Source organism: Vibrio sp. 1562 (assembly GCF_033340155.1).
Lineage (GTDB): Bacteria > Pseudomonadota > Gammaproteobacteria > Enterobacterales > Vibrionaceae > Vibrio > Vibrio alginolyticus.
Genome location: NZ_JAWOVY010000004.1, coordinates 230,538 through 288,208, shown reverse-complemented (window position 1 = coordinate 288,208; position 57,671 = coordinate 230,538). Strand labels below are relative to the sequence as shown.

58 protein-coding genes, 2 tRNA genes and 1 pseudogene (2 of these 61 cut by a window edge) are annotated in these 57,671 nt (G+C 44.5%); 34 read left to right on the top strand and 27 right to left on the bottom strand.

Annotation, left to right across the window (positions count from 1 at the left end; translation table 11 throughout):
• The 13 genes from R7Z49_RS06505 to R7Z49_RS06445 all read left to right on the top strand — a co-directional run.
• Nucleotides 1–591: the 3' portion of a DUF4336 domain-containing protein gene (locus R7Z49_RS06505; RefSeq protein ID WP_017820914.1), read on the top strand. It extends 93 nt beyond the left edge of the window; the window shows 591 of its 684 coding nt (coding positions 94–684); its start codon lies beyond the left edge, outside the window; its stop codon occupies nt 589–591.
• A 418-nt stretch (nt 592–1,009) separates the two neighbouring features.
• A complete protein-coding gene (locus R7Z49_RS06500) occupies nt 1,010–1,477 on the top strand; it encodes an Sbal_3080 family lipoprotein (protein WP_005385757.1) in 468 nt (155 codons plus the stop codon).
• A gap of 64 nt (nt 1,478–1,541) precedes the next feature.
• Complete coding sequence (locus tag R7Z49_RS06495) at nt 1,542–1,874, top strand: YnfA family protein (RefSeq protein ID WP_005377819.1); 333 nt, start codon at nt 1,542–1,544, stop codon at nt 1,872–1,874.
• Nucleotides 1,875–2,015: 141 nt separating this feature from the next.
• On the top strand, nt 2,016–2,420 hold the full coding sequence (locus tag R7Z49_RS06490) for a DUF1801 domain-containing protein (protein WP_017633973.1): 405 nt from the start codon (nt 2,016–2,018) through the stop codon (nt 2,418–2,420).
• Nucleotides 2,421–2,573: 153 nt separating this feature from the next.
• Entirely contained in the window at nt 2,574–2,954 is a 381-nt protein-coding gene (locus R7Z49_RS06485) for a hypothetical protein (RefSeq protein ID WP_017820913.1), read from the top strand.
• A 150-nt stretch (nt 2,955–3,104) separates the two neighbouring features.
• Entirely contained in the window at nt 3,105–3,605 is a 501-nt protein-coding gene (locus tag R7Z49_RS06480) for a GNAT family N-acetyltransferase (protein ID WP_017633971.1), read from the top strand.
• A 98-nt stretch (nt 3,606–3,703) separates the two neighbouring features.
• Complete coding sequence (locus R7Z49_RS06475; RefSeq protein WP_005377824.1) at nt 3,704–3,955, top strand: TIGR03643 family protein; 252 nt, start codon at nt 3,704–3,706, stop codon at nt 3,953–3,955.
• 405 nt (nt 3,956–4,360) lie between these two features.
• The gene (locus R7Z49_RS06470; RefSeq protein ID WP_017820912.1) at nt 4,361–4,750 is read left to right on the top strand and encodes a lysozyme inhibitor LprI family protein; all 390 of its coding nucleotides are present in this window, start codon (nt 4,361–4,363) and stop codon (nt 4,748–4,750) included.
• A 163-nt stretch (nt 4,751–4,913) separates the two neighbouring features.
• The gene (locus R7Z49_RS06465) at nt 4,914–5,363 is read left to right on the top strand and encodes a nuclear transport factor 2 family protein (RefSeq protein ID WP_017820911.1); all 450 of its coding nucleotides are present in this window, start codon (nt 4,914–4,916) and stop codon (nt 5,361–5,363) included.
• Between the two features lie 192 nt (nt 5,364–5,555).
• Nucleotides 5,556–6,128, top strand: a complete 573-nt coding sequence (locus tag R7Z49_RS06460) for a hypothetical protein (protein ID WP_021033853.1) — start codon at nt 5,556–5,558, stop codon at nt 6,126–6,128.
• 205 nt (nt 6,129–6,333) lie between these two features.
• Complete coding sequence (locus R7Z49_RS06455) at nt 6,334–6,732, top strand: VOC family protein (RefSeq protein WP_017820909.1); 399 nt, start codon at nt 6,334–6,336, stop codon at nt 6,730–6,732.
• Nucleotides 6,733–6,897: 165 nt separating this feature from the next.
• The gene (locus R7Z49_RS06450) at nt 6,898–7,536 is read left to right on the top strand and encodes a DJ-1/PfpI family protein (protein WP_017820908.1); all 639 of its coding nucleotides are present in this window, start codon (nt 6,898–6,900) and stop codon (nt 7,534–7,536) included.
• Between the two features lie 129 nt (nt 7,537–7,665).
• Complete coding sequence (locus R7Z49_RS06445) at nt 7,666–7,896, top strand: hypothetical protein (RefSeq protein WP_017820907.1); 231 nt, start codon at nt 7,666–7,668, stop codon at nt 7,894–7,896.
• Nucleotides 7,897–8,155: 259 nt separating this feature from the next.
• Here the strand turns inward: R7Z49_RS06445 and R7Z49_RS06440 are convergent.
• The 8 genes and pseudogenes from R7Z49_RS06440 to hppD form a co-directional block, all read right to left on the bottom strand.
• Nucleotides 8,156–8,232, bottom strand: a tRNA-Val gene (locus R7Z49_RS06440).
• Between the two features lie 33 nt (nt 8,233–8,265).
• A tRNA-Val gene (locus tag R7Z49_RS06435) sits at nt 8,266–8,342 on the bottom strand.
• 179 nt (nt 8,343–8,521) lie between these two features.
• Nucleotides 8,522–8,860 (bottom strand): annotated as a pseudogene (locus R7Z49_RS06430) (hypothetical protein).
• 119 nt (nt 8,861–8,979) lie between these two features.
• A complete protein-coding gene (locus R7Z49_RS06425) occupies nt 8,980–9,639 on the bottom strand; it encodes a DUF2726 domain-containing protein (RefSeq protein ID WP_005377831.1) in 660 nt (219 codons plus the stop codon).
• A 195-nt stretch (nt 9,640–9,834) separates the two neighbouring features.
• Nucleotides 9,835–10,503 carry a maleylacetoacetate isomerase gene (gene maiA, locus R7Z49_RS06420; RefSeq protein WP_005377832.1) on the bottom strand — a complete coding sequence of 223 codons (669 nt, stop codon included), beginning with the start codon at nt 10,501–10,503 and terminating at the stop codon, nt 9,835–9,837.
• Between the two features lie 21 nt (nt 10,504–10,524).
• The gene (locus R7Z49_RS06415) at nt 10,525–11,562 is read right to left on the bottom strand and encodes a fumarylacetoacetate hydrolase family protein (RefSeq protein WP_005388946.1); all 1,038 of its coding nucleotides are present in this window, start codon (nt 11,560–11,562) and stop codon (nt 10,525–10,527) included.
• A gap of 9 nt (nt 11,563–11,571) precedes the next feature.
• Nucleotides 11,572–12,702 carry a homogentisate 1,2-dioxygenase gene (locus tag R7Z49_RS06410; RefSeq protein WP_005388948.1) on the bottom strand — a complete coding sequence of 377 codons (1,131 nt, stop codon included), beginning with the start codon at nt 12,700–12,702 and terminating at the stop codon, nt 11,572–11,574.
• Nucleotides 12,695–13,768 carry a 4-hydroxyphenylpyruvate dioxygenase gene (hppD, locus tag R7Z49_RS06405; RefSeq protein ID WP_005377835.1) on the bottom strand — a complete coding sequence of 358 codons (1,074 nt, stop codon included), beginning with the start codon at nt 13,766–13,768 and terminating at the stop codon, nt 12,695–12,697. The genes R7Z49_RS06410 and hppD overlap by 8 nt, the downstream gene beginning before the upstream one ends.
• Before the next feature lie 538 nt (nt 13,769–14,306).
• Here hppD and R7Z49_RS06400 point away from each other — a divergent pair.
• The 7 genes from R7Z49_RS06400 to R7Z49_RS06370 all read left to right on the top strand — a co-directional run bounded on the left by R7Z49_RS06400 (nt 14,307) and on the right by R7Z49_RS06370 (nt 23,087).
• A complete protein-coding gene (locus R7Z49_RS06400; RefSeq protein ID WP_258669490.1) occupies nt 14,307–15,413 on the top strand; it encodes a M20/M25/M40 family metallo-hydrolase in 1,107 nt (368 codons plus the stop codon).
• A 264-nt stretch (nt 15,414–15,677) separates the two neighbouring features.
• A complete protein-coding gene (locus R7Z49_RS06395) occupies nt 15,678–17,288 on the top strand; it encodes a peptide ABC transporter substrate-binding protein (protein WP_318111466.1) in 1,611 nt (536 codons plus the stop codon).
• A 144-nt stretch (nt 17,289–17,432) separates the two neighbouring features.
• A complete protein-coding gene (gene oppB / locus R7Z49_RS06390) occupies nt 17,433–18,353 on the top strand; it encodes an oligopeptide ABC transporter permease OppB (RefSeq protein ID WP_005377838.1) in 921 nt (306 codons plus the stop codon).
• 9 nt (nt 18,354–18,362) lie between these two features.
• The gene (locus R7Z49_RS06385) at nt 18,363–19,295 is read left to right on the top strand and encodes an ABC transporter permease subunit (RefSeq protein WP_064376407.1); all 933 of its coding nucleotides are present in this window, start codon (nt 18,363–18,365) and stop codon (nt 19,293–19,295) included.
• A gap of 10 nt (nt 19,296–19,305) precedes the next feature.
• A complete protein-coding gene (locus R7Z49_RS06380) occupies nt 19,306–20,289 on the top strand; it encodes an ABC transporter ATP-binding protein (protein WP_258629260.1) in 984 nt (327 codons plus the stop codon).
• Between the two features lie 9 nt (nt 20,290–20,298).
• A complete protein-coding gene (locus R7Z49_RS06375; protein ID WP_258669497.1) occupies nt 20,299–21,291 on the top strand; it encodes an ABC transporter ATP-binding protein in 993 nt (330 codons plus the stop codon).
• On the top strand, nt 21,291–23,087 hold the full coding sequence (locus R7Z49_RS06370) for an aminopeptidase P family protein (RefSeq protein WP_258669501.1): 1,797 nt from the start codon (nt 21,291–21,293) through the stop codon (nt 23,085–23,087). Before R7Z49_RS06375 ends, R7Z49_RS06370 begins: the two co-directional genes overlap by 1 nt.
• 161 nt (nt 23,088–23,248) lie before the next feature.
• On the opposite strand, the gene R7Z49_RS06365 is transcribed toward R7Z49_RS06370, so the two are convergent.
• Complete coding sequence (locus R7Z49_RS06365) at nt 23,249–25,693, bottom strand: collagenase (protein ID WP_258669504.1); 2,445 nt, start codon at nt 25,691–25,693, stop codon at nt 23,249–23,251.
• Nucleotides 25,694–25,995: 302 nt separating this feature from the next.
• Here R7Z49_RS06365 and R7Z49_RS06360 point away from each other — a divergent pair, with 302 nt between their 5' ends.
• Nucleotides 25,996–26,430 carry a hypothetical protein gene (locus tag R7Z49_RS06360; protein ID WP_149191858.1) on the top strand — a complete coding sequence of 145 codons (435 nt, stop codon included), beginning with the start codon at nt 25,996–25,998 and terminating at the stop codon, nt 26,428–26,430.
• A gap of 120 nt (nt 26,431–26,550) precedes the next feature.
• Here the strand turns inward: R7Z49_RS06360 and R7Z49_RS06355 are convergent, their stop codons facing one another.
• The 7 genes from R7Z49_RS06355 to R7Z49_RS06325 form a co-directional block, all read right to left on the bottom strand.
• Nucleotides 26,551–27,399 (bottom strand): ABC transporter permease, encoded by an 849-nt coding sequence (locus R7Z49_RS06355; protein ID WP_006741629.1) that lies wholly within the window; start codon nt 27,397–27,399, stop codon nt 26,551–26,553.
• A 2-nt stretch (nt 27,400–27,401) separates the two neighbouring features.
• Complete coding sequence (locus tag R7Z49_RS06350; protein WP_258669505.1) at nt 27,402–28,682, bottom strand: ABC transporter permease; 1,281 nt, start codon at nt 28,680–28,682, stop codon at nt 27,402–27,404.
• A complete protein-coding gene (locus R7Z49_RS06345; protein WP_158173834.1) occupies nt 28,679–29,800 on the bottom strand; it encodes an ABC transporter ATP-binding protein in 1,122 nt (373 codons plus the stop codon). The genes R7Z49_RS06350 and R7Z49_RS06345 overlap by 4 nt, the downstream gene beginning before the upstream one ends.
• Nucleotides 29,801–29,873: 73 nt before the next feature.
• Nucleotides 29,874–30,788, bottom strand: coding sequence for a dihydrodipicolinate synthase family protein (locus R7Z49_RS06340; protein ID WP_005377851.1), 915 nt, complete (start codon nt 30,786–30,788; stop codon nt 29,874–29,876).
• Nucleotides 30,789–30,844: 56 nt separating this feature from the next.
• The gene (locus R7Z49_RS06335; protein ID WP_158174229.1) at nt 30,845–31,819 is read right to left on the bottom strand and encodes an ornithine cyclodeaminase family protein; all 975 of its coding nucleotides are present in this window, start codon (nt 31,817–31,819) and stop codon (nt 30,845–30,847) included.
• Nucleotides 31,820–31,906: 87 nt separating this feature from the next.
• Complete coding sequence (locus R7Z49_RS06330; protein WP_017820893.1) at nt 31,907–32,980, bottom strand: polyamine ABC transporter substrate-binding protein; 1,074 nt, start codon at nt 32,978–32,980, stop codon at nt 31,907–31,909.
• Between the two features lie 123 nt (nt 32,981–33,103).
• Nucleotides 33,104–34,360 carry an NAD(P)/FAD-dependent oxidoreductase gene (locus R7Z49_RS06325; RefSeq protein ID WP_033905157.1) on the bottom strand — a complete coding sequence of 419 codons (1,257 nt, stop codon included), beginning with the start codon at nt 34,358–34,360 and terminating at the stop codon, nt 33,104–33,106.
• A 109-nt stretch (nt 34,361–34,469) separates the two neighbouring features.
• On the opposite strand from R7Z49_RS06325, the gene R7Z49_RS06320 reads away from it, so the two are divergent.
• From R7Z49_RS06320 to R7Z49_RS06295, 6 genes are all read left to right on the top strand, one after another.
• The gene (locus tag R7Z49_RS06320; RefSeq protein WP_017820891.1) at nt 34,470–35,471 is read left to right on the top strand and encodes a 4-hydroxyproline epimerase; all 1,002 of its coding nucleotides are present in this window, start codon (nt 34,470–34,472) and stop codon (nt 35,469–35,471) included.
• 21 nt (nt 35,472–35,492) lie between these two features.
• Nucleotides 35,493–37,025, top strand: a complete 1,533-nt coding sequence (locus R7Z49_RS06315; protein WP_017820890.1) for an aldehyde dehydrogenase (NADP(+)) — start codon at nt 35,493–35,495, stop codon at nt 37,023–37,025.
• A gap of 152 nt (nt 37,026–37,177) precedes the next feature.
• Nucleotides 37,178–37,852, top strand: a complete 675-nt coding sequence (locus R7Z49_RS06310; RefSeq protein ID WP_005377862.1) for a GntR family transcriptional regulator — start codon at nt 37,178–37,180, stop codon at nt 37,850–37,852.
• A 30-nt stretch (nt 37,853–37,882) separates the two neighbouring features.
• Nucleotides 37,883–38,647 (top strand): hypothetical protein, encoded by a 765-nt coding sequence (locus R7Z49_RS06305; RefSeq protein WP_005377865.1) that lies wholly within the window; start codon nt 37,883–37,885, stop codon nt 38,645–38,647.
• Nucleotides 38,648–39,012: 365 nt separating this feature from the next.
• Entirely contained in the window at nt 39,013–40,608 is a 1,596-nt protein-coding gene (locus R7Z49_RS06300) for a S41 family peptidase (RefSeq protein WP_042521927.1), read from the top strand.
• Between the two features lie 70 nt (nt 40,609–40,678).
• Nucleotides 40,679–40,999, top strand: coding sequence for a hypothetical protein (locus R7Z49_RS06295; RefSeq protein WP_052484232.1), 321 nt, complete (start codon nt 40,679–40,681; stop codon nt 40,997–40,999).
• A gap of 71 nt (nt 41,000–41,070) precedes the next feature.
• Here the strand turns inward: R7Z49_RS06295 and rlmF are convergent, their stop codons facing one another.
• Both rlmF and R7Z49_RS06285 read right to left on the bottom strand, forming a co-directional pair.
• Nucleotides 41,071–42,198: a 23S rRNA (adenine(1618)-N(6))-methyltransferase RlmF gene (rlmF, locus tag R7Z49_RS06290; RefSeq protein WP_170893855.1), complete on the bottom strand. Its 1,128-nt coding sequence runs from the start codon at nt 42,196–42,198 to the stop codon at nt 41,071–41,073.
• The gene (locus R7Z49_RS06285) at nt 42,185–42,700 is read right to left on the bottom strand and encodes a M48 family metallopeptidase (protein ID WP_047100699.1); all 516 of its coding nucleotides are present in this window, start codon (nt 42,698–42,700) and stop codon (nt 42,185–42,187) included. The genes rlmF and R7Z49_RS06285 overlap by 14 nt, the downstream gene beginning before the upstream one ends.
• Before the next feature lie 138 nt (nt 42,701–42,838).
• Between R7Z49_RS06285 and R7Z49_RS06280 the strand changes: the two genes are divergently transcribed.
• The gene (locus R7Z49_RS06280) at nt 42,839–43,069 is read left to right on the top strand and encodes a glutaredoxin family protein (RefSeq protein WP_005377871.1); all 231 of its coding nucleotides are present in this window, start codon (nt 42,839–42,841) and stop codon (nt 43,067–43,069) included.
• A gap of 27 nt (nt 43,070–43,096) precedes the next feature.
• Here the strand turns inward: R7Z49_RS06280 and R7Z49_RS06275 are convergent, their stop codons facing one another.
• The gene (locus R7Z49_RS06275; RefSeq protein WP_005389786.1) at nt 43,097–43,966 is read right to left on the bottom strand and encodes a LysR family transcriptional regulator; all 870 of its coding nucleotides are present in this window, start codon (nt 43,964–43,966) and stop codon (nt 43,097–43,099) included.
• 106 nt (nt 43,967–44,072) lie between these two features.
• Between R7Z49_RS06275 and R7Z49_RS06270 the strand changes: the two genes are divergently transcribed.
• From R7Z49_RS06270 to R7Z49_RS06260, 3 genes are all read left to right on the top strand, one after another.
• Nucleotides 44,073–45,296: an MFS transporter gene (locus tag R7Z49_RS06270; RefSeq protein ID WP_005377873.1), complete on the top strand. Its 1,224-nt coding sequence runs from the start codon at nt 44,073–44,075 to the stop codon at nt 45,294–45,296.
• Between the two features lie 89 nt (nt 45,297–45,385).
• Entirely contained in the window at nt 45,386–45,958 is a 573-nt protein-coding gene (locus tag R7Z49_RS06265; RefSeq protein WP_042521931.1) for a DUF1415 domain-containing protein, read from the top strand.
• A 110-nt stretch (nt 45,959–46,068) separates the two neighbouring features.
• Nucleotides 46,069–46,644, top strand: coding sequence for a nucleoside triphosphate pyrophosphohydrolase family protein (locus R7Z49_RS06260; RefSeq protein ID WP_042521933.1), 576 nt, complete (start codon nt 46,069–46,071; stop codon nt 46,642–46,644).
• Nucleotides 46,645–46,714: 70 nt separating this feature from the next.
• On the opposite strand, the gene btuD is transcribed toward R7Z49_RS06260, so the two are convergent.
• The 8 genes from btuD to cobT all read right to left on the bottom strand — a co-directional run bounded on the left by btuD (nt 46,715) and on the right by cobT (nt 54,780).
• Nucleotides 46,715–47,482, bottom strand: coding sequence for a vitamin B12 ABC transporter ATP-binding protein BtuD (gene btuD, locus R7Z49_RS06255; protein WP_080773704.1), 768 nt, complete (start codon nt 47,480–47,482; stop codon nt 46,715–46,717).
• Nucleotides 47,469–48,464: a vitamin B12 ABC transporter permease BtuC gene (btuC, locus tag R7Z49_RS06250; protein WP_042521936.1), complete on the bottom strand. Its 996-nt coding sequence runs from the start codon at nt 48,462–48,464 to the stop codon at nt 47,469–47,471. The genes btuD and btuC overlap by 14 nt, the downstream gene beginning before the upstream one ends.
• Nucleotides 48,465–48,546: 82 nt before the next feature.
• On the bottom strand, nt 48,547–49,575 hold the full coding sequence (locus R7Z49_RS06245) for a succinylglutamate desuccinylase (RefSeq protein WP_005377878.1): 1,029 nt from the start codon (nt 49,573–49,575) through the stop codon (nt 48,547–48,549).
• Between the two features lie 274 nt (nt 49,576–49,849).
• Nucleotides 49,850–51,646 carry a M3 family oligoendopeptidase gene (locus R7Z49_RS06240; protein WP_130546029.1) on the bottom strand — a complete coding sequence of 599 codons (1,797 nt, stop codon included), beginning with the start codon at nt 51,644–51,646 and terminating at the stop codon, nt 49,850–49,852.
• A 128-nt stretch (nt 51,647–51,774) separates the two neighbouring features.
• Nucleotides 51,775–52,389, bottom strand: a complete 615-nt coding sequence (cobC, locus tag R7Z49_RS06235) for an alpha-ribazole phosphatase (RefSeq protein ID WP_005389801.1) — start codon at nt 52,387–52,389, stop codon at nt 51,775–51,777.
• A gap of 11 nt (nt 52,390–52,400) precedes the next feature.
• Entirely contained in the window at nt 52,401–52,934 is a 534-nt protein-coding gene (gene cobU, locus R7Z49_RS06230) for a bifunctional adenosylcobinamide kinase/adenosylcobinamide-phosphate guanylyltransferase (protein ID WP_065274411.1), read from the bottom strand.
• Nucleotides 52,931–53,737 (bottom strand): adenosylcobinamide-GDP ribazoletransferase, encoded by an 807-nt coding sequence (locus tag R7Z49_RS06225; RefSeq protein ID WP_054576446.1) that lies wholly within the window; start codon nt 53,735–53,737, stop codon nt 52,931–52,933. Before R7Z49_RS06225 ends, cobU begins: the two co-directional genes overlap by 4 nt.
• Nucleotides 53,737–54,780, bottom strand: coding sequence for a nicotinate-nucleotide--dimethylbenzimidazole phosphoribosyltransferase (gene cobT, locus R7Z49_RS06220; RefSeq protein WP_047100705.1), 1,044 nt, complete (start codon nt 54,778–54,780; stop codon nt 53,737–53,739). The genes R7Z49_RS06225 and cobT overlap by 1 nt, the downstream gene beginning before the upstream one ends.
• A gap of 248 nt (nt 54,781–55,028) precedes the next feature.
• Between cobT and R7Z49_RS06215 the strand changes: the two genes are divergently transcribed.
• The 3 genes from R7Z49_RS06215 to sbcB all read left to right on the top strand — a co-directional run.
• The gene (locus R7Z49_RS06215; RefSeq protein ID WP_047100706.1) at nt 55,029–55,718 is read left to right on the top strand and encodes an NAD(P)H-binding protein; all 690 of its coding nucleotides are present in this window, start codon (nt 55,029–55,031) and stop codon (nt 55,716–55,718) included.
• A 200-nt stretch (nt 55,719–55,918) separates the two neighbouring features.
• A complete protein-coding gene (locus R7Z49_RS06210; RefSeq protein WP_025766775.1) occupies nt 55,919–57,292 on the top strand; it encodes an L-cystine transporter in 1,374 nt (457 codons plus the stop codon).
• Nucleotides 57,293–57,450: 158 nt separating this feature from the next.
• Nucleotides 57,451–57,671 carry the 5' end (the start) of an exodeoxyribonuclease I gene (sbcB, locus tag R7Z49_RS06205; RefSeq protein WP_318111460.1) on the top strand. Its footprint extends 1,201 nt past the window's final position, so only the first 221 of its 1,422 coding nucleotides appear in the window; it begins with the start codon at nt 57,451–57,453; its stop codon lies off the right edge, out of view.

The following is a 57,671-nucleotide window of genomic DNA, read 5'->3' as shown; positions in this document are numbered from 1 at the left end:
CTTTCTGATGGTGGCCTTTGGGTTCATAGTCCAATTCAGTTATCAAATTCGATTAAAGAGCAAATCAACAATCTAGGCCAAGTGAAATACTTAATCGCTCCTAATCATTTACACCACTTGTTCTTATCTGAATGGGTATTTGCCTATCCTAGCGCAGAAATTTATGGCACAGATGAAGTCATTAAGAAGTGCCGTGATATACACTTTCACGCTTCACTTAACCAAGGCGGTAATGCTTGGAACTCTGAGATTGAACAAGAACTATTTTCTGGCTCTCCATTAATGGAAGAGTGTGTGTTTTATCATCGACTTTCAAAGACCTTAATTGTTACTGACCTCGTCGAGAATTTTTCTGGCCAGGACTTTAACTACTGGCAGCGGTTTGTGGCTAAAGGGGCCGGTATTCTTGCTCCGAATGGAAAAATGCCTTTGGATTGGCGCCTAAGTTTTATGTTTAGCAAACAAGAGGCTCGAAAACACTTAAGTAAATTGCTGTCTTGGAAACCTAATATATTGGTTATGGCTCACGGTGAAATCGTCCTTGATAATGCAGACGAGTTCTTACAGCGCTCTTTTAAGTGGCTAGTATGAGACAACATTGAAAACTCACACAACAGAATAGACAAGAAGCTATTTTAAAACATTAGGCCCTTTTAGCTTAGTCTTAGGGGGCAATTTACAGAACTACACGTTATGTTTAACGATAAGCTCCCCTATTCCTCTTAATTGAGCATTATGCAGCAATTTAAAATTCCGTTAGAATTGCACTTCAAAAACTTCAATGCGAAGAATTCTGAACATTGATACGGACATAAGTTCAAGAGTTAACATAACGCTATAGCAATCTCTTACTAATTATTTTGCTTCGAGACATTGGCATACTCCCGAAACAAACCCTTCGACTCTAAAGGTTTTGTTAATAACTGTTGCCATGCTTGTTAGTTATTCTCGTTGAACTCAGTATCTTGAAGTTGTTTGAATATATAAATTTAAAAAAAAGAGACATAAGATGCACAAAAAACTCATCATTCTAAGCTTGCCTATTCTATTAGCTGCATGTGCGGCACCAAAGTATACGGTAGAAACAATCTCGAAAGAAAATCAGAGCAAGGAAATCACCATCGTAAAAGACAACGCCACGCGAGATGTTTTCTTAGATTCGATGCAAGACTGGTGTTTGGATACCGCCCATAAATGCACAGTCGTAAGCGATGGCACGCCTCCTGTTAGCTCTGAGCTGACACTTACTTACGTATCACGCTGGAGCTGGGATTTTAGAACATTTATCGCTGATGCTCAGATCAAAGCCTACAAAAATAACGAAAAAGTAGGACAAGTTGAATTTAAAGCACCAAACAGCGCGAATCCAGATAAATGGGGTAAAGACAACAAACGAATCATTTCGATGATGGATTTGTTATTCGGTAAACAAACCGTGAGTGAGGCTCAATCCAAGATTAAGCTGGGCGAAATGTAATGAGCCGAGCAATTGCCCATTTAACCAGCCTCATATATTTGTAGAAAAAGATAGGAATGTTTAAGTGACTGAAGTCAAAACCATTGGGCTTTTCTTTATAACCGCCATTGCAGAAATATTAGGCTGCTACTTACCTTATCTCTGGTTAAAGGAAGATAAGTCAGTTTGGCTTTTGGTACCAGCAGCGCTATGCCTTGCTATGTTTGCTTGGCTTCTATCTTTACATCCTACCGCAACTGGCAGAGTTTATGCCGCTTACGGTGGTGTCTATATTTTTGTCGCAATTCTATGGTTGTGGTGTATCGACGGCGTTCGACCAACGCTCTGGGACATAGTGGGGGTTTCTGTCGCTATGCTTGGCATGTCAATCATCATGTTTTCACCCAGAGCATCCTAAACGTAACCGAGGGAAACCCTTACGCTTAGTATTTTGGCTATGTGCTAGATTTATTGATTAATAACATTATGACGTAATTGCTACATAGCCAAAGTATGCTTGGGCTTCACCCCAAAACAGCGCTATTTATAGGAGATACCAATGAACCATGCAGTGAAGGCAAGATTTGATGAGTATCCAAAACATGTGCGTATTCGGATAGAAGAGCTACGAAATATCGTCTTAACTATCGCTTCTGAATTAAAACTGGGGGAAGTTGAAGAATCTCTAAAATGGGGAGAGCCAAGCTACAGTGTGAAAACAGGTAGCCCGGTAAGGATGGATTGGAAACAGAAAACGCCTAGTCGTTATTATCTGTTCTTTAATTGCCAAACTAAGCTCGTCGACACATTCCGCGAACTGTATAGTGACTCACTTGAGTTTCAGGGTAATCGAGCAATAATTCTATCTTTATCCGCTCCTTTGCCAGAAGCTTCAATCAAGACCTGTTTAGAATTAGCATTAACCTATCAAAAGCGAAAGAACTTACCTCTTTTAGGTATGTAAGATCTCTTAATAAAACTATTTACGGCCGATTAACCATATTCAACTACTCTACCTTTGTATCCTTTTTAATGCTTACGCAGTAAAGTTTTAGATTAAGTGGTCACGTTAATAGCGCCGTAACCAAACTAGTAATATCGAAATAAAGAAGAGTTTATGAAATCAAAAATCTTGTTCTTACTTATGCTTGGAGCTCATTTCAATGCTTTTTCAGCGACGAACTATCAAGTCAATGTGGTAGTAACAGAGCCTCAATCAACATTCATTTTTCCGACTTTTGAAATATCCTCTAAAGGAAAAAGCAAAACCAGTTTTGTCGACGGCTGCACGTACTTAGGAACCCTTTCAGAACCGAGCAAAAATAGCATACAGCTTGAAGCTACCATGTCATGCAACCGAGATGACGCTACGTCAAGGATGGAAATGCCGGTATTTGTACTCAACTCCGAGGGTCAAAGCGCGAGTTATGATCTTGTAGAAAACGGGATCGTGGTGTGGAAATATTCTGTAGAAGTTAAGCCGTCACTTAAAAAGTGATATATCAGAAATACTAAAGTAACAATCAGCACTATTAACCGCCGTTTAAGTGTAATAGGTATATTCTTTACGACTTAATGACGTTACTTGTTGCCGCAAGTCTCCAACTCATGTACAAAACAGCCCTAATTTTAATAGGAGCTAAGTGGCATGAATTTAATTGTACGTCAGGTAACTTTAGGTGATGCTGAAGGCATTACAAACGTCCTCAATCCCATCATTATTGAAGGTTTATACACTGTATTAGATACGCCTTTCACACCTGAAGAAGAAAAAGAGTTCATTACTCATTTCCCAGAACGGGGCGTGTTTACAGTCGCTTTATCCGAAAATAGCTCACAAGTCATTGGTTTCCAAAATATCGAGCCCTTTGCACAATATACAAAAGCTTTTGACCATGTTGGCATAATTGGTACGTTTGTTAGTGACGGTGCTCGTGGCCAAGGTGTGTCTAAACAGCTTTTCAAATCGACATTCGAAGTAGCCAAACAAAAGGGTTACGAAAAACTATTTGCGTACGTTCGCAGCGATAATGAGCGAGCGTTATCAGCCTATCTCAAACAAGGCTTCGAAATCGTAGGGACCGCGAAGAAGCATGCAAAAGTTCGTGGGAAATACGTAGACGAAGTCCTCATTGAGAAGTTTTTGTAGGTGTTAAGTCGCTAAACACTAAGCACGCATATAAGAACATTTGAACCAAGACTCAATTTCCGTCGTAGAAATCTCTTTTCTAAAATAGGTTATTTGAAATGAAACTGACCTCGGAAACTGAGTCAAGAATAATAGAAATGGCATGGGAAGACCGCACCCCATTTGAGGCTATCGAATTCCAATTTGGTTTGAATGAATCCGACGTGATTCAGTTTATGCGTAGCCGGCTCAAATCAAGTAGCTTTAAATTGTGGCGTAAAAGGGTTTCGGGGCGCAATACAAAACACAACAAGCTACGAAACTCAGACATCATTAGAGGTTATTGCCCAACTCAATATAAGCCGCGATAGCGAACTGCACTTGGCATAAATTTTTATTACGAATCGCAACATTTATCGCCCTACCTTTGAATCAACTCCATGATTGGAGGGGAATAGTCACCACTTAATTCAACCTAGGTGTTTCAGGGCGATAATAAATTCAATGGGAGTCATCTTAACATCCTCAGACGCCATCAAACTAATGATTCCACAGAAAAAATTGATACAAAACGCCCACTAAAAATAACTCAGATTAAGGCGTCATTTAACCCGTGTATCAATCTTCTTTTACCTTCTGTTTAGGCACTAGAATCACTAACCTTCTATTTTATCTTTGAAGGCACAGGCAAAAAGCTGCATGATTAAAAAGGAAAAATAGCTGATAACGGTTTAACAAGCACTCGGAGCTTGGAGGCAATTTTGAACAAATTACTTATGATATTTGCGTTGGTTTCTTTACCTTGCTTGGCCTCTGATGATGTTGAAGATCCCTGCAAAGTAAAAGGCGGTGGCGTTATGGCTGGTTATCAGTGTGTAGAAAAGAAAATGGAATCTGCAGATAAAGAGCTTAACGAAAGTTACAAGGAAGCAATCGCTAGAATAGGTGAGGAAGAAAAAGCACTAAGGGAAACATGGTCTCAGACCGAACTGGTAGAGCCATTTCGAAAGGCCCAAAGAGCTTGGCTAAAATACAGAGACGCCGAATGTGAGTTTACGGGCCTGTCTTCCACGCCCTCACCCTGGCAAGGTGTCCAGATTGAAGAATGTAAGTTAAGAATGACGTTAGAACGCGTCGAATACTTCAATGGTGTATACGTAGGCTAAACGGATTACATCTAACAAAGCACTTCAATAAGATTCGCAACTCTTGGCAATTTCAGTTTAAATGTACTCGGTGTTTAAGATGCAAACGTTCAGGTTGAGTGGTCGCTCCGCTTACTATTTAACTCTGCGTTGTGCGTAAAGCTAATATGGGTGTGAAATAATTATGGAAAAAGACGATTTAGTTGGGCTAGTAGTTAAGTATTTCGAGAAAATAGATGCCGGTGCTCCTAGCTATCTGGATCTATTCTCAGAGGATGTTGATTTTTTCTTTCCTAAATTTGGGCAAGCGAAAGGAAAGAGTGCCTTAGTGGAGTTTGGCAATAGGATTGGTAGCTCGTTGATTAGTATCTGGCACGACATAGACGGCTTTCAAATAACGACTGCTGGAAACAAGGTCATTGTTGAAGGACAGGAAGGCGGCGTAATGAGTGATGGTACCTCTTGGCCGGACAACAAAGTTTCCACAGGGCGTTTTTGTAGTGTATTTGAGTTTGAAGGAAAAATGATAAGTCGTATGTTTGTGTACGTAGATCCTGACTTCCCGAGTCGAGATTTTGAGAGAATTTCCGTGCTGGCAGGCGAGAACAACGTGCGACAAACTGTTCAAGCCTGAATACTACCGTTACCGCATAGCATCTTTGTTATGCGGTAGTATTCGTAGTTAAGGTGTGTTGAGGGCTTTGATATCGCTTTACTCACACCTTATCAGTGCGTTAGCCACATTCCCTTACTGATAGAAATGCTACTTTCTTCAATCGTCCTGTATTATGATAATGAAAAAGATTGCATTAATTTTAAGATTAAAATGAACCAAAAATTTTTTCTAAAACTACTCCCTGTCCCTTTTCTTCTAACCGGTTGCCAGTCTACGCAAAGCCAGCTACAGCCTATACCTGAAAACGTATTATCAAACCTATCGACTCAATGGGCAGTAGTAGAAGCCTGTTTTCATTCCGATGCTTATAGCTTAGAGCAATCGGTAAACTATCGAGAGGCCATTAACTATTCTTTTTCTACTTGGCTAGTCGATCAGTCCGATATCGATCAGTCTGTAAATGAAGCTCGTGTAGCGTTATCAGAATATCAGTCTCAGAATGATGGTTTAGGAACAACATGTAAGGATTGGCACCTACCCCTAGAATCTGGATTGCGAGAAGTTAACAATCATAAGAATCAAGTGGCGATAGACCAGCAGCGAGCACATGAAATACATAAAGCAAACGCTTCTAAACCTGTAACGTATTCAACACCAGCATCTACTTCGACTAGTAATGTTGTTCACTGTTACAAATTGGAAGACGTTAGCTTGGATAAGAACATTCAAACCTTTAATGGAATGATATGCCCTATAGGCTGGCTTAAATATTATGGCTATTAATGTATTTGATTAATACAGTACTTAAGAATGAACTCTAAGTTTAATTTTTAGTTCAAGATTGGGTTTCTTGTTTACAATGTTATGTTTCCAGTTGGATTACCGTATTCGAATAGATTGACGAAGTTAATCAATATATGTGTATTGATGCTTACTTTTTATCGAGTTATCTTTGTTTGATAGCCATTAAAACGAGTAAGGAAACAAAGTGACTGTGTTAACAAAAGGCATACACCACGTAGGTTTAACCGTATCTAACCTAGAAGCAAGCGCGAAGTTTTTCACTGAACAATTAGGTTGGAGTGAAGTAAAAAGAAATCCAGACTACCCGGCAATATTTGTGAGTGATGGGCATATCATGCTTACACTATGGGCGGCTAAGGCTGATGCCGCCACTCCATTTGACAGAAAAACGAATATTGGTTTGCATCACTTAGCTTTACTGGTAGAGACTGAGAAGCAACTCGATGAGTTGCGTGATCAATTTATGGCGTCGGGAATCGAAATTGAGTTTGGTCCCGAGCTTGTTAAAACAGGACCCGCAAAACATTTAATGTGTTACGACCCAAGTGGTATTAGGGTTGAGTTTTTCTGGGCGGGCTCATAAAACAAACATAACAAAGTTTTATAATAGGGATTTGGCACACATGGCATTGTTAGTTTGCACCGCCTTTGGTGTTTAAGGTGCTCAGTAGAAGCTTGCGTATTGAATGCCCCTCCCCTCCTACTACACATTTTGCGACTTACGAGTAAGTCCAAAAGGATAAATGTTATGTATAAAATCGGCGTTGTTTTATTTGATGATTTCACGGATGTCGATTTCTTTCTTATGTATGACTTGCTGGGGCGCACAACCGACAGTTGGACAGTAAGTATACTTGGAACTAAATCTGAACATCATTCCCACCTCGGTATGAAAGTTAAAACAGACGGACACCTTTCTGAGGTGACGAATCAAGATGTCGTTCTTATTACAAGCGGCAAACAGGGTATTCCAGCCGCTTTAAAAGATGCTGAATTTATGTCAGCGTTGAATCTTGATCCAAATAGGCAGCTAATAGGTTCGATTTGTGCGGGATCATTCATCCTCCATGAACTCGGTTTACTAAAAGGCAAGCGATTAACAACAAACCCAGATGCAAAGGCTGTTCTACAAAGTATGGGAGGAGATGTTCAGGATCTGCCTCTCGTGATAGACGGTAATGTAGCGACGGCCGGTGGCTGTCTTTCACTGATGTATCTAATTGGTTGGTTAACAGAGCGGCTATTTGACTCAAACAAACGAAAAGCTATACAAAATCAATTGATACCTGCTGGGCAATTAGAGCTGTTTGAAGAACTTATTGCCACAACTATTCAATCAGCAGAGTTAGCAAGCTCGGATAACAAGGCGTTAAATAATCATTCATAACATGTGGTGTTTTACATTACGTTAGTTTTAGTGTTTAGGGTAAGTCACACATCAGTCTTGTGTGACTTACCCTTGAACATAACGCCACTTGGGGAAATTAACTTACAGGGAGTAAATCAATTGGTAAAAATGTACGGTTCTGAAGAGACAAGAGCGTTTTGCTGTAATTGTAAAGAAGTAACGCTGCATCGGTACGAAAGCTTCTCTAAAGCGCAGGAAAAGACCGAGAAAAAAGCTAAAGGTTTCTTCTCAGGTCTATTTGCAGCAATAATTAGCTCATTAATGGAAGGCGAAGCGACTGGTGACTACAAATGTACAATATGCGGCACCAATCTTCACACGCCAGATAATTTAGATTAATAGTCATTGTCTCTAATGCCACGGCTAGTGGCACGCAACATGATTTATAGACGGCTCTAGTGGGTTTGAAGCGTATACACCTTATGCATTGCATTTAGGGTTTTGAGGTTGTGTTGCGGATCAAGTAGTGCGCTTTTATCTCTAACAAGGGGCTAAAGCAGAGCAAAAACAAGGGACAAGAAAAGAAGTAGTTTTACTTGAGTATCAATGAATTACAGACACAAAAAAGCCCACCAAAAGGTGGGCTTTTTCTAAAATTTGGTGGGTCCGGGCGAACTCGAATCGCCGACCCCTACCATGTCAAGGTAGTACTCTAACCAACTGAGCTACGGACCCAAATTTTTATGTTCCTAACCATTCAATTCAGAATGGTGCGTCCGAGTGGACTCGAACCACCGACCCCCGCCATGTCAAGGCGATACTCTAACCAGCTGAGCTACGGACGCATTTCTCTGGAACGACGAGGATATTAGCTATAAGCGAACGACGGTGCAAGCACAAATTTACCAACTTTGAACCGTTTGGCGAAAATGTAAACTCAACACGCGTTTTCAGATGATTTTATCGACAAGGACTGAGCCTGCAGGGTTTAAAAGTGTGATCTATATAACTTTTATTATCTCACTTAATTGTCGTAAGGCACTTCACTGAGCATCCAAATCTGTAAGGTTTGCGATACCTTAGGGCAAGTGCCGAACAAAATCTGATATTTAGGTTTAAATGGTTCGCCGATATAGGTTGTACGGATCAACTCTCCTGTTTTAACATCCACTTGAGTGCTCACCCTGCCTTTGAAGTTTTGAAATATGACAAACTGCTCACTGTGGTAAACCATTTACTCTCGGTAAAACAAGAAATGATCTTGGGGTGTCTCTGTCAATTCACACTCTAGTGGTTTCAAATTAGGTATCGCACTAACATTAGATGCGATGAACAATGCTGACAAAATCCATCCGTATCGCATATGGCTGCCCTATTCTGCACTCTTTTTCAAAGTATAGGTCTTGCCTTGAGGACTGATACAAAAAAGGCTTTGATCATCTCTAATCAAAGCCCCTTGTTTCTGCTGGTTAATTGTCGTGTTTAGTCGTCCGCCTCAAACACAACGTTATAATTTTCGGTGTATGTACAATTCGGCTGACGGCTACAAGTAAAGAAACGTCTCCCTTTGAACTCACCTTGGCTTGCGGTTTTAATGATCATCGGACTGCCGCATTTTTTACAAAAACGCACTTCTTTATCGGGCTCAATCAAATCAATGTGTGCCGCAAGCAAACGACGTAATCGCCCAACTTGATAACTGTGCTTTATCGAGGCGCCAATTAAAGGCAGGTTGGCCGTCTTACAAACATGAATCAATAACTTTTGTCTTTCTATCTTACCCTTGTTTAGCTCCTGCCCATTATCCAATTCAACGATAACGCGCGGCTCTAGAGTCCTTGGGTCACAAATAACGTAATCAAAATAGCTTCGAGATATACGATTGTTCGCGACAAAAAACTGCTTCTTATTTTTGATTTCTTTTGGCGTAACCAAACTGGACATGTTTACTTTCGCGAATACTACGGCATGCTCCCCGACCGCCGCTCTTAACGCATTATAGAACGCACCCTCTTGACCTCTGAGCAGAGGGCCTTTCGAGCGATAAGGATAATCACGCGTGTCATCGTGCTTAATCACGTACTTTTGAATAACAAAGAAGAATAAAACCAGAAGAACAACAATGATAAAAATGTTGGTCATAAATAAAGTGCATCCAAAACAACTCGTTGCTCAAAGCGTAAATGGAAATGTTATGCAGAGCAACAAAACCTCGCAATTTTGAGGCGCCACGACGATAGCGAGAAACAGAAAATTTTGCTCACCAATAAAAACAAGCCAATCACACACTTGGATTGGCTCGTTTTAATTTTTTTAATACATTATGTATGCTAAGAATCAACTATTAGCGTCTGGCTGATTCTCTGGCATCGCATCAATAAAAGCTGGCAGTTGATTGCATGACTGCACAACAGCGTTAATGGTTGGATAAAGAGAGGTATCTACACCAAAGCGTTGTGCGTTATAAAATTGTGGTACCAGACAAATATCGACAATAGATGGCGAGCTTGTCAGGCTAAACTTACAATCACCATTTAGTTTACGATGCTTCTGAAGTTTCTCTTCTAATGCCGTAAAACCTTTGTGGATCCAGTGATGAATCCAAGCGACTTTGCGCTCTGGCTCGCAAGCTAACTCCCCCTCTAAATACTGTAGAACTCTTAAGTTATTCAGGGGATGAATCTCCATTGCAATATCCTGAGCCAAAGCTAGCGCTTGGTATCGAAGCGGCGTTTGCTCGGGGATCACGGTGACATCCGGGTAGTGTTCTTCTAAGTATTGAATGATCGCCAGTGACTGGGTTAACTGAACCTCCCCATCCACCAGCAAAGGAACCAGTTCAGAAGCGTTTAACTCATGGTACTCGTCACTGTGTTGTTCGCCACCATTGCGCACCAAGTGTACCGATTTTGAATCATACGATAACTCTTTAAGATTCAAGCAAATACGCACACGATACGCCGCCGATGATCGCCAGTATCCGTATAAAATCATGCTATCGCTCATATCGTCTCCCAACCAGCATTGTTAGTGCTTGAGATATTGGCTAACTTGTTGGTCAATCGAGCCGAATATGTTGTTGCCATCCGCATCGAACATTTCCAATCTGATTGAATCTCCAAACGACATGAAGTTAGTCGACGGCTTACCATCACGAATGGTTTCAATCATGCGAACTTCCGCGATACATGAATAACCAACACCACCCTCCTCAATCGAAGTGCCATGTTCGGTGCCTTGCTTATTAGATACCGTGCCAGAACCTATAATTGCCCCAGCAGATAGCGGGCGCGTTTTAGTCGCATGAACAATTAAGTCTGCAAAATCAAACGTCATATCGATACCCGCATTTGGGCGACCAAACGGCTTGTGGTTGTAGGTCGAGACCAATGGTAAATGCACTTTGTTTTCGTACCACGCTTCGCCGAGTTCGTCAGGTGTTACTGCCACAGGAGAAAACGCAGAAGAAGGTTTAGATTGGAAAAAACCAAACCCTTTAGCTAATTCTGCGGGAATTAGCCCACGCAGTGAGACATCATTCACCAGCATGATCAAACGAATCGACTCCTGAGCCTCTGCAACACTCGCGCCCATTGGTACGTCACCAGTTACCACAGCCACTTCACCTTCGAAATCAATACCCCATTCATCACTCGCAAACTCGATGTTGTCACAAGGACCAATAAAGGCATCAGAGCCTCCTTGGTACATCAACGGATCCGTCCAAAAACTCTCTGGCATTTCAGCGCCGCGAGCTTTTCGAACCAACTCAACGTGGTTTACGTAAGCACTGCCATCAGCCCACTGATAAGCGCGAGGAAGCGGCGACTCGCAGTAGTGCGCTTCAAACTCTTCATACCCTGCAACCGTGCCATTGTTCAGTGCAACGTATAGCTCTTCCAGTTGTGGTGCTAGCGTATCCCAGTTATCAAGCGCCACCTGCATCGTCGGAGCTAAGTTCATGGGGTGGAAAATTTCTGTCGCTGGTACGCAGCGCGTTAAATCTTTGCTCACGACCATCAACAAACCGTCACGAGTGCCATTTTTCTTGGTTGCTAATTTCATCCTTGCCTCTTACTTCTCTTGCCAGCTATAGACGTATTCTTTGTTTTCTACTTTTTCCAGCTCATCCGAAAACTGAAGTGCGTGACGCGTATCGATCATGACCGCAACTTCGTCGGTAAAAGTCTTCTTGTGCTCTCGCCCTGCTTTGAATGCTTTCGGGTGAGGGCCATGTGTAAATCCTGCTGGATGGAATGTCACCATGCCTGCTTCAATGTTGTCACGGCTGAAGAAATCACCTGCATGGTAGAACAAGACTTCGTCATAATCGTCATTGTTGTGGTAGAACGGTACTTTGAGCGCTCCAGGATCACTTTCAATTGGACGAGGAACGAAGGTACACACCACAAATCCTGCTCCTACAAATGTAGTATGTGCAGAAGGCGGTAAATGGTAACGATGTGACATAAGTGGACGAATATCACGCCAGTTCACTTTTACTACCGCCAAATCACCATGCCACCCAATCGCATCCAACGGGTTGAATGGGTAAGTGATAACACTGACTTTATCGTGGCGTTTCACCTGAACCTGTGTTTGATTCTCAGAATATTGAGCACGGAACTGATCGTTGATCGACGGCGTTTCTAAAACCGCCGGATCAAACACCGCGTGGTTTCCAACCATGCCTTTTTCGGGCAATGTATAAGCCGCATCGGTGTTTTCAATCATCAGAATGAACATCGGCTCGCTTGGTTCTAAACGCCAGCTCGTTGAGCGCGGGATCATGACATAATCCCCTTCGCTCACTTTCAAATGACCATAATCACAGTAGAGATCTGCCGTACCTTGGTGGATGAATAGCAGTTCGTCGCCATCTGCATTTCTCACCAAGAAGTCCATTTTTTCATCCATACGCCAAACACGAACTTTACAATTTGCGTTGTGTAATAGATGCGGGACTGCCCAAGGGGTAATATGGCTGGCTTTTTCGACTAGATTAAAATCAAACGCTCGTGGACGTAGCTCGCCCTCCCACTCAGACCACCCCGTTGGGGCATGTTGATGATGAAAATGTGTTGCGGGGCCGAAGAAGCCACTTCGACCTGCCTCACGTTCATAAATTGCCTCTTCCGGGAAGTCAGCATGTGCTTGTTTAGAGCACACTCCCTCCCGATGAGGGAATGTGATCCATTTATGCATCGCTCAATACTCCTCGGCGAATTTGGTCTTCTTCTATCGATTCAAACAACGCTTTGAAGTTACCCTCGCCAAAGCCTTCATTGCCTTTACGTTGGATGATTTCGAAGAACACAGGGCCGATAACGGTTTGAGTAAAGATTTGTAGCAAGATGCCATCTTTCGTTGGCGCACCATCAATAAGAATCTGCAAATCACGAAGCTTGCTTACATCTTCACCGTGGCCTTCAACACGCTGATCGACTTTCTCGTAATAAGTATCTGGCGTTGGCATAAAGTCCATGCCTCGCTCACGCAAGGTTTTGACCGTTTCGTAGATGTCGTCAGTGGTCAATGCGATGTGTTGAATACCTTCACCATTGTATTCACGGATAAACTCTTCAATCTGTGATTTATCATCTGACGACTCATTGATAGGAATTCGGATTTTGCCGCAAGGTGCGGTCATCGCACGGCTGACAAGACCAGTAAGCTTACCTTCGATATCGAAATAACGAATTTCGCGGAAGTTACCAATGCGCTCATAGAAACCAGACCAGACATCCATGTTGCCTTGCTTAACGTTGTGCGTTAAGTGGTCGATTTCGTAAAGACCAACATTCGCTTTTGATAAACGTTCATCAGCATCATCATAAAAACGAAAATCGACATCATAAATACTCTGCTTTCCATAACGGTCGACAAAATAAAGCAAGCTTTCACCGATGCCATAAATAGCAGGAATGCTTAGCTCCATCGGCCCAATTTCCGTTTTATATTCTTTACCGCCATTCTCTAACGCATGCGCCAGAGCAACGGTGGCGTCTTTCACACGAAATGCCATGCCACAAACCGACGGACCGTGAACTTTGGCGAATCCCTCAGCTTGGCTATGCGGCTGCGCATTCACAATAAAGCTAATGTCACCTTGTCGATATAACCACGCTTCTTTTGAGCGATGCTTTGCAATCTCCGCAAAACCTAACGATATAAACAGATCTTTAAGCTGTTGAATGCCTTTGTTGTCAGCAGCGGTATATTCAACAAACTCAAATCCGTCTGTTCCTAGTGGGTTATATGCATCAACCATGACTTTCTCCTTGTCTCAGTAGCTTTTGTTTGGACTTATTTTTCTAACTTGGCGCAGGTCTTGAGAAATTGGAATATGTGGGGAGAAATCTTTATCTTGGCGATTTTTACGCATAATTGTAAAATATATGTTACACACAGGAGGCGCGTCGAACCCACTTTCGTAAACATCAAACAAACTGCTTATTTTCAATATATTAGATTGATATTTTCGGCTTTACGCCAACACAAAAAATGTAAACAAGTTGTTACCTTGGCATTTTATCTTGGCAACGTAGCTCAAAAAGTAAAAGGGGATGGAAAGTCTATTGCACCCTATCTCTATCCGATTTATTCATTTGATCCTGCAAAACATCAAAAGTAATGTTTCGTGACGCTTCATACAGTTCGAAAGACTCATCGGTCAGAATCGTGTCATGGATACCCCTTTATTGATTCACCTCAGTTTTATTCAAAAGTAACTGTGCCATAAGTGGTGCTCTGTTCCCTATCGAGCCGAGCCACAAGGCTTCACGCTCGATCAGAAAAAGAGACATCTAATGACACACATTAATCAAGAACGCCTAGTTAAACACTTTTGCCAACTAGTACGTATCGACAGCGAATCAAAAAACGAAAAACAAATTGCAGAAACACTGGCAGAACAGCTAGGCGAGCTAGGCTTTACCGTACGCAAACTTCCAGTACCTGAGCACATTTCTAACGGTTTTAACGTGTACGCCCGTTTAGACGGCAAAAAAGACGGCTCTATTCTAATGAGCTGTCATATGGATACGGTCACTCCAGGTATTGGCATTGAGCCAATCATCGAAGACGGCATTATCCGTTCAAAAGGCAATACGATTCTCGGTGGCGATGATAAATCTGGTATTGCTGCCATCATGGAAGCCGTTCGTTGTATTCAAGCGGAAAACCGTGAGCACAAAACGTTAGAACTTGCTTTCACCGTGTATGAAGAAGGCGGTTTATTCGGTTCACAATACTTCGATATGTCACACGTCACTTCAACGGAAGCAATCGTGTTAGATACGGGTGGCCCTATTGGCACCATTGTGACCGCAGCCCCAGGCCAGCAAAAAATCATGGCAAAAATCAAAGGTCGACCAGCACACGCAGGGCTTGCGCCAGAAGAAGGCATCAGTGCGATCATGGTGGCGGCTGATGCTATCAACCAAATGAAGCTGCTGCGCATCGACGAAGAAACGACAGCCAACATCGGTATGGTTAACGGCGGTCAGGCCACAAACATTGTTATGCCTGAATTAAAAATCGTGGCAGAAGCACGCTCCCTGAATGGCGATAAACTAGATGCTCAGGTCAATCATATGATCTCAACATTAGAGTCTGTCTGTAAAAAACACGGTGCAGAAGTCGAAATTGAATCTAGCCGAGCCTACGACGCTTTTGTTATTGAAGAAAACCACCCACACGTAAACGCTATAAAAGCAGCGTTTTCAGAGTTGGGAATTGACGCCTTCACAAAAGGCACTGGCGGCGGTAGCGATGCCAACAACTTTAACAAGAAAGGTCTCACAACGGTCAACCTTTCAACTGGCATGGCAAAAGTACACACGACAGAAGAGTTTATCGCGATAAGTGATATGGTCAAAATCACTGAGTTCGTGAAACATTTCCTAGTCAGTTAACGTCATGCCTTTTGAAGAGCAGACTGACTATCTTCCCCTTCTAGCCTGTGCTTGAAGGGGATTTTAATTTGTATCGAAGCAAAATTACTTCCCGTCATGCCAACTTGATATCAGATCTTCAAAGAAATTCCCCTAGCTCACTTTTTGAGACTAGACAGCTCAACACCTGACACCCTGTTACAGTAATGTTAAAACTCGATTGTGTAGACAATTTATACAATATACATTTTTGGCACCTTTCAGGATGAAAAGAGTGAGACAAGGATGAAATTACCTAAGTTGCTTTTATTAGCGTCGATGATGAGTCCAATACTGGCAACATCAAGCTATGCCGCGCCGTATCCCGTAGGTGTGACCCTCGATGAGACACAAGAAATTACGCTAAACAATGGGGCTGAAGTTACTTCTATTGACCCAGCCAAGCAAGCCGCAGAGCCCGCTTTCAATCTCGGTCGAGACCTGTTTGAAGGTCTGGTCATTCAAGATAAGCAAGGTAAAACCATTCCTGGTGTTGCTGAATCTTGGTCAGTCAATGACAACAATACGGTTTATACCTTCCACTTACGTGATGCAAAATGGTCAAATGGCGAAACGGTCACTGCACAAGATTTTGTCTACAGCTGGCAACGCTTACTGAATCCAAGCACTGCTTCACCGTACGCTTGGTTTGCAGCCATTCCAAATATCGAAAACTCGCAAGCCATTATGAAGGGCGAAGCCGAGCCTGAGTCTTTGGGCGTGAAGGCGCTGGATGAAAAAACATTCCAGGTTACACTCGAAGAGCCTATTCCCTTCTTTACGAAACTATTAAGTCATCCAGTGCTTGCCCCCGTTCATAAAGCGACCATTGAAAAACATGGCAACCGTTGGACCCAGCCTGAGCATATCGTTACAAATGGTGCGTTTACTGTCTCTGAATGGAAAGTTAACGAAAAACTGGTGATGGTTAAAAATCCACATTATTGGGACGCAAGCAATGTAGTGCTGGAAAAAGTCACCTGGCTACCAATTGGTGATGCAAACGTAGTGCTAAACCGCTACCTAGCTGGTGAGATAGACCAAGCGGTTTCCATTCCTGCCGCCCAGAAGAAAAAGTTAATTCAACAACGCCCACAAGAAGTGGCAAGCACCAGTGCGTCTCTTGGCTCCACATTCTATTACCTCAACACTCAACAAGGGCCAACAAAAGACGTGCGGGTTCGTAAAGCCCTCTCATATGCCATTGACCGTCAACTATTAACGAGTGCTATTTTGAGAAACGGTGGGGTTCCAATGTATACCCTTGTGCCACCTCAAACAGATGGTTTTAAATCTCACACTCCTGAGTTCGCAACTTGGAACCGCCATAAACGTATCGAAAAAGCGCAGCAATTACTGTCAGAAGCTGGATACGATAAAAGCAATCCGCTTAAGTTAACGTTTACCGTACCAACTTTCTCGATGGACGTAAAAATGGCAACCACCATGGCAGGCATGTGGAAAAGCCGATTGGGTGCGCAAGTCACGATAAAACAGCTAGAACCGAAAGTGTTCTACGCACTTAAAGAGCCGACCGAGATTACTCGCGGCGGCTGGACGGCCGACTACAATGAAGCCTCTACATGGTTGGATATCTTCGTTTCTAGTGGCGAGTACAACGATTCTCGTTATAACAACCCGCAATACGACGAGTTAATGGCTCGCTCAAAGACCATGAGCAACCCATCAGAACTGTATCTACAAGCAGAAAGCATGCTGATTGAAGACATGGCCATTATTCCTATTTATCGTCCGGGTAACGATCAATACCTCATCAAGCCTTACGTGGGCGGCTACGAACTGACAAACCCTGAGTCGTCGTACTACCGCAAGAATGTCTATGTAAAAGCCCACTAAAAGCATGTTTTCGGTCTGAGTCGGCAAGTTCAATGTTTACTTGCCGTTCCTCATATCTCTCGGTGGAGAAGGCAACCTGAGCTCAGACCATTTTTTATTCATAACCGTTCGAAGTGATTTCGGATGACCAAAGGATGATGGATCATGATTTGGTACATTGTTAAGCGATTAGCTATCGCTATCCCCACGCTTCTATTCATCGCACTCGTATCATTTTGGCTGATGCACATTGCACCAGGGGGGCCATTTGATATGGAACGGCCTATGCCAGAGGTGGTACGTGCGAATATCGAAGCAAAATTCCATTTGGACCAGCCCTTCCTTACTCAGTTTTGGATTTACATTGGTAATTTCATACAAGGAGATCTCGGTCCGAGCTTCGTTTATCAAGACTTCAGTGTTACACAGCTCGTCGCACAATCATGGCCAGTTTCAGCAGTATTAGGCGTACTCTCCTTTTGTATTTCCGTTCCACTTGGCATGTTGCTTGGCACCATTGCGGCATTGAACCGAAATAGCCGCCTAGATTACGGCCTGATGACACTTTCGATGACTGGAGTTGTGGTTCCGGCTTTCGTGCTTGCTCCAGTTTTAGTCATGATCTTCGCTATTCAGCTCGGCTGGTTCCCTGCTGGTGGTTGGGAAGGAGGAAAGCTGGCTTTTCTTGTTCTTCCCGTGCTCAGCCTAGCGATTGGCTCCATTGCGAGTATTGCACGCGTCATGCGTGGCGCAATGATTGAAACGCTCAACCAACCATACATTCGAACGGCAAAAGCCAAAGGTTTGTCCACAACCTACATTTTATTCCATCACGCTTTGCGACCATCCCTGATTCCCGTCGTTGCGATGCTCGGCCCTGCGTTTGTGTCTGTTGTGACAGGCTCGGTGATTATCGACATTTTCTTTGGTACAGGTGGCATGGGACAACACTTTGTATCTGGGGCTCTCAACCGCGACTACGGCCTAGTAATGGGCATTACTCTGATTGTCGCTTCACTCACTATCTTCTTTAACCTTGTGGTCGACTTGCTATATACGATTATCGACCCTCGTATACGCGTTTAGGAGTCCGGCATGTTAACGATCAAAAAACTGGATACACAAGCTCTTCAAGATCAAGTCGTCGACAATATTGAAGCCGTCGAAGGTCGCAGTCTTTGGCAGGATGCATGGACTCGATTTCGTAAAAACAGAGCCGCGATGACATCAGTGTATGTTTTGGCGTTCATTACCTTATGCATCTCCTTCGGCCCCTCTCTTGCCGCTTTTGGCCATGATGAAATTGACTGGGAAGTGCTCATCGATCCATACGAGCTAGGGAGACCTTCACTGAGCAGTGGCCATTACTTTGGTACTGATGACCTCGGGCAAGATGTCTTTGCTCGCACGATGCAAGGCGGCAGGCTCTCTATTTTGGTGGGCTTTGTCGGGGCCTTAGTCGCCGTTGTTATTGGTACGATTTGGGGAAGTATTTCCGGCTACCTTGGTGGCGTTGTCGACAGCGTAATGATGCGCATTATTGAGGTGCTCGATTCGGTGCCATTTATGTTTATGGTTATCCTGTTTGTTACCCTTTTTGGCAACAACATCTACCTGATTTTTATCGTGATCGGAATGGTATCTTGGCTGGGCATTGCCCGTGTTGTACGTGGTGTCACCTTCGGTCTAAAAAAGCGAGAGTTCATCGAAGCCGCACACTCTATTGGGGTTTCTAAATTGACAATTGTCCGACGCCATGTTCTGCCTAATGTGCTTGGGATCGTGATGGTTTATTCCTCCTTAATGGTACCAGGATTCATTATGTTCGAATCGTTTTTAAGCTTCTTAGGGCTTGGTGTTCAACCACCAGACACGAGCTGGGGGATCCTGATTTCCGAAGGCGCAAAAACAATTGACGTTGCATTGTGGATGCTGCTTTTTCCCTCTCTGTTTTTAGTTGCCACCCTCTTTTGTTTTAACTTCATCGGCGATGGCTTGCGTGATGCTCTTGACCCGAAAGACCGATAAGGACAAACCCATGCTATCTATTGAAAACATGAACGTGCGCTTCGATACGCCAGATGGGCAAGTGCAAGCGGTCAGTAATCTCTCCTACTCGATTAAAGCGGGCGAAACTCTTGGGATTGTTGGGGAATCAGGTTCGGGAAAAAGCCAGTCTGTTTTCGCATTAATGGGGTTAACCGCGGACAACGGCGCCGTGTCTGGCAGCGCGATGTTCCACGGTGATGATTTACTCGCGATGTCTAAAAAGCAGCTCAACCGCATCCGTGCAGAGAAAATCGGAATGATCTTTCAAGATCCGATGACGTCACTCAATCCATTCATGAAAATTGGCAAACAGCTTTGTGAAGTTCTCATGATTCATAAAGGAATGAGCCGAAAACAAGCAAAAATTGAATCGATTCACATGTTAGATGCGGTGCGTATTCCCTCTCCCGAAACTCGGATGAATCAATACCCTCACGAGCTATCTGGCGGAATGCGTCAGCGAATCATGATAGCGATGGCCTTGTTGTGTAAGCCCGAGTTGTTAATTGCAGACGAACCAACCACCGCGTTAGATGTAACCGTTCAAGCTCAAATTTTGACGCTATTACGAGACTTACAACAAGAGTTCAATACGGCTATTTTACTGATCACTCACGATATGGGCGTCGTCGCCGAGATGTGTGATCGCGTATTGGTCATGTATGGTGGTCAAAAAATGGAGCAATCAGATACCGAGACATTGTTCGCTCAACCTGCGCACCCCTACACTCAAGGCCTGCTAAAGGCGATTCCTTCCATCACTGAAGATATGCCGCGTTTACCAACCATCCCAGGTAACCCACCAAGTGCGTTGATTAACCATCAAGGGTGTCCGTTTAAAGAGCGGTGCGAGCATCGAGAGACGCGTTGCCAATACGAAACCCCACGGTTTTCTCCATTAAACACGAGCCAGTCCATTGCCTGTCACGTTAAAGCACCCAGTGTTATCACTCCCATTCAAATAAAAGCTTAAGGAGGCGTTATGAATAAAAAAGAAGTCCTCATGTCTGCTCGTGATTTAAACGTCCACTTTCCTGTTTCACGTCATCTTATTCCAAGTCGACGTAAAATCGTGAAAGCGGTCAATGGTATCGACTTAGATGTTTACCGAGGTGAGACACTTGGCATTGTGGGGGAATCAGGCTGCGGAAAATCAACACTTGCTCGCGCCTTACTTCGCTTAATTGAACCTACACATGGCGAGTTGACTTGGAAAGGTCAAGACATGCTCGGGTTTAGTAAAAAAGAGCTTTCCTCTCGACGCAGAGAATTTCAGATGGTGTTTCAAGACCCATCCGCTTGTTTGAATCCGAGGTTAACCATCTCAGAATGCATCGCCGAACCACTGCTCACCCACGAGCCAAAGCTTAAACGGGCAGAGGTAGAAAAGCGTGTCATCGCTATGATGGATAAAGTGGGTCTCTTGGCGAGCCAGCGAAACCGCTATTCACATGAATTTTCCGGAGGTCAATGCCAGCGTGTGGGCATTGCCAGAGCATTAATTCTCAATCCAGATTTGGTCGTGTGTGATGAACCCGTTAGTGCACTAGATGTCTCCATACAAGCTCAGGTCATCAATCTTCTAGATGATCTTAAACAAGAAATGGGGTTAACACTGGTGATGATTGCGCATGACTTAAGCGTGGTGCGCCATATCAGCGACCGCGTTATGGTGATGTATCTTGGTAAACCTATGGAAGTAGGACGTTACGATCAAGTATTTGATGATGCTCAACACCCCTACACCAAAGCACTGTTATCTGCTGTCCCGATAGCTAATCCGCAATTAGCACGTGACCGTGAAATACAACTATTGCCCGGCGATCTTCCTTCTCCACTTAACCCACCGAGCGGTTGCGTTTTTCGTACTCGATGCCCAGAAGCAACAGAAGTATGCGGGCAACAGAACCCAATAAAAACAGGCTCGGAGCAGCATCATATCTATTGCTCAAATATGACTTTAGGAACCATTTAATGAACAATACTAACTCAGTAAACCAACGCCTTACGTTATTGCGTGAGGCAATGTCCTTTCACAACGTGTCTGCATATATCGTGACCAACAATGACCCACATAACAGTGAATACTCAGCGGATCATTGGTTAGCGCGAAGCTGGATTTCAGGTTTTACCGGCTCAGCAGGCGATGTCGTCATTACCCAACAAGGTGGTGGCCTGTGGACTGATGGTCGTTACTATATTCAAGCTGAAGAACAGTTACACGGCACAGGACTTGAACTGTTTAAAGCCAAACAACCAGAAACGCCGACAGTTGCCAAATGGCTGGCTACCACGCTACCAGAAAACAGTATTATCGCGGTTGACGGGCGCGCCATCAGTTACGCTTTTTATCAAGGCCTCAAACAAACCTTTGAAGCGAAAAACATTAAGATCATTCTCGACCTGGATTTACTCACACCGATTTGGCTTGAAAGACCACCTCGCCCAAGTGCACCCGTATTCGAGCACCCCACCGCTTTTGCTGGCGTTGACACTGAAAATAAGTTAGCGAGAATCCGTTCTTGGTTAACCGAGAACCAAGTAGAGAGCTTATTAGTGTCAACGCTAGATGATGTCATGTGGACAATGAATATTCGAGGTGGTGATACGAATTACTGCCCAGTTTCTGAAGCCTATCTAGTCGTAGAGCAATCACTTGCGACACTGTTTATTGATAAAGCCAAACTGCCTCAAGACGTTGAAAGAGCGCTGACCGATCAGAGTGTACACATTCGCCATTACAACTACGTAAGTCAGTATTTGAATCAGCAATGTGAGGGATTATCGCTCGCTTTTAACCCGACCCACACAGACAGCTTATTGGTGAGTTCGATTGAAGGGAATGTGAATCTAAAGCCAATGGCTTGCCCTGTAACGGCAATGAAGGCCATAAAAAATGCGACCGAGCTAACTAGCCTAGAACAGGCATTAACAGATGATGGTGTGGCAATCGTAAGGTTTATGAACTGGCTCGAAGAGCAAGTTCCAAGCGGACTCGTTACAGAATTGTCTGCTGAGGCACAACTGAATCACTATCGCCGTCAAACCCGACATTATGTGAGTGACAGTTTCCGCACTATCGCAGGCTTCGCAGCTCACGGGGCAAAAATGCATTATGCCGCCGATGAAGAAAGCAATGCGGCAGTCAATGAAAGCAACTTCTTTCTCGTCGATTCTGGTGGCCAATACCTTGGCGGGACAACAGACATCACCCGTACTTTCCACTTCGGGTCACCGACCATTAAGCAGCGCAAAGATTATACCTTGGTGCTCAAAGCGGTCATCCGACTGACTCAGACTCGATTCATGAAAGGCTCTACGGGTGCCAATCTTGATATCATGGCGCGTGGCGTCTTATGGCAACATGGTATTGATTACAAGTGCGGCACTGGACACGGCGTGGGCATTTGCTTGAATGTTCACGAAGGCCCACAAAATTTCTCGCATAGCCACCACGAGGTTGAACTAAAACCGGGTATGGTCATTACTAATGAGCCAGGCGTTTATCGCGAAGGTGAGTACGGGGTAAGAATAGAGAACATTCTTAAAGTTGTAGAAGTAGAACAAAATGAGTTCGGCACGTTTTACGGTTTTGAGACCATCACTCTTGCTCCAATTGCGACCAACGCCCTTGATTTATCAATGCTAGATCAAGCAGAGCTAGACTGGCTCAATCATTACCATTCACGAGTCTATCAAGCACTTAGCCCTTTTCTTGATACGCAAGATAAAAACTGGCTTCAACGCACAACCCAACTTATTGAGAAATAGGATATCAGCAAGCTTTATAACGTTTTCATTTTCATCTCAAACTCCTTGTTTGCCAGCCTTCGGGCTGGTTTTTTTTATAGAGATAACGGCGTGAAAAACAAAAACGCCCCGCAATGTTAGCGAGGCGATCAATTAAATTAAAATGATGCAGTTAAAATGCCCTACTGACGACACTTCTGAGCATCAAAATCAACGACGATGGCGGCATTCTCAAAGTCACCAGAGACTTTAACGTAGCCCCAGTAGTTACTCTGATTTGACAACGTAATACACTCTCCATTACCAATATTATCTGACCATCCGTGAAGATTAGTATCATCCGGCCAACCGGAGTTACTGTATTCAAGCTTTAAGTTACCCGTACCGTTCCCCGTCGTTATCGCCAGATTTAAGCTCTCATTCACCGCTGGCACGCTCAGCCAAATGGTTTGTTGATTTGCCAAGCAAACGGGTTCTCCTGCTGTTAAGCGCCCACCGCTTACTTTACTTTGCACCGCGCAGTCTTGTGGCAATGTGTCATTACCGCCCAACGCTGAGATAACAACAGTATGAGTGGCGGTTGCCGTCAAGCCTTCACTGTCTGTCACACTTAGGCTGACCGAATACTCCCCTTCACTCCCATATTGGTGCGTCGGCTTGGTTTGTGTACTTGTCGAGCCATCACCGAAGTCCCATAAGACGCTGACGATCTTCCCGTTTGGGTCTGTACTGTTTTCACTGCTAAATGTAATGCTTTCACCGACTTTCCCCTTACTGTTTGCGGTTATGACTGCATTAGGTGCACCATTTGAGACAAGGGCTTGCTGCCACTGCTCAAACTCACTTTGATATAAATTCGCCCATTGGGTGATCGTTGCTTTGTAATTGCTCCAATTCCCCTGGCGTGTTTCCACCAGCATTTGGTTTACGTCATCTTTATGATTTTCAAACATAAAGCGTACAGCTAAGTACCCCCAACGATAAATTCGATCGACATCAAACCCATCATAAGTAGTCTCGAAAATCTCACTTAAGGTATATGTCGAGCCGTCTAGAATCGTCTCAAGTGCTGCTTGGTTGTCATTTTCTTGAGCGACATACTCTGCAATGCCTTCACTCCACCACACTATTTTTTCAGTTGGATGACTAAACCCTCCATAGAGATCAAATCGACCATCTAAGTAATGCACGTATTCGTGCTCTAAGTTCCAGACAAAGTGATCCGCGTTCGCATAAGAGGCTTCATAAGCAATAAAGTTGGGAATATTCCCCGGCTGGGAAGGTTCGCCCTCCAAGTACATACCGCCATTGTCAGTACTAATATCGAAAATTGGCCCTGCGTACTTACCATAATCGGTGCTTGAATCGAAGATATTGACTTGGAGCTGAGTATTGTGGTCATCTTTTACTGGTTGTTCACCCGTTTCTAATGACTGATGAAAGTAACCCTCTTCGTAACCCATTTTAGAACATGCGGCCGCGTGTTGCTCTTGTGTCATATTCTGGGACAATATTCGGATTGTCGAGCTACAAGTATAAGTTTGCGATAGCACTAAGCCTTTTAGCTCAGTTTCGAAATTACAAATTCCGAACTCACTACAATCTGCGTAATATGAAGCGGTGTCCGCCGCCGCAAGCCAAACCGCGTCACCCCGACCATACATTTCATACTGTTCAAAGATTCGACTTAGCTGACTCTTCACCACAGAACTCGCGTTACCCGTATACTTGGTCAGACGCCCGAGCTCTCGCCCCGCATTCGCGGCCATAAACTCATCTTCAGCACCGATTGATGACGCCCTTAGAGCGAAATCGCCTAAAGCTTTGGCAAGGTCTGTTTGGTTACCAATTACTTGCACAAATTGCTCGTTCCACTGCCCACCAAACAAAATAGTGAAAACACCATTAACCGCATTGCGCATATACCAGTGCTGGGCGTATTGATCATTCCAACGAGTAAGCCACTGGGTCACTTGTGGTAAGTACGCGTGCTGCAAGCCCGCACTATCCATAGTGATGATGACTTCACTAAGCACTTTGCCGTGACGATCGCTGTTCTCGTAGAAGTTTGCGTTGTTAACAAACGCATCCACTGATTCTTTCACCGCTGGAGTAACCCATTCAATAAATGAGATGTTGTCATTGTAAAACTCGGCGTAATAACCCGCGCGCAAGTATAAGAACAACGTTTCTAGTTCATCGCTCCCGCCACCCATATAACCCTTCGCCAAGGTCGTAGTGTGCTTAGCGATGTTGTACATATGATCGGAACTAAATACCGACTCCTGAACCCGACTTTCAGCAGAGAATAACTGGTTCACGCACGTCGCGCCCTGACTTAAAATTTCGCTGATCAATTGGTTACTGCTTTCGGTAACCAATGCTTCCAAATCACAAGCAGTGCTCGACTCATCAAGGCTTTCAAGTGACTGTACTCGAGTTGCCTTGGAGGGCTGAATAGGGAGAGTTGCGGTTGGTTGGTATTCAACTCGATTGGATTCAACACCGTGTGTATGAGCCGAATGTGCATGTTGCTCTGTAACTTGAGAAACTGGCTCGCTTAACGCAAATACGCCAGTGCTGGTTAATGTTGTCGCAATCGCGACACTCAAAGTCTTCAGTTCCATCTAATTTCTTCTATATTGAGTTTTCCTTAGATGCATTACGTCTTTTGCATCGCCACTGCCCTTATTACTGCAAGAGCATCTCCATATAACCTACTCGCAAGACAAGAAGAAACATTTTGTTAACAAATAGATGTGGCGGTATCAGTTTTTGGTACTCGAGTTGCAGTTGCACGAGCTTGCCAGAAATCGATTTGCTTTAGTAATATTGATCAACTAGTTGTTTATCTTTCCATTCAAATATCTTTTATTGCTCCTCACAAAAGCTATAAAATGGTTTCTTTTCTTTTTGCTAAACAACTCCTATGACCGACGCTGATATTGAGCTACAACACCTTTGGTTAGAAGTCCAAGCCGAACGCTGGCAAAACCTGCCACGCTTTTTATTCAGTTACTACTGCTACAAGCACAACCTTGTCAGTAAAACCAACAAAGTTTGCTGGGAGACGGCACGTGCAAGACTGCCCGCTTCAACATCAATAAAAGAGCGAAAAAAGGCGGTGGTTGAACCGTTAGTCCCTGAGGAAGCCGTGGTTGGGTTATTGAAAGCCATCAGCAAAGATGGGGAAATGACATTTGACGTGATGGGAACCACACTTGATACGTTTTTGCATTATGTTGTGATTAGCAAGGAAGAAAAAGCGCGACTTAAATCAAACATGCCAGCTAGTTGGTATCAGCAATCAAACAAGTCGCCTTTGGCACGTTTCGAGCAAGCTGGCATTAAGCTACAAGAGTGATATGTCAGTCATCGCTGACGACAAACACAAAAGAAAAGCGCCTACAATGAGGCGCATTTGATCAAAAATTGAGGTGCCCCTAAACAAAAGTGCAAAGTGACCAACAAAGAAAAAGTCTGGTTATTCTTGAATGCCTCGAATGCGTACATTACGTCTACGTAAAACTTCTAATGTCACGAGCAAACACACCGACATAAAAATCAGCAACGTAGCGACCGCCAATATGGTCGGACTAATTTGCTCTCGAATTCCTGACCACATCTGCCTCGGAACGGTTTTTTGTTCTGCCCCAGTCAGGAATAACGCCACCACAACCTCGTCGAACGAGGTGCCAAAAGCAAACAAGCCGCCAGATATCATCCCCGGACGAATCAGCGGAAAGGTAATGTGTCTGAAAGTATAAACAGGGTTTGCTCCTAAGCTAGCCGCCGCTTTTACCAAGCTATGGTCAAAGCCGCTTAACGTCGCAGTAACGGTAATGACGACAAAAGGCGTACCTAACGCAGCGTGTGCCAAAATGACGCCTAAATAAGTTTGTGATAAGCCAAGGCGTGTGTAGAAAAAGTACATCGCAGCAGCAGAGATAATGACTGGTACGATCATGGGTGAGATCAACAGCGCCATAATCGTATTGCGAAAAGGCAAGTTACTACTTGCTAAACCCAACGCCGCCAGAGTTCCTAGCCCTGTTGCAACGAGTGTCGCCATAAAAGCAATAAACGTGCTGTTTTTCAGCGCCAACAGCCACTGATCACTAGTAAACATTTCTTGATACCAGCGAGTAGAATACGCTGCCGAGTCAAGGTTTAACATCCCCTCGGTAAAAGTAAAGTAAGGCGTTGCATTAAACGATAACGGGATGATGGTCAGAATTGGAGCGATTAAAAAGAACAGCACCACCCCACAAAAAGCTAAGTAACCTGCGTAAGCAACTCGCTCTACTTTTGATGCATAGTTTGGTAATGCCATGGTTATCCCCCTACCTTAAGGTTGTTAATGCCAACCACACGGTTGAACATATAAAACAGAACCAGTACAACGAACAAAAGCAGTCCACCCAATGCGCCAGCCATCCCCCAGTTCAGTGATGTCTGCATATGATAGGCAATCATATTGGAGATCATCTGTCCGCTTCTTCCACCAACCAAAGCGGGCGTAATGTAGAAGCCAATAGAAAGAATGAAAGTAAGCAAGGCCCCCGCACCTATCCCCGGTAACGTAAGCGGCATATAAACTTTGATGAACGCAATGAAAGGCGTCGCGCCTAGAGAACGAGCGGCACGGAAATAAGTTGGGCTAATTCCTTTCATTACGCTATACAGAGGCAGGATCATAAAAGGCAACAGAATGTGCACCATAGACACCACCGTTCCGAAGGTATTGTGAATCATCTGAATTCGCTCAGAAGTAAAACCCGACCAAATAAGGAGATCATTAATGACCCCTTGGTTTTGCAGCAGAACAATCCAAGACGTGGTTCTGACTAATAATGATGTCCAAAATGGCAGCAGCACAATGATTAAAAGTAAGTTCGCGCGCTTATCAGGTAAATTGGCAAGCAGGTAAGCAACGGGGTACGCCATCACCAAACAAATTAAGGTGATTGAAATAGACATCCAAAAAGTTTTAAAGAAAAGGTCGACGTATATTTGGCGTTTTTCTGGTTGGGGTTCAATGTCTCCAAACTCATTCACTTGCAAGTCTAGCGCTGCAAGATAATGACTGAATGTTAATGCGCCACTAAGATTCTTAAACGCGGCCCAATATTTAGGATTAGCCCAACGCTTATCCAGCTTAGCTAGCTGTGTCACCGAGATCGGCAGCGACGTCAACCGAGACAACTTTCTGCCGGTTTTCATGAGTAAACTGCGCATACCAGACTCTTCAATATTCATCCGGTTGGCTATTTTCGGTAGCTCTTTGCTTTGATAAAGCGCAAGTACCTCAACAGAGAATGCCTCAATGACTTCTTGATGAGGCTGACCTTGATAATCCCAACTTTCTAAAGCTTGAATAGTTTGTGGGAGTGACAGGGATATTTCTCGGTTATCCACGCTTCGATAAAGCATGTCGAGGATAGGAAAAGCAAACGTAAGCAGAATAAAACACACTAATGGCGTTGTGAGCATAATGGAGCGAAGCTTTTTTCGGCGCTCGGCCTTTTGCAACTGCGCTTTCAAATTGGTTTCTTGCTGATGAACTTGGCGTTCGATCTCCAATACAGAATCTAATGCGGTTAGCTCTCGACTCATGCTGCTACCTCGCTACTTTGAGTTTGTGTCCCATCAAGAGCATGGCAATCGTCACTTTGCCAACCAATACGACAAATTGAGCCAGGCGTTAACTGCAAGTGTTTACGATTATCGTTAGGTACTTTAACGATGAAGTGACCAGCGCTCTCTACTTCGACGACCAAACGATAATGATCACCGTGATAAATCAATTCTCGTAGGACGCCTGAGACTTGGTTCTCACAAGACGCTTTCTCTGGTTGAATAACAATCTTTTCTGGTCGAATGGAAAGTGTTGTCCTCTGCCCGTGCTCAGAGACTCTGACAGGTTTCGCAGTAAATAACTCTTTCCCAACGAGCACTTGGCAATACTTTCCGTTCCACTCTTTGACTAAACCTAAGAGTTGGTTGTTTTCTCCGATAAACTGCGCAACAAACGTATTACTCGGAGATTCATAAAGCTCGGTTGGTGTCGCGAGTTGTTGCACTTCGCCGTGATTAAAAACCGCAATACGGTCGGACATAGTGAGAGCTTCGTCTTGATCGTGCGTCACATACAAAATGGTAATGCCAAGCTTTTCATGCAAATGTTTAATTTCCATCTGCATTTGCTCGCGCAGCTGCTTATCTAACGCGCCTAGTGGTTCATCCATCAACACGAGTTTAGGCTCAAACACTAATGCTCGCGCTAACGCGACGCGCTGTTGTTGACCACCTGATAACTGCTTTGGGTATCGAGTCGCAACATGCTCAAGCTCGACCATTTCTAATGCACTCTGAACTTTGCTTTGAATCGTGTCACTGTCGAGTTTTCGCACCTTTAAAGGAAACGCAAGATTCTCAGCAATGGTCATATGTGGAAACAACGCATAGTTTTGAAACACCATACCAATATCGCGCTTGTGCGGCGCGAGATGATTGACAGGAACGCCATCGATATAAATGTCTCCACCGGTCGCAGTTTCAAAGCCTGCTAGCATCATCAAGCAAGTGGTCTTGCCCGATCCTGACGGCCCCAACATAGTAACGAACTCTCCAGGAGCAATATCTAAGTTGAAGTCTTTCACCACCAAATTCGTGCCATCGTAGGTTTTCTTAACGTGTTGAAAGCTGACATAGTCCTTGTTTTCCGTGCTCATGACTTCCCTCTTCTCATTTTTTGAATATTACGAATGAGTAGAGCGTCAGTTAACGCTCTACTAAACAGCACAATTACAGATTGTATTTGGATAGGTCTAAGCGGGTTTCTAACGCATGTTCAACCATTTGAATGACTTGTTGACGCTCTTCACCTTGTAAGAGTTGGCGTGGCGCACGAACTTGTTCAGAGCCACGTCCGCAGACTTGCTCGGCCAATTTTATGCACTGAACCAGCGTAGGAATGGTGTCTAAACGCAGTAGGGGTAAGAACCAACGGTAGATCTCTAACGCTTCAGCATAACGACCTTGGCTTGCCAGTTTATAAATCGCAACGGACTCTTCTGGGAATGCGTTGGTTAAACCAGAAATCCAGCCGGTCGCACCTAGCATCAATGATTCAAGAGCAATGTCATCAACACCACTGAACACGGTAAAGCGGTCATCAAATTTATTGTAAAGCTCGGTGATACGACGAGTATCAGTGGTCGACTCTTTGATAGCTACAATACTTTCAAACTCAGCCAGTTTCGCCATGATGTCGAGGTTTACATCGACACCATAAGCAACCGGGTTGTTGTAAATCATGATTGGCATTTCTGGCGTTGCTTCTGCTAGCGTGCGGTAATATTCGAACGTTTCGCTCTCAGACGTGCGGTAAACCATGGCAGGCATCACCATACAACCATCGATACCAATTTTGTACGCATCCTGCATGTAATCAACAGCTGCTGTGGTAATAGACTCTGCTGTACCAGCAATCAAAGGCACACGGCCATTTACGACTTCTTTTGCCGCTTGCAAGACCTGGCGTTTCTCCTCCGGGTACAACGCGCAGTTCTCACCGACGGTACCCAAGCAGATAATGCCATTCACACCATCTTTAATTTGGTTATCTATAACAGTTTGCGTTGCGTCTAAGTCAATTGACTGATCTTGACGAAATTGCGTACTGACCGCCGGATAAACACCTTTCCAATCAATTTTCATGAACTACTTTCCTTATATGTATATTGTATGCAATTTAAATAAACAAGCAAAAATGCTCAGGCATAGCTATCTATGCCATTTTCTAACAACACCGCCTTTACAGCGGCCAAATCAGCCAAAGCACTGCCAACTGATTTGTATAAAGTAATGACCTCATCGTTTTGACGTCCTGAGATTTGTTGGGCGCAAAGCTGCGGTAATTCCCCTTTGATATCGTCTGACGTGAACACGCCCTCTTGAATGGGAATGAGAAGATCGCCCGCTTCGGCTAATACGTTAATGCGGCTATCGACATACACCTGTGCTCGTTGCACTGCTTCGGAGTCGCATTCACGCTTATCCAAGTCATGATTACCGACCAAATCAATATGGGTGCCCGGCTGCACGTCTGCGCCATTAAACAAAGGCTCTGCTGATGCGGTAATACAGCTGATGATATCAACGTGTTTGATAATGTGGTCCACATTTTCTACGACTGAAACGCGAAACCGACGCTCATCAGGAAGCGACTGATACTCTGAAGATGACACAATGGCATCTACCGTCGCCTCGGCTTTATCTGAGTTACGCCCCCAAATATAAACCTGCTTAAGTGGGCGAACCGCAGCGTATGCCCACGCAAAATAAGGCGCAAGATTGCCCGTTCCGCAGATCAACAGACGATCAGCATCGGGACGCGCCAAATAGTCCGCTGCCAACGCAGAAGCTGCGGCGGTGCGCCAAAACGTTAAAACTTTACCGTCCACGAGTGCGAGCGGCTCACCATCGTTTCGTCTAAAAACAAGCAGCTTAGATGCAAGCGTATCTTTGCCTTGCTCAGGGTTATGCGGGAAATACGTAAAGGCTTTCACCGCAATTAACTCCTGGTTCCAAGCTGGAAGTAGCGCAAACGCCTCGTATTCTCCCTCTTCTAAGGGCATGACTCGGCGTTGAGGTATTGTTGCTGGCCGCGAGTACATTTCACGCATCGTTTCAATAAGAGACTTCATTGTTAAACATTGCGCGACTTGCTGTGCTTCGATGACTTTCATCATTTCTCCGAAAACATAAATACAGTTGAGGAAAAGTACGGAACCTCGCTTATGGATGAAAACTCGACCCCATACACAAATTAACGCCTAGTTAAGCAGCCAGGTATTGAACTCTTCATTTAGTTCATCCGCGTAGTCTGACCACCATTCATCGTTAATCAGGAAGGCGGTTTGGAAGTTTTGAGGTGCGGTAGGAAGGTTCGCTAAAATGTCTGGGTTCACCTCCGCCGAAGACGACTTACGCGTAGGCCCATAGGCAACGTACTTAGCTTGATCAGCTAATGGTTTTGTTCCTGAAGAAAAAGCAATGAAGTCCAATGCAAGCTTTGTGTTCTCACTCCCTTTAGGTATCGCCCATCCATTCATGTAACCCATTTGACGGTCCCATATAATCCGAAATGGTTGACCTTCATCTTTACGGGCATTGTGAATTCGGCCGTTAAACGCCGAGGCGATCACCACTTCTTTGTCTGCAAGCATTTGAGGTGGCTGGGCTCCTGTTGTCCACCACAGCACTTCTGATTTGATCGTATCCAACTTAGCAAACGCACGCTCACGCCCGGCTTCGGTTTCGAGCAGGCTGTAGACCTCTTCTGGTTTTACACCATCAGCCAATAGTGCCCACTCAAGATTACCCTGAGGTTGTTTTTGCAATGCACGTCGACCTGGAAAAGTTTTTAGGTCAAAGAGATCGGTCAACTTGCTAGGCAAAGCCTTACCTTTAAACGCGTCTTCGTTCACCGCTAATACAGTGGACACTACGATGGTATTGATTGCGCACTCGTGAATCGCACCATCAATAAAATCCTCTTGTGCTGGTGTTCCATCTGCGCCCGGAGGCAAAATACTTGGGTTCACTGGTTCTAGTAACCCTTCGGCGCAACCACGAACAATGTCTGGCTTGTCGAGAGAAACCAAATCCCAGCGCACGTTGTTCGCTTCCACCTGTGCTTTAATTTCAGCTAATCCGCCGCTGAAATCCTCGGATACGATCTCAACACCTGTTTTTTTAATGAAAGGCTTATGATATGCCTCCACTTGGCTCTTGGTGAATGCACCACCCCAAGATACGACCGTCAATTTGTCTTCAGCATAAGCAGAGGCCCCCAACAGCATTCCTGAAATCAACAGCGCCAATGGTGCTTTGGTCATTCGTGACATGTTTTACTCCTTTTGGTTGTTTTTCTGGAGGCATCCGAGTACGGCTGTTGGACACCATTTTTGTTAAAATTAAGTTAACATTAGCATTTAATATATTTTATACAATATTTAATATTAAATTTTTCAGGCGAATCGTTGTAATGAAAAAGGTGATAGATCAATCGATGTCGGCTTTCCTTCGATAAGCTCTAAAAGGAGATCTGCCGTAATCGCCGCTTGAGTTAATCCAAGGTGTTGGTGGCCAAATGCCAGTAATACATTTCCATCCCAAATGCTATCAATAACCGGTAACGAGTCGACTGTTGAAGGCCGATTACCCATCCACTTTTCTCCTTGCTTGAGTGGATTTAACTCCGATTCAAACATCTCATCACCTAACTGAAAAAGCATTTCTGAACGTTTCATATTGGGTGGTGATTCTACATCGGCATACTCAACAGTGCCTGCCAAGCGTAGCCCGCCAGACATCGGAGTCATGATGAATTTTCTATCGGCAGAGCTAATAGGAAATGGCAGTACATCACGCTTGTCATCCACCATTAGGTGATAACCACGCTCGGCTTGAATAGGCACTTTGACTCCGGTTAGCTGCCATATCAAAGGCTTAGAATGTACACCAGCGGCAACAATGATTCGGTCAAATGAATGTGTTTGAGACTCAACCAACACATCACCATTTTTCTCCAACGCAGATACACCTTTTTGTAAAATCTTACCGCCAAGAGCTTCAAAAGCTTCACTTAGCTCAACACAGATCTGATAAGGGTCTAGCGTATGTCCTGTATCGGGAAAAAAGACGCCGACACGAACCTTATGGCTGAGATCAGGTATCCGCTTTCGAATCGCCTCTTGCGTCCAAACTTGATACGCCACACCGTTTTTGGCCAGTGAGTTAAGCGTACTTTGGTAGTCTTTAAACAGTTTCTCGTTTTCAAAAGTGAGCAATGAACCATTCATTTTTATTAGATGCGCTTTTCCGATTGAATCAAGCACGCCACGCCAACTTGCCACTGACCGCTCGTTAAGAGTTTTAATCGCGTTTTTTGCCTGCTCCGCGGCTGATGGCTTTGTTTGTAATAGAAAACGAATCATCCACCCGATAGTGCTTGGAATATCTTGCCAACGGATCGAAACCGGACTTTTGGGATCTAGCAGCATTTTAGGTAATTGTGGAAGCAGCGCTGGCGTTGCAAGAGGGAAGATTTGCTCAGTCGCGATATGACCTGCATTTCCCTTAGAGCATCCATTCCCCACGCCATTGGGATCAAAAATTGTGACTTGATAACCTTGCTGCTGCAACTTCAATCCAATTGATAAGCCAATAATCCCCGCACCTATCACGGCGATCCTTTCCTTTTTTGTTTCATCCTTGACCAACATAAATATGCTCCGAGTCACACTTGAAAACGTAGATTGTATACAATATATTTTACATTACGTTAACATCACTATTGTTTAATTCAACCATTTTTTCAGCAAGGAGCGAAAAATGAGACAAGGAACTTTTTTCTGTATTGATGCCCACACCTGCGGCAACCCAGTTAGGCTGGTCGCAGGCGGTGTGCCTCCACTCGAAGGCAATACCATGAGCGAAAAGCGCCAATACTTTCTTGAGCATTATGATTGGATTCGTCAGGCACTCATGTTTGAGCCTCGCGGACACTCAATGATGTCGGGGTCAGTTGTCTTGCCTCCTTGCAGCGATAACGCAGACGCTTCAATTCTGTTTATTGAAACCAGTGGCTGCTTACCAATGTGTGGCCACGGCACCATTGGAACCGTCACTACCGCTATCGAGAATCGCCTTATCACTCCCAAAAAAGAAGGCCGTTTGATACTTGATGTCCCAGCAGGACAAATCGAAGTGCACTACCAAACAAAAGGTGACAAGGTCACGTCAGTGAGGATATTTAACGTACCAGCTTACCTTGCCCACCAAGACGTAACCGTGGACATAGAGGGCTTAGGTGAGCTCACTGTCGATGTTGCTTATGGCGGAAACTATTACGTAATCGTCGATCCTCAAGAAAACTATGCCGGACTTGAACACTACTCTCCAGATGAAATTTTGATGCTTTCACCAAAAGTTCGCGAAGCGGTATCTCGAGCGGTTGAGTGCGTACATCCAGAAGATCCAACAGTATGCGGTGTTTCTCACGTGCTATGGACCGGAGAGCCCACTCAAGAAAACGCCACCGCTCGAAATGCTGTGTTTTACGGCGACAAAGCGTTGGATCGCTCGCCATGTGGTACGGGTACTAGTGCACGCATGGCGCAATGGCATGCAAGAGGCAAACTCAATCAAGGAGAAGACTTTATTCACGAAAGTATCATCGGCAGCCTATTTCAAGGACGTATAGAAGGCATTACCGAAGTGAATGGCAAAGCCGCTATTTTGCCAAGTATTGAAGGATGGGCACAAGTATACGGTCACAACACAATATGGGTAGACGATGAAGACCCATATGCGTACGGATTTGAAGTGAAGTAATAAGGATAGTAAGGAAGAATGATGAACCCACAAGAACCAACCACTTTTTACGCAGTCAACGCCTTTACTGGTGAGCCTCTACCTATTGCGTTTCCGGTACATGGAGAGCAAGAAGTTAATCAAGCCGCCTCAGCCGCCCAAAACGTTGCGCGTGAGTTTCGCCAACTAAGCAATGCAAAGCGAGCGAGCTTACTTTGCTCTATCGCCTCTGAATTGGAAGTGAAGAGTGAAGAAATCGTTGCTCGTGCTCATTTAGAAACTGCCCTTCCCGAAGCACGTTTAAGCGGTGAAATAGGACGTACAGCGAGCCAATTAAGACTATTTGCCGAGGTTGTGAGCTCAGGTAATCACCATCAAGCAATTTTCGATACGCCAAACCCAGACCGTCAACCACTGCCGAAACCAGATATTCGTCGTCAGCAAATCGCAATTGGCCCTGTCGCCGTGTTTGGTGCGTCTAATTTTCCGCTCGCATTTTCTACGGCAGGTGGTGATACGGCTTCGGCACTGGCAGCTGGCTGTCCTGTGATTGTAAAAGGCCATACCGCCCACCCTGGCACCAGTCAACTTGTTGCAGAGTGTATTGAGGCTGCACTTGAGAAAGAGTGCTTACCGCAAGCCATCTTCACGCTATTGCAAGGCAACAAACGCGCACTTGGCCAAGCACTCGTTACCCATCCAAAAATTAAAGGGGTTGGGTTTACAGGTTCCGTCGGTGGTGGCCGTGCGCTGTTCAATCTAGCTCAGCAAAGACCAGAGCCAATCCCCTTCTATGGTGAACTAGGGGCGATTAATCCAACATTTATTCTCCCTTCAGCCATACGAGCAAACGCCTCATTGGCTGAAGAGTTTGTGGCTTCTATGACTTTGGGCTGTGGACAATTTTGTACAAAACCAGGCGTTGTATTTGTCTTGAATAGCCCAGAAACGCAAGCCTTTATCGAAATCGCTCAAGGGTTAATTCGACAACAATCAACGGCCACTTTGCTAACGCAAGGAATCCGAGAAACGTATGAATCCGAAGTGGATAAGCGAGCTTCCGAAACAGGCATTAACGTAACTCGTTCTGAACAAGCAGAAGTGACCAATGTCGCACCAGCACTGTTCGTGACGGACAGTAAAAACTGGCGTAAAAACCCGCAATGGGAAGAAGAAATATTCGGTCCTCAATCGTTGATCGTAATCTGTGAAGATTTCGATGACATGTTGAAACTGAGTGATTCACTGACTGGCTCGCTCACCGCAACCCTTCACGCTACCGCTGAAGACGAAGAACAAGCCAAGCAACTGCTTCCAAGTTTGGAAGAAATCGCCGGACGCCTTGTATTCAACGGTTGGCCAACTGGCGTCGAGGTTGGTTACGCTATGGTTCATGGTGGACCCTATCCGGCTTCAACCAATTCTGCCTCAACATCTGTCGGGGCAGAGGCTATTCATCGTTGGTTGCGTCCCGTCGCTTATCAAGCTTTACCAGAATCTTTATTGCCGGATTCATTAAAAGCGTCGAACCCACTGGGTATTCAACGCGCCATAGATGGCAGTGTGTCCCAATAAAATCACCAAATGGCTCAAAAAGGCATCAACTGATGCCTTTTATTTCACTCTACTTCTCAAAACCTTCTTTCCTAGTTGGTTTGTGCCAGAAAAACAATAAACTACTAAAGTAAAATGGATTGGATACAATATTAATTTCACGGGAGACTTCAATGTCACAGAAACCTGTTTTTAAAACGCGTACTCAGCTCGTTGAGGAAGCAATTCGAACTCAGATCTTGAAGGGCGAGTTAAAAACTGGTCAACCTTTACGTCAAGATGCGTTAGCAAAAGAGTTTAATGTTAGCCGAATTCCTGTGCGTGAAGCGTTAGTTCAATTGGAAGCACAAGGACTCGTTAGCTTTGAACCTCACAAAGGTGCGACGGTCACTGAGCTATCTCCAGAGAAAATCAATGAGCTATTTGAACTGCGCGCTGTCGTGGAATGCCACATTTTAGAGCGCGCGATTCAAAATATGACAGACGCTGACCTTGAACGCGCGCGCGAAGTTCGCGAACGTTTCGAGTCAGTAGTGAACAGTGGCGACGAAGTAGAAGAATGGAGCAACTACAACTACGAGTTCCACAAAGCCCTATATGCGCCAGCCAACATGCCTGAAACTATGGACGTCATTTACAACCTGAACACAAAGTGTGACCGATACATACGCATGCAGCTATTGTTTACTACAGGCATTAAAAAGGCAGAAGAAGAGCACTTAAGCTTGTTTGAAATGTGCCAAAATCGCGATATCGAAGGCGCCAAGTACCTACTGAAAAAGCACATTCTAGAAGCAGGCACAGCGATTCGAAACCTGCTGCTTGAAAGGCAAAATATCAGCCAGTAAACGGAATAACGAATAAGGTGATATTCAAGGATGAATGTTGGACCAAAGTTTTTACTTGCAGCGCTACGACAAAAGATTAAAGAAGAAGGGCTTTGCTACAATTCCTTGTCAGAGAAAAGTGGCATCCCTTTATCTAGTATTAAACGCCACCTACATAATCCAGCTTTAGGTTTGGATAAAGTACTTATTTATCTGAACTACCTGAATACCGATCTCATCGAACTCGCAACCTTAGCCAACGAGCTTCAGCACCAAAACGAGCAAATGCTAACAGATGAAGAGAGCGCCCTTTTCGTTGAGCATCCTTATTTACTTGATTTTATTTATATGCTGACTTCTCGTGATATTAAACCGCAAGAGATAGCCCAAACTTACGGACTTTCTGATACAAGCTTACGATTCTATTTGCGTATCGCGGAAATTCTAGGATATGTCGAAAACTTCGGAGACGGCTTGTTTTACCGTTCTGGTCGTCGATTTATTATGGAAGAAGGTACGGCATTAGACACCTTATTCAAAGAGCGATTTCAACAAGATTCGCTTTCTCATGATATCAACCCAGGCGTATGTATAGGTCGCATTAGGCTCACCGAAGAGCAGAAAGTGCAAATAGAGGACGAGCTTTGTAATAAATTAGCGAAACTTAACGCAGTTAACACTTCCAACAATGAAGGTGAACTAACAAATATATTAATGCGCTGCACTCCCGGTGCTCAGATATTTTTCGCTGATGATTTACCTAACATTGACGGAAGCTTATTAAAGCACGTCGCTCAACTCACTAAATTAAGTTAAAGCATCAGATAAATAAATCAAACACCCCCGAGATAACATCATATATCCCTACCAAACTATTGATTCAAAGCGTTTCCTGAATCTAATTCTGATTTTTTATTTAGCAAGCGTCGCTTAGTCAACTGAGAACTTGTCTTAATTTCACACTTATTAATTGTCTTGTTAGCTCTTTTGAAATAGACAGAAAACTTAAGTAATGACTAATTTAGCTTAAGTATAAAAGACAACTTTTTTACGTTATTTACCTCACACTATTTAACTATAAATTTGCAGACGAACAAATTAAATTAATACATTCACCTAGCTAATAAAAACAAAAGCAAAACACATAATTATAATTCTATTATTTATAAGGACATAGAAAAGTGAAATTTAAGTATTCTTTAGCAACGGCAGTCACTCTCGCATTATTACAAGGCTGTGGCGGTGGTGGCGGTGATAGCTCATCACCTACTCCGTCCACTAGCAGTGCAAACGGTCCAACGTGGAAAGTTCATGATTTTAGCCAACCGTCGAAAACGTTTATCAACCAATGTGAAACGCCCCGCGTCGGACTGGACCCATATGACAACTATGCCGCCTATCCAGATAAATTGGGCTCTGCATTACACGAAAAACTCTTTTTAAGAGCTTTTACTAACGAAACGTATCTATGGTATGACGAGGTTCCTGATAATAATCCAGCAAACTACAAAACTGTTACTGATTACTTCAATACGCTGGTCACCTCTGCTACTACCGCGACGGGTAAACCAAAAGATCGCTTCCATTTTACCGTCCCTTATGAGGATGATATGAAATCATCGCAATCCGGTTTAGTTGCTGGATTTGGTTTTAACTGGGCATTCCTACGTGGCGTACAACCTCGAGACGTTCGTATTTCCTACACTGAAGAAGCCTCGCCAGCTGATAGAAGCGGCATTGCTCGTGGTGATAAGCTTCTGAAAATCAATAATATTGATGTGGTTAACACCGGTAGTCAGTCCGACATTGATTTTATTAATAAAACGCTCTTTAACCCTGACATCAATCAAGATTACACCTTCACATTTGAGAGTGTTGGCGGTCTAGAGAAAACCGTGACGCTTACCGCCTCTGATGTCATGACCTCTCCAGTTAAAAATGCCAAAGTGATTACACAAAATGGTATGCGGATCGGCTATCTGCAATACAACTCCTTTGAACCAAGCGCTCAAGCCCCGCTTATTGAGGCGTTCAGTACGCTCTCAGCAGAGAATGTTGACGAGATCGTCGTTGATTTACGTTACAACGGCGGTGGCTTAGTCCTTCAGTCCTCGCAAGTAGGCTACATGCTAAGCGGTGCTGGTCAGAACCGAGTCTTCAGTGAGTTGATTCATAATGACAAAGTGATGCGTACCATTAAAGATGGGGATAACATCTATCGCTTTACGAATCTAGCAATAGACTGGGCAGCACAGAAATATTCGGATCAAGTGCTTCCGACACTGAACAAAAAGCGCGTATATGTGCTGACTTCAGGAGGCACGGCTTCCTCAAGTGAACTGCTAATCAACGCTTTGCGCGGCATTGATGTGGAGGTTATCCAAATAGGTTCAACAACCACAGGTAAACCGTACGGGTTCTCACCAGAACAAAACTGCGGCACTATGTACTACACTATTCAGTTCAAGTCGGCGAACGAGAAAAAATTTGGCGACTTCGCTGATGGTTTTATTCCTACTCCAAAGAGCCAAATCAATACCGAGCTAGGCTTAGACAATAGAGTGGAAGGTTGCTGGGTCAATGACGACCTAACAAAACCATTAGGCGATCCATCTGAAGGTATGCTTTCTGCGGCACTAAACTACATGGAAACTGGAACCTGTCCGCCAGTATCCCCTTCAAGTTTCAACGCCATGCCGCGTAACATTTCATCTCCGGAGTTAAGCGATCTTCGCTCTCCGCTACGAACAGAGGCAATTCATGTTGAGATCAACTAACTTTTTACGAATGCTGATTCGGGTTGCGCTTTTCTTAGGCACTTCGATTTCTTTGATAGGATGCCAAGCTATGTCACAAGAACCCGTTGAAGCATTGAGTAAAAAGAACTCTCCGGAAACAGTCATAGAGATTCAAAACGCGATCGCAGAAATCCAAGGGACACCAGCACCTAGAATCGCAAATAACGTATTTGAATCCTCACCGCATTTGTTGATTGAAAAAGGACGAGTAAAAGGGAACAACAATCAACTGTTGGATGGCAGCTATGCGGATCTTCCAGACCAATATACGTTGCAGATAAGAGGTGAAACCTGTGGCTTGTACTATGCCAAAACAGATACTTTTGTCTCTCTCAGTTCACTAGATTGTGAGCCCATCATTAAGTTTTAGATCTCCCAAAATAGAAGCCCGCTGATATCAGCGGGCTTCCTACTTTATTGTTCAGTGTGAAACGGTCAACGTTACTTGAGTTCAATCCATGCTCTGCGCTGTTGCTTATCCATGTATGACCAAGCTACAAAGCGGCTCACTTTCTGCCCTTGACTCATTTCAACCACACGAACGGCTTTCACACCCAATTTTTCAAGCTGCTTACGCATCGGGCGAACGTTGTCTTTTTTGGATATAAGTGTTGTAAACCACAAGACCTGCGCGGCAAAAGCTTGGCTTTCATTCGCCATTTTTCGGATAAACGCCGCTTCTCCGCCTTCACACCACAATTCAGCGTTTTGACCGCCAAAATTCAACGCAGGTTTACTTGTCTTTACTTGTGCGGTTTGAGGTTTTAGCCCTTTCTTGCGCTGGTTTGCTTTTAGATTATCGATTTTACGCTGGCTGCCCATAGCGGCATCTTCCGCCGAACGGTGGAATGGCGGATTACATGTCGTCACATCATAACGATCATTCGGTTGAATGATACCTCGATAAATATTGGCATCATTGTATTGCTGTACCAGTGCAATTTTTCCCGTCAAAACACGATTGTGCTCTACGATCGTTTGAGCCGATTGGATGGATTTTGGATCGACATCGCTGCCCGTATAGTGCCAACCGTATTTTGTTACACCAACAATCGGATAAATACAGTTTGCTCCCACGCCAATGTCCAACGCTTTCACTTTTTGGTGCGCGTACTGACCTTTTACTTCACCATCAAGTAGTTCTGCCACTCGGTGAATGTAATCAGCGCGGCCCGGAATCGGTGGGCAAAGGTAGGTGTCGGGAATGTCCCAGAACTCGATACCATAATACGCAGCAAGCAATGCTTTATTGAGCATTTTAACAGCATTAGGATCAGAGAAGTTTATGGAGTCTTCCCCTTTCGGATTTTTGATAACGAATGGCTTTAACTGTGGTTCACTTTCCACGAGTTTTTTAAAATCGTAACGACCTCGATGAACATTACGCTCATGCAAACCATTCTTCGCTATTTTTATGAACTCGACTTCGCTCTTTCCTGCAGGCTGCGAGGATTTGCGCGCAACTTTGTCTTTAACACGCTTCGGCTTGGCTTTATTCGCGTCTGTATTCTGAGCCGCCTTTGAAGCCTTTGGCTTTGCTTGCTTCGCGTTGTGATTATTGTTCTTCATTCAAATTCGCTTTTAAATCGAGGTAAATCATAAACAAACGAGCATCAAATTCGAGTTGGTGATACTCAGGCTCCATGCAGCAACATAACTGATAGAACGCCTTGTCGTGGTTTTTCTCACGAGTATGTGCCAACTCATGTACCACCAGCATTCTTAATAGTGGCTCGGGCGCATCTTTAAATACATTGGCAATGCGAATCTCGTTTTTCGACTTAAGCTTACCACCATGGTTTCTACTGATTACACTGTGCAAACCAAGCGCATTGTTTACCGCGTGAATTTTCTTATCGTAGACAACTTTACTGATTGGCGCGGCTTTCTTCATGTAGCGATTTTTGATTGCCATGGCGTACTCATAGAGCGCCCTTTCGCTTTTGATTTGGTGCCTATCGGGATAACGCTTTTCGAACCAAGGAACAAACTTGCCACTCGCTATCAATGAGCTCACCTGCTCTACGATGTTTTGTGGGTAGCCTTGAATGTATCGAAGTGACGGATGCATAGAGTTAACGTCTGTTATGACAAAATAAAGGCGCTCAATATACCTGAGATAAAGGACAGTTTCACCTTAGCTTTCGCCTTTCATTTATGGTGAAAGGCCGTTAAACTTCGCCTCCCAATGATAATGGAGAGAAACTCAATGAAACGTGTCGTCCTTTACGTCAAAGACAAATGCCCTCACTGCAAAGATGCTCAACGTTATCTGGATTCGAAAAATATTAACTATCGTTTGTGCAATGCTAAGATGCAACGCGGTCGCAAAGAACTTGATGCGCTTGGTGCTCGTTCAGTGCCAGTTTTAAAAATTGGTGATCGGGTAATGATTGGCTGGAACCCAAAGAACTTCGAGAAGATGTACAAAGGCGACTAGTGCTCGGACGATGAATCTGCGCTGCGTTTAAACGTAGCGCTTGATAAAGTCGATAAACGTTCGATCTGCTATTGATAAATACCCCTGCTTGCGCCAAGCAAGTGCCAGATCCAGCGTAACTGGTGGTTCAAACGGTAAGCCAACAACGCCCGACTCATGTTGAGTCACCAATTCCAGTAACGCGGTAATCGCAAACTCTTGTTTTACAATACTCAAAATCAAAGGCAGTAAGTTGGTCTCGAATGATGACTTCATGGTAAACCCATGCTCCTCACTCACCTGATCCAAAAATTCGCGGTGAAAATAGCCATGCTGAAACATAACCAAATCGTGTTCAAAGAACTCATCAAAAGTAAGAGCGTGTCGCTGGGCTAACTCATGCTCAGGTGAAACAACTGCGACCATTTGGCTAGTAAACAAATGGTCAGTTTCTAGATCATCAGGCACATTATCACAACTGATCACACCAATATCGAGTTGACCATTGAGCAGCATACGACGAATCGATTGAGTTCCAGCTTCGACCAAGGTCAATTTTAACTCAGGGAATTGGCTTTTAAACGCCATCACAATTCGTGGAAAGAAATAACTGCCCATCATTGATGGCGTCCCTAGTCTTACTTCGCCTTTCGCTAAACCTTTCAACTCATCAATCGCGAGCTGCGCGTCGTGCAACTGTTGAATCACCCGCTTAGCATGTACAAATAACGTTTCGCCCTCTTTCGTTAAGCTGATTTTTTTATCATCACGGCGAAATAGGGTAACGCCCAAAGACTGCTCAAACTTTTTGATAGAAATGCTTAATGCGGGCTGGGCAATATGCAGGGCTTTCGCCGCATGGGTAATGTTTCCGTGTTCAGCGACCGCCAGAAAATGTTTAAGTTGTTTCGATTCCATTAGATCAAAAATATATGGTGTCCATATTTTTAATATATTTTTTTAATTTATAACGAACTGATAGATTGATCACAGTCTCTCCATTTGCTCACATTAGGCAGGATTCATGGTCAGTTTTGGCACACCGGAATACAAACGCATTACGCTCTCGCTAGCGCTTGGTTCCTTCTTGGTTTTTTCAAATTTATACCTACTACAGCCAATGCTGCCCACTTTTGCCCAAATTTTTACGATCTCAGAAACGCAAGTGAACTGGTTATTTGCGGCCTCAACACTCGCTCTCTCTTTTAGCCTCGTTCCAATGGCTGTGTTATCAGAATCAGTGGGACGAAAACCAGTCATGATGGCCGGTCTGTTTTCGATTCCTACCCTTTCCGCTTTGATGCTGTTTGGTGACTCATTCCTGTTTTTGGTGGTATGTCGAGCACTGATCGGTGTCGCGCTCGCCGCTTTTGCTGCGGTCGCCGTGGCTTACATGGCAGAAGAGCTCGACAAGCACGCTTTCTCGATGGCAATTGGAACGTACATTGCGGCTAACTCATTAGGCGGTATTGCAGGACGTATTAGCGGCGGCTTATTGGCGGACAATTTCAATGTTGATGTCGCCATTGAAGTTATGATGGTGTTCACTCTTCTTGGTGTCATTGGCGTTCACTATTTATTGCCAACACAGCGCAACTTCACCCCGTCATCAAGCAGCTTGCGCCATCAAAATCGTGCGCTTATTGGTCATTTTAAAAACCAACGCGTATGGTTCGCGATGCTGATAGGAGGACTCAACTTTGCTTTGTTCGTCAACCTTTACTCCGTAATGGGGTTCCGTCTGGTGAGTGAACCTCACAATGTGCCCGTCGGGTTGGCCTCACTGATCTTTATTTGTTACTTGGGAGGAACTTTCTCCTCTCGTTGCGCAGGCCACTGGAGTAAACGTTATTCATCAATCCTCGGCATGTTCTTGGGCGCGATAGTGAGCATGACGGGGATGTGGATTGCGGCGGTTGAAAGCTTGACTGCAATGCTATTTGGGTTGTTGCTGATAAGTTTTGGTGCCTTCTTTACTCATACCCTCGCCTACGGTTGGGTCGGTCAGAATGCCACTCGTGCCAAAGCCACCGCGACAGCGCTCTACTTAGTACACTACTATGTAGGCGGTAGTTTGGGAGGATTCTTACTTCTTTATTGTTGGCAACATGGTGGTTGGTCGAGTGTTCTCATGGGGGGAAGCGCCGTCTACCTAGCGATGTTTGCTGCGATTGCGTATTTGAAACACATTGCCGAAAGAAAGCATACTGACCAAACACCTGACGCTGCGAGTTTAAAGAGTAGCTAAGGTACGCTCATTTGCGTAATACCTCTCTGGTTACTTGGATAACCAACTCTGCTATGCTTGGGCTACTTTAATAAAAACCAGAAAGTCGTATGTCAACGCGTTCAACACAAAACACAGATATCGAAGCGATCACTCAACAGGTCGATCAATGGCTCAACGATGTGGTAATCGGACTCAACCTTTGTCCGTTTGCTGCCAAACCGCAACGTAATAAACAAATCAAAATTTTTGTTAGTGAAGCGACTCAAGAAGAAGCGCTTCTTGAAGATATTTTATTGCAGCTGATTGAGCTGAGTAACACAGAACCCGAACAACTTGAGACCACGTTGGTTGTGGTTCCCAACATGCTACAAGATTTCTGGGACTACAACTTTTGCATAGATTGGGTTGAAGGATTAATTAAGCAGCAAAACTGGGAAGGTATTTTCCAAGTAGCGACTTTCCATCCTGATTACTGTTTTGGCGGCGCAAGGCCTGAAGACGACGAAAACCTGACCAATCGTTCTCCTTACCCGATCTTCCATTTGATTCGCGAAGAGAGTATGGAAAAGGTACTAAAACACTATCCTGATCCTAAATCCATTCCCGATACGAACATCGCTCGTGTTTCCGCCCTTTCAGAGGAAGAACGTAAAAAGCTGTTCCCTTACCTATTTCGTTAAGCACCACCATTCCCCAAAGGCAGATTTATCACCAGTTAGATGCAATGCCCTTGGGGTTCAAAGTGCGGTTTGGTATCATTGCCGCTTCAATCGATTCAATGGAAATTAGAATGCAACTGTCAAAGCTAACCCAAGAGATTTTTGATCACTTATACCGTGATATCACCGAGTTCCGTAGTACGTTCGACTTACCAGTCGCAGACGCTGCAAGCCTTGATGCACAAGCAGATACACTACACACCTCTTTGGCGATCGAAGAGCTAACAGAGCTAGCAGAAGCAGATTGTAAAACTGAGCAAGCAGATGCCATCGTAGACAGCGTGTATGTATTAATGGGCCGTCTCGTTCATCTTGGCCACAGCAAAATAGAAGACAACCTGGCGATCAGCTACTTAATTGATCTTCTATTAAACGTTGCGGTAAACCGTGGTATCGAATTTATTCCTTGCTGGGATGAAGTACATTCAAGCAACATGAGCAAAGTATGCCGTAACGAGCAAGAGTACTCAGAAACAGAAGCATTCTACGCGGAACAAGGCATCAAGTTGATGGCGGTGCAGAAAGGTGAATACATCATCGCGAAATGCGCCGAAGATTTCGTATCGGAAGGTAAAACCATTCGTAAAGGCAAAGTACTCAAATCTGTTTACTACCGCCCTGCAGATCTAAAACCGTTAACTCAATAAGCGTTGAGTTTGGCTATCTCGATTAAAAAAAAACGACCTCAAGTAGGTCGTTTTTTATTGTCCCTAAACATTAATCAAAGATTAAATAAGGTTGCTCATCTACGATGACCTTTTTGACTTGAGTATTGAACACTTCCCCGAGAGCTTCTTCCGTTAGCACAGTATCGGCACTTCCTGATGAGTGCAGCACACCGTTGTTAAGCAGCAATACTTTATCTGCGTGCTTTAATGTGCGATTGAGATCGTGATTAGCAACCAATACTCCAATTCCCTGCGCCGCCATAGTGTTAATCAATTGATAGAGCAGACCCTCTTGCGCAATATCTAACGGTGCTGCTGGCTCATCCAAAATTAAAAACTGCGAAAAAGGATTAATGGTACGCCACACCTGCAAACATACACCTGCTAATCGGACACGCTGCCACTCACCACCGGATAATGTTTGAATACTGCGATGAAGCTTATCTTGCAGTTGTACCAGCTCCACCACCATATTGACAGCATCACGCACTTTGATATCCGCAATCTCAGCACCACTTGGCAGAGATAAAGCGAGATACTGAAACACATCAACATTAAACGCTGGGCGCGATTGCTGACACAAATAACCTCGAACATGAGCTTGCTCTGACAACGGTAAAGTAAGCAAGTTTTTGTTGCCAACGTACACTTCACCACTCATACCGTCTCGGTGACTTAACGTACCAGAAATCGCAGCCAATAAAGTACTCTTACCGGAACCATTAGGCCCAACGATATGTACGATTTCGCCAGCTTTGCATTCAAAAGAAAGAGGCAATAATCGACTACCAACCGACATATGTTTAACGTGCATCATGACTCTTCACCAGCATCCAGATGAAAATAGGTGCGCCAATCGATGTTGTCATGACACCTAAAGGTAACTCTGCGGAGTCCAATAACAGTCTTGCGCCGATGTCAGCAAATACAAGCAACGCAGCACCAGATATTGCAGAAAGTGGCAATAAATAACGGTTTTCAGTACCAAAAGCCAAACGCAACAAGTGCGGCACCACCAAACCAACAAAACTGATGATGCCACCCAAAGCGACTGAGCTACCCACCAAAACAGAAATGGCGAGGATCAATTTCCAACGCATTTGATGCACATCGACACCCAATTGGGTCGCATGAATCTCACCCAGCATCAATTTATCAAGCGACTTGCCTTTACAACATAACCAGATAAGCACCGGTAACATCACCAAAGTAACGGTATGTTGATACCAACTTGCACCGCCAATACTGCCCATTAACCAATACATCAGTTGGCGTAAACTGAGATCATCACTAAAGTAAAATGCCCACGTCACAATCGCGCTCGATAAAATACCCAATGCGACCCCAACCAAAAGCAATCGAGCCGTCGTCAGGTGCATTGCCCTTGCTATCGCCACCAAAACAAACGTGAATACCATCGAGCCAGCAATCGCTGCCAACATAAAAACAATCGGGGTAGGAAGAACAGGTGACGCGAACATGATTAAGACCATTGCTAAGCTTGCGCCACCAGAGATACCAAGCACGCCAGGTTCAGCCAACACGTTCCCAAGCAACACTTGTAACGTCGCGCCAGATACCGCTAACGCAGCACCAATAATTGCCGCAGACACTAACCTCGGTAAACGCAAGTCCACCAATAACTTCTGTTCAAATGCAGATAAGGATTGAAAAGGAGAAAGGAAAATTTCTCCGACCATCAAGTGAATGGCAGAGAGTACAGCGAGCACGATCGACATAACCATCAGGTTACGTTGCCAGCGTCGTTCCTTGTTCAGGATAAGTTGTTGAAAATCCATAGCGGCCGATAAAAACAAACGAGGCTTAACCTTACAGTTAAGCCTCGGTAAATTGCAATTAACTTCTCAAAGCAATGTTGGATTAATCGTAAACCAACTCACCCTCTTCAAAACGGGTTTTCACTTCACAAACCATCAGAGCTGCACGTTGACCTATTGCGACGTGGCGGTTCGGGAAGACAATCGCTTCGTTTTCATTCTTCGCCATTAATGGTTTGTCGCCATCATGACCAAACACTTCGCCGTGAACAAATGAGGTGAAGTTTTCAACATTGTCGTCGAACATAAAGTCAAAGTCTTCGTTCAAACGAACGATTGTGCGACTTACGCGATACTTAATGCATGGTTTTGGTAAGTGTTCTGGCTTCGTTTCCGCAATCAAATTACGTAAAGACAAATCAAACGCGGTCAGTTTATCGAGGTCATTTTCACCGATACGAGCCACACGGCCAAGCTCCATTGTGAGAGCCTGCGCACCAAAATTCTCGGCACTGTACCAGCTAAACGTGCTCGATGGTGAGTTTGACAGGAGCACTGCTTCAATGTGTGCACTGTCCAAGAAATCGATCAATGCCTTGCTGCGCACAGGATGACGAGTCTTAGGACTTACTGCAAACGTATAGTGCTTCGAGCCTCTAATCGCGCAGTGTAAATCAAGGTGCCAGCGTGTTGTCGGGTCGGTATCCTGATAAAAATCTCGAACAAGCAGCTTAAGCGTATCGGCGATAACAAGCTCTTTTGTCTGTTTGTGTTCTTTTTCGTCAAACAAACGGTTGAGGTTTTCTTCAAGGAATCGCGTGTGCGCCAGAGTGGACTCTGGGTGAGCGATAATGAACAGACAACGGGTATCGACCGTCTGGAACCCAGATTCTATGTCTTGAATAATGGAATCCACCAGCTCCATCGGTGCGGTTTCATCTCCGTGAACCCCACAAGAGATGATGATGTTCTTCGTATCCTGAGTATAATTCGCAGGGATTACTTCTAATACACCACGCTGATAGAGTTTAAGTTTTACACCGTTAGAAAGCACCTGCTCCGCTGGTGCGACATCAATATGAACATCTAACGTGTCAGTTAAAAACGATTGGCGAAAGAGAGACTTCGTCATGCGTTACTCCTTAATAGCACGGCGGATATGTTAATAAATTGTACAAAGGATTTTTGTTGCTGCGATCTCACTTATGAGTAGAAATCACTATTTCCCTCGAAAATCCGATGCCTTTTCGCGCCAGGCACTCAAATCAAGCATTGAGGCGTTTAATTTTCAAACAATTACAAAGTGTTAGGGCTGTGAACTTTACCACAGCCCTGATTAAGATCATTATGATTTGATCAAATTTTTGTAGCTATAAAGCAGATTATGCATCAACACTGCGAAAAACTTAGCCGCGCTGTGCGAGCAAACGCTCAAACTCATCGACTTTTTCACGCACTAGCTCAACACTCTGCTGCCAAAACGTTGGCTGGGTTAAATCCATCGACAGATGCTTTTCGACGACATCTTCCGCCATCATGCAGCCTGTATCGCGCAGCAAATTGATGTAATCGGTGTAAAACGCTTCGCCTTTGGTTTCTCGCTGTGCATAGATACCCTTGCTAAACAAGAAACCAAATAGGTATGGGTAGTTATAAAAGCTCACGCTATCAATAGAAAAGTGCAGCTTGCTTGCCCAGAAGTACGGATCCGGTTCGCTCATTACGTCGCCATACCATTCTTTCCAAGTTTCTGACATCAACTCACAGAATTCATCTGCGGTTAACTCTCCATCCTGGCGGCGTTCATAGAACGATTTTTCAAACTCGTAGCGAACCGGAATGTTGATCATTAAAGCTAGCGCAGATGACAACTCTTCCCACAACATCTCGAGCTTTTCATCAACGCTCTCCGCTTTCGAAATCAAATGATCACGAACGATGTTTTCTGCAAAGATAGAGGCGGTTTCTGCTAACGTCATTGGGTAGTAAGTTTGGCAAAGTGGCAAATCACGAATAACCCAGTTATGGAACGCATGGCCAAGTTCATGTGCCAGAGTCATAAGGTCTGAACGGCTGCCACTCCAAGTCATAAACACAAGTGGTGTTCGCGTTGCTGGCAGTTTGGTGCAGTATGCGCCAAGACGCTTGTTAGCATTTGGCGCGGCATCAATCCAACCATTTTGTACCATCAAACGGACAAACTCCGACATCTCAGGGTTTACTGTTTCAAATGCTTCACAAATAACATCAATCGCTTCATCAAAGTCGTAAACCTTCGCTTCACCGCTCAAAGCAGGCATAGCCGCCAGATGATTCCAAGGTTTCATCTCATCCAGACCATGTACTTGCGCCATCAATAAACCCGCTTTCTGACCAATAGCTCGACTGTCTTTGGCTACGGTCATCATCGCATTTAAAGTTTCAGCTTGGATTCGGCTACCATGCAAACTCGGCTCTAGGAAGTGAACTTCACGCTTCGTAGAACGCTTTTTGTTTTCAGTTAAGCGCCATCCTGCTAACGCATTCAAAATCGCAGCGAATGATTCTTGGTGCGTTTGCATTGCATCTTGTACGCCTCGCCACGCGGCTTCTTGACGCTCGAATTCAGAACCATAAAGAATGCTTGCCGCTTGAGAAAACCCAAGCTCTTCACTATTACCATCTGTGTACTCAAGCTTCACTTTCAATGAGCCAGTCAGGTTATCGTATAGGTTACCCCAAGCCGATTTGCCATCCACACTCATCGCAGCCAGTAACTGTTCTTCTGCGTTGCTAAGACGAGTATCCGCCAACTTTCTAGAATTCAAGATAGAAAAAGCTTGCCCACTGATATCAGGATTCTCATGGTCTAACACGCGCAAGATAAACTCTTCGTCGGCATGCGTTAGTGTCAAATCAAAGGGACTGAACGCTTGGGAAAGCTCCGAAAAGATGCGGGTCATTTTACCAAGTAACGATTTCGCTTCGGCGTTTGTTGCATCAACAGAAGCATAACAACTCGCAAAATTTGCAACTGTACCCGCTAAACGACTCGCGGCTTCATTGGTCAAAATCGCATTTTGCATGATCTCTACGTTGCCACAATCTGCTGATTGTTTATTCAAAAGATCAATACATTGTTCCACAAGAGCAATATCGTCTTGAATTCGTGGGTCAGAAAGGTCGTTATAAACGATGGACAAATCCCAACTCGGCGTTGTCATTTCTATATTTCCTTTTTATGTAACTGAGTCAATTTTCGCTTCCTGCACCTAGCAGATGGGCTTCCACTGACATCTTCCGTGACTATGCCCGTAAGCAATATCGTTCTGGGCATTTTAATATTTATAAATTAACGAGTTAAAAGAGGTACGCCAATCGAACGCACCGAGGCGTAAATTTGCTCATCTATGGTAACTGTTACATGCGTGACAGAAGCGTTTCCTATCGACAACGTCGAATACCACTTTGGGTTACGCCAATCTAACTCCAATACATGAGCAAGAATCATACGAATGACGCCACCATGCGTGACGATAAGTAGATTGTCATTGATATCGTTGATGATTTGAGACCAAACGCGACATATGCGCTCAGAAAATGTGCTTAAGCTCTCAGCATTCGGCAACGTATGTTGTGCTGGCGATTGCCAAAAAGCATCTAGCTTTTTCCACTGCTCAGTGAGCATATCAAAAGGCATACCATCAAAATCACCAAATGCCATCTCTTGTAAAGACTCATCCGTCATTACTGGTAATAATTGCTGTTCAGCAATGATGTTTGCCAGTTCTTGACAGCGTGAAAGCGGAGAAGAAATTATTCCACCCACACCTCGTCCACTCTCGGCCCAAGCCCGAGCAATACTCTCTTGATCAGCAGGCGTAACTTTTACATCTGTTTGGCCATGGAGTCCTGGTGGAGCGTCTACTTTTCCATGACGCACAAGATAGATATTGAGTGTTTTCATTTTGTTCCATCCTACTCTTTAAGAACCAACGGCAAACCAGCAGCAACAAAGGTAACGCGATGGCAAACACTGGCTAGTTTTTGATTCATCCGTCCTGCATTATCCACAAAATAACGACTAACCGCCCCCAAAGGTACAATGCCCATTCCAACCTCGTTAGAGACGAATATTAACGTCGCATCTGAGCCACGTACCACCTGTATAAGCTTTTCAATTTCTGCTTCTAGCTTCTCATTGGAACATTCATCACCTAACTCAAATATCCAATTGTTGAGCCACAAGGTTAAACAGTCGATCAATACAACATCGGTGATAGCGAAATTTGTCAGTAACTCAGATAAATGAAGGGGGCATTCATGCTCTTGCCACTCGCCCCCGCGTTGCTTTTGATGATGCGCTATTCGCTCTCGCATTTCTTGGTCAAATGGCAGCGCGGTTGCAACATAGTGTAATGATCGATGAGAAGCGACCGATAATTGCTTAGCTGTTTTTTCTGCCAAATGCGACTTCCCAGAGCGCGCGCCACCGAGTATCAATTGCTTCATGAGGAGTGATACAACCCAATCATAGTGAGATAAATAAGCAGTTCCGACAACTGTTGCGCTGCGCCAAGGCAATCCCCCGTAAAGCCGCCAATTCTCTTGGTTAACCAACGTTTGAACATCAAACGAAATACCACGAGAACAAGCGATATCAAGATCGCATCCGCGATACCAAGCACAAGCAATGTTACGCCACCAGTAAACAACAAAATGGAGACTTCTAGAGAAGACTGGCGACTTGCTAGCGGTTTACTTTTCGACGTATCACTGTCACTGACATAAGGCATGTCATAAATAAGCGTCGCTGCTAGTGCTCGGCTTGCGGTGTAAGCGACGACAATGACCAACCAAAAGTGCGGCAAGTTAGCCAGTTCACTCCAAAAAACATACTTAGCCAATAACGCCATAATGAGAGTGGCGGCACCATAAGTGCCAATACGACTGTCTTTCATAATAGAGAGGCGTCGCTCTACGGTCATGCCACCGCCAATGCCATCCGCCATATCGGTCAAGCCGTCTTCGTGAAAAGCCCCAGTTAACAATAAGCTAAACACCATCGTTAATACTATGGCAACCGACTCTGGAAAAAAAATTGAGGTGAGCGAGAATACCAAAGCGCAAAGTGCTCCAAGCACGAGACCAACTAACGCAAAGTAACGGCCTGCCTGATTCATGCGTTCTTCACTGTAAGGCAACGCTTGGGGCACGGGTAAGCGGCTAAAAAAACTGGTAGCTAATAGAAATAACTCCCACTGGTATCTTAACGATGACGGCGTGACTTTCTCAGAATTATCAGGGACTGACACTAAACTGTAACTCCTGCACTCTCAAAGCTCGCCATTTTGTTGTAAAACTGGGCGGCAGCTTTTAACAAGAGTAAGGCAAGAGCGGCTCCTGTTCCCTCCCCTAGCCGTAAACCAAGGTCGAGCAGAGGTTCGGCTTTAAGATGTTCCAATACAAATTTATGTCCATTTTCTTCAGAGCGATGGGCAAACAACATGTATTCACGCGTTTCTTCGTCTAACAACGTCGCAATATAAGCCGCTACCGATACGATAAACCCATCCACTAAAACTGGAGTTTTAAGCCGCTTGGCTTCTAAAAAAGCGCCCACCATTTGTACGATTTCAAAGCCCCCAACCTGTGCGAGAATCGCTTTGGTATCAAGACCTCGACATCGGTTTACCCCCTGTGCTACCAGTTTATATTTGCGGCTCAACTGCTGTTGATTGATTCCGGTGCCAACGCCAACACAATAATCAATATCTAATGAGCTCAGCGCCGATAACAGTGCTGAGGCCGAACTGGTATTACCGATGCCCATCTCGCCGAACATTAAGAGGTTTGAACCATGCAAAATGGTATGCTCAGCAATCTTCGCACCATATTCTAAACCTAACGCCACTTGTTCTGGGGACATCGCTGATTGTTTAGAAAAATTAGCCGTACCGTTACCCAACCGTTGTTCAACCAAGTTGGGATGGGATTTAAATTCTGGAACCAGCACATCAATAGGAGCCAACATGCCGCAATCTATTACTTTGAGTTGAATGCCATTAATGTCGCAAAAACAGTTGATGGCTGCGCCGCCAGCGAGAAAGTTAGCCACCATTTGCTGAGTGACTTCGCTTGGCGCAATGCTCACGCCCTCCTCTGCAACGCCGTGATCTCCAGCAAATACCAGCATGCTTGGTTTGCAGATAGCGATGGAATCAACTGGCTGAGGTTTATTCTGACTTTGAATAAGAGCTAACTGCAGTGCCACCTTTTCCAATAAGCCTAAAGAACCGACGGGTTTGGTTTTGTTATCTATGCGTGCTTGTATCTCCGCAGCAAAAGAGTCATCCATTTTTTACGTTCCTTTGATGTTGTCTGGGTGAGAGGTGTTCTGTTGTTCAAGAGGTCTTGTTCAGCGACAGTTTTTGCGCGCCCACTATTGTATACACTTGCATCCAATTGGGGCAGCGCTAATCAAGTTTATCTCAGGATAGTCTGCCGAGTTCGCAGAGCGTCTCACCTTTCTTGCACGAGATGATAAGTAACTCGTTGAAATCCGCTACAATAGCTTAGACTATGTTCCCATATAGGAGAAAAGATATGGATAACAACACCTGCGCAATCATCGCCGGTGCAACTGGCTTAGTAGGCTCAAAAGTCATTGCAAACCTCATAAATCAATCAGGTGTTGGAACCCTATATTATCTTTCTCGCCGCCCACTCGATGGCGTCCTAGATGTGGAAAACAAGCTTATTCCTCTCATTGATGCAGACCTTTCTATCCACCAATGGGATGAGAACCAACCAACACCAACCATCGGCTTTATCTGTTTAGGCACGACCCTTAAGCAAGCAGGCAGTAAGGATAATTTGCGTAGAGTAGATGTTGATCTGGTGTGTAAAGTCGCCCAGCAGATGAAAACAATCGGAGTTAAACGCCTTGCGGTTGTTTCTAGCCTCGGTGCAAATAGTAAATCGCCATCCCATTACTTAGCTTGTAAAGGACAAATGGAACAACGAATCGAAGCTATGGATTTTGAGGAAATCGTATTTGTTCGCCCAGGCCCGCTTGTTGGTCAACGTCAAAGCCCAAGAATGGACGAGAAGTTAGTACAAACTCTGTTTAAGGTAATTCGCCCATTCATGCTTGGCAAACTGTCCAACTTTTTACCGATTCGAGCAGAAGATGTCGCCAAAGCGATGATTTATCAACTTTTCAGTTATCAAGAAGACTCGGTGGTTTACTTACAAAGGAAAGAAATGCGTGACTTACTGCATCACTACGAATAACCATTTTGTACAATTAACGTGCTAATTCACACTCTCACGCGACTTAGATCTCGTTTTTATATTCATTTTAGATCTAGCTAATACCCGTTTGTCATTTTTAAAGTTATATCACGAGCGTTATCTTACGCTCCATAAATAAATCCGTATAAAACCCCGTATAAAATACAACCGCCACTTCGGCTGGTTGATAAGGTAAAATTATGAATTTTGCAGTGATAGCCTCTCTAGCCGTCTTTGTTGGAATATTGTTCTTTCTATTTAATCAACAACAAAAGAAACACACTCTTTCACGTCTCGTTTTGATCGGTCTTGTTACCGGTTCTCTTTTTGGGCTTGCTTTGCAACTCATTCACGGTGAAGGCAACAGCGCAATTGCTCAAACACTTGAATGGGTAGGCATTGTAGGCAGTGGCTACGTTGGTCTACTGAAAATGGTCATCATGCCACTGGTGTTAGTATCGATGATCTCTGCAGTTGTTAAATTGGAGAAAGGTGGCTCTTTAGGAAAAATTTCTGGCCTGACCATCTCTGTTCTTTTAGTAACGACTGCAATTGCTGCACTTATCGGTATCTTGGTGACAACGACATTTGGCCTTTCAGCAGAAGGGTTAACTGAAGGTGCGCGTGAAACCGCTCGTATCGCCGTTTTAGAAAGCCGTGCCGGTACAGTAAGTGACCTAACTATTCCTCAAATGCTAGTTAGTTTCATTCCAACCAACCCATTTGCTGATCTAACAGGTGCTCGCTCGACATCGATTATCGCTGTTGTGATTTTCGGCGTGTTAACTGGTATCGCCGCTCGTAAAGTGATGATAGAAAAAGCAGAGTTGGAATCACCGATTCGTACTTTCGTAGAAGCTGCTCAATCTATCGTTATGCGATTAGTGAAGATGATCATGGCCCTAACGCCATACGGCATCGCAGCACTGATGGCAAAAGTGGTAGCGACATCAAGCGCAGGCGACATCCTAAACCTACTTGGCTTTATTGTGGCGTCTTATGTTGCTATCGCACTGATGTTTGTTGTTCATGGCGTATTGGTCTCTTTTGTTGGCGTTAGCCCTGCGGAATACTTTAAGAAAATCTGGCCTGTACTGACCTTCGCGTTTACATCTCGTAGCTCAGCAGCAACAATTCCACTAAACGTAGAAGCGCAAATCACCAAGCTTAACGTACCACCAGCGATTGCAAACCTATCAGCATCGTTTGGTGCCACTATCGGCCAAAACGGCTGTGCGGGTATCTATCCTGCAATGCTGGCAGTGATGGTAGCTCCAACAATGGGCATCAACCCACTTGATCTACACTTTATCCTGTCATTGATTGCGATTATCACCATCAGCTCATTTGGTATTGCAGGTGTCGGCGGCGGTGCGACGTTTGCAGCCTTGATTGTTCTTCCTGCAATGGGCTTACCTGTGACCATCGCAGCGCTGCTTATCTCTATTGAACCATTGATTGACATGGCACGTACCGCACTAAACGTTTCAGGCTCAATGACTGCGGGTACAATTGCTAGCAGAGTGCTGAAGTCACCAGAAAGTGAAGCAACATTGGAAGAAACACGAGCATAGAACTCAAATTCCTTCCAAAGCGATAAAACGTAAAATATCAAGCCGATGGTTCGCCATCGGCTTTTTTCATTTTCAAAAAATTCAACTTGCATCTTTCGTTGCTAGTCAAGGCGTTGAATGGTCTAATACTGTCATCGGTTTTGTAAACGGTAAGCAGAATGCACCAAGATAATCAGCCCACTTTTTTCTTCTTTGATTATGAGACATGGGGAACCAACCCCGCGAAAGATCGCCCAAGCCAGTTCGCTGGTGTTCGTACAGATGAAAACTTTAATATCATCGGCGAGCCTTTAGTCATGTACTGTCAACCACCGGCTGATTATCTTCCGTCTCCTGAAGCTGCGCTTATTACTGGTATTACTCCGCAAAAAACGGTTCA

Excerpts from the sequence above, each read along its gene's own strand:
- R7Z49_RS06400 (WP_258669490.1), top strand. The coding sequence starts at position 14,307 with ATGACACACATTAATCAAGAACGCCTAGTTAAACACTTTTGCCAACTA.
- R7Z49_RS06340 (WP_005377851.1), bottom strand. The coding sequence starts at position 30,788 with ATGAAAATTGATTGGAAAGGTGTTTATCCGGCGGTCAGTACGCAATTT.
- R7Z49_RS06470 (WP_017820912.1), top strand. The coding sequence starts at position 4,361 with ATGATATTTGCGTTGGTTTCTTTACCTTGCTTGGCCTCTGATGATGTT.
- R7Z49_RS06385 (WP_064376407.1), top strand. The coding sequence starts at position 18,363 with ATGTTAACGATCAAAAAACTGGATACACAAGCTCTTCAAGATCAAGTC.
- R7Z49_RS06460 (WP_021033853.1), top strand. The coding sequence starts at position 5,556 with ATGAACCAAAAATTTTTTCTAAAACTACTCCCTGTCCCTTTTCTTCTA.
- R7Z49_RS06475 (WP_005377824.1), top strand. The coding sequence starts at position 3,704 with ATGAAACTGACCTCGGAAACTGAGTCAAGAATAATAGAAATGGCATGG.
- R7Z49_RS06360 (WP_149191858.1), top strand. The coding sequence starts at position 25,996 with ATGACCGACGCTGATATTGAGCTACAACACCTTTGGTTAGAAGTCCAA.
- R7Z49_RS06395 (WP_318111466.1), top strand. The coding sequence starts at position 15,678 with ATGAAATTACCTAAGTTGCTTTTATTAGCGTCGATGATGAGTCCAATA.
- R7Z49_RS06305 (WP_005377865.1), top strand. The coding sequence starts at position 37,883 with ATGAATGTTGGACCAAAGTTTTTACTTGCAGCGCTACGACAAAAGATT.
- R7Z49_RS06370 (WP_258669501.1), top strand. The coding sequence starts at position 21,291 with ATGAACAATACTAACTCAGTAAACCAACGCCTTACGTTATTGCGTGAG.
- R7Z49_RS06355 (WP_006741629.1), bottom strand. The coding sequence starts at position 27,399 with ATGGCATTACCAAACTATGCATCAAAAGTAGAGCGAGTTGCTTACGCA.
- R7Z49_RS06450 (WP_017820908.1), top strand. The coding sequence starts at position 6,898 with ATGTATAAAATCGGCGTTGTTTTATTTGATGATTTCACGGATGTCGAT.
- R7Z49_RS06245 (WP_005377878.1), bottom strand. The coding sequence starts at position 49,575 with ATGACGAAGTCTCTCTTTCGCCAATCGTTTTTAACTGACACGTTAGAT.
- R7Z49_RS06500 (WP_005385757.1), top strand. The coding sequence starts at position 1,010 with ATGCACAAAAAACTCATCATTCTAAGCTTGCCTATTCTATTAGCTGCA.
- R7Z49_RS06210 (WP_025766775.1), top strand. The coding sequence starts at position 55,919 with ATGAATTTTGCAGTGATAGCCTCTCTAGCCGTCTTTGTTGGAATATTG.
- R7Z49_RS06380 (WP_258629260.1), top strand. The coding sequence starts at position 19,306 with ATGCTATCTATTGAAAACATGAACGTGCGCTTCGATACGCCAGATGGG.
- oppB (WP_005377838.1), top strand. The coding sequence starts at position 17,433 with ATGATTTGGTACATTGTTAAGCGATTAGCTATCGCTATCCCCACGCTT.
- cobC (WP_005389801.1), bottom strand. The coding sequence starts at position 52,389 with ATGAAAACACTCAATATCTATCTTGTGCGTCATGGAAAAGTAGACGCT.
- R7Z49_RS06345 (WP_158173834.1), bottom strand. The coding sequence starts at position 29,800 with ATGAGCACGGAAAACAAGGACTATGTCAGCTTTCAACACGTTAAGAAA.
- btuD (WP_080773704.1), bottom strand. The coding sequence starts at position 47,482 with ATGATGCACGTTAAACATATGTCGGTTGGTAGTCGATTATTGCCTCTT.
- R7Z49_RS06315 (WP_017820890.1), top strand. The coding sequence starts at position 35,493 with ATGAACCCACAAGAACCAACCACTTTTTACGCAGTCAACGCCTTTACT.
- R7Z49_RS06445 (WP_017820907.1), top strand. The coding sequence starts at position 7,666 with ATGTACGGTTCTGAAGAGACAAGAGCGTTTTGCTGTAATTGTAAAGAA.
- R7Z49_RS06215 (WP_047100706.1), top strand. The coding sequence starts at position 55,029 with ATGGATAACAACACCTGCGCAATCATCGCCGGTGCAACTGGCTTAGTA.
- R7Z49_RS06330 (WP_017820893.1), bottom strand. The coding sequence starts at position 32,980 with ATGTCACGAATGACCAAAGCACCATTGGCGCTGTTGATTTCAGGAATG.
- cobT (WP_047100705.1), bottom strand. The coding sequence starts at position 54,780 with ATGGATGACTCTTTTGCTGCGGAGATACAAGCACGCATAGATAACAAA.
- R7Z49_RS06295 (WP_052484232.1), top strand. The coding sequence starts at position 40,679 with ATGTCACAAGAACCCGTTGAAGCATTGAGTAAAAAGAACTCTCCGGAA.
- R7Z49_RS06465 (WP_017820911.1), top strand. The coding sequence starts at position 4,914 with ATGGAAAAAGACGATTTAGTTGGGCTAGTAGTTAAGTATTTCGAGAAA.
- R7Z49_RS06275 (WP_005389786.1), bottom strand. The coding sequence starts at position 43,966 with ATGGAATCGAAACAACTTAAACATTTTCTGGCGGTCGCTGAACACGGA.
- rlmF (WP_170893855.1), bottom strand. The coding sequence starts at position 42,198 with ATGAAGAACAATAATCACAACGCGAAGCAAGCAAAGCCAAAGGCTTCA.
- R7Z49_RS06375 (WP_258669497.1), top strand. The coding sequence starts at position 20,299 with ATGAATAAAAAAGAAGTCCTCATGTCTGCTCGTGATTTAAACGTCCAC.
- R7Z49_RS06485 (WP_017820913.1), top strand. The coding sequence starts at position 2,574 with ATGAAATCAAAAATCTTGTTCTTACTTATGCTTGGAGCTCATTTCAAT.
- maiA (WP_005377832.1), bottom strand. The coding sequence starts at position 10,503 with ATGAGCGATAGCATGATTTTATACGGATACTGGCGATCATCGGCGGCG.
- R7Z49_RS06480 (WP_017633971.1), top strand. The coding sequence starts at position 3,105 with ATGAATTTAATTGTACGTCAGGTAACTTTAGGTGATGCTGAAGGCATT.
- hppD (WP_005377835.1), bottom strand. The coding sequence starts at position 13,768 with ATGGTTGATGCATATAACCCACTAGGAACAGACGGATTTGAGTTTGTT.
- R7Z49_RS06350 (WP_258669505.1), bottom strand. The coding sequence starts at position 28,682 with ATGAGTCGAGAGCTAACCGCATTAGATTCTGTATTGGAGATCGAACGC.
- R7Z49_RS06310 (WP_005377862.1), top strand. The coding sequence starts at position 37,178 with ATGTCACAGAAACCTGTTTTTAAAACGCGTACTCAGCTCGTTGAGGAA.
- R7Z49_RS06260 (WP_042521933.1), top strand. The coding sequence starts at position 46,069 with ATGCAACTGTCAAAGCTAACCCAAGAGATTTTTGATCACTTATACCGT.
- R7Z49_RS06320 (WP_017820891.1), top strand. The coding sequence starts at position 34,470 with ATGAGACAAGGAACTTTTTTCTGTATTGATGCCCACACCTGCGGCAAC.
- R7Z49_RS06410 (WP_005388948.1), bottom strand. The coding sequence starts at position 12,702 with ATGCATAAATGGATCACATTCCCTCATCGGGAGGGAGTGTGCTCTAAA.
- cobU (WP_065274411.1), bottom strand. The coding sequence starts at position 52,934 with ATGAAGCAATTGATACTCGGTGGCGCGCGCTCTGGGAAGTCGCATTTG.
- R7Z49_RS06325 (WP_033905157.1), bottom strand. The coding sequence starts at position 34,360 with ATGTTGGTCAAGGATGAAACAAAAAAGGAAAGGATCGCCGTGATAGGT.
- R7Z49_RS06365 (WP_258669504.1), bottom strand. The coding sequence starts at position 25,693 with ATGGAACTGAAGACTTTGAGTGTCGCGATTGCGACAACATTAACCAGC.
- btuC (WP_042521936.1), bottom strand. The coding sequence starts at position 48,464 with ATGGATTTTCAACAACTTATCCTGAACAAGGAACGACGCTGGCAACGT.
- R7Z49_RS06285 (WP_047100699.1), bottom strand. The coding sequence starts at position 42,700 with ATGCATCCGTCACTTCGATACATTCAAGGCTACCCACAAAACATCGTA.
- R7Z49_RS06490 (WP_017633973.1), top strand. The coding sequence starts at position 2,016 with ATGAACCATGCAGTGAAGGCAAGATTTGATGAGTATCCAAAACATGTG.
- R7Z49_RS06415 (WP_005388946.1), bottom strand. The coding sequence starts at position 11,562 with ATGAAATTAGCAACCAAGAAAAATGGCACTCGTGACGGTTTGTTGATG.
- R7Z49_RS06240 (WP_130546029.1), bottom strand. The coding sequence starts at position 51,646 with ATGACAACGCCGAGTTGGGATTTGTCCATCGTTTATAACGACCTTTCT.
- R7Z49_RS06265 (WP_042521931.1), top strand. The coding sequence starts at position 45,386 with ATGTCAACGCGTTCAACACAAAACACAGATATCGAAGCGATCACTCAA.
- R7Z49_RS06425 (WP_005377831.1), bottom strand. The coding sequence starts at position 9,639 with ATGACCAACATTTTTATCATTGTTGTTCTTCTGGTTTTATTCTTCTTT.
- R7Z49_RS06280 (WP_005377871.1), top strand. The coding sequence starts at position 42,839 with ATGAAACGTGTCGTCCTTTACGTCAAAGACAAATGCCCTCACTGCAAA.
- R7Z49_RS06335 (WP_158174229.1), bottom strand. The coding sequence starts at position 31,819 with ATGAAAGTCATCGAAGCACAGCAAGTCGCGCAATGTTTAACAATGAAG.
- R7Z49_RS06270 (WP_005377873.1), top strand. The coding sequence starts at position 44,073 with ATGGTCAGTTTTGGCACACCGGAATACAAACGCATTACGCTCTCGCTA.